The sequence below is a fragment of the Flavobacterium artemisiae genome (assembly GCF_042678225.1).
GTDB classification, from domain to species: Bacteria; Bacteroidota; Bacteroidia; order Flavobacteriales; family Flavobacteriaceae; genus Flavobacterium; species Flavobacterium artemisiae.
Genome location: NZ_JBHUDZ010000018.1, coordinates 876,977 through 934,647 on the forward strand (window position 1 = coordinate 876,977; position 57,671 = coordinate 934,647).

Sequence of the window (57,671 nt, forward strand, 5' to 3'; positions counted from 1 at the left end):
AGCTTTGGAGAAAAATTTTGCAGACTTTGCTGTTAAACTAGCGCAAAAGTTAAGCATAAAAAAAGCCCTGATTTCTCAGAGCTTATATTTTTTTTAGGTGTTTTTTTTATTCAGAAACTTTGCTTTTTACTACTAATCTGAATCCTTCTCCGTGAATATTTAGAATTTCTACGTCTTCATCAGATTTAAGGTATTTTCTAAGTTTAGCGATGTAAACGTCCATACTTCTTGAAGTAAAGTAGTTATCGTCTCTCCAGATTTTTGTTAACGCTAGTTCTCTTGGCATTAAATCATTTTCATGAAGAATAAGCATTTTCAGCAATTCATTCTCTTTTGGAGATAATTTAATTGGCTCTTCATCTTGGAAAGTCAAAAATCTCAATTTTGAATTTAAGTGGAATTTACCAATATTAAATTCAAACTGCACTTGTTCTGCTTTTGTATCAGCAGATTTTCTCTGAATGATAGCTTTGATTTTCATTAACAAAACTTCAGAATCAAAAGGTTTGTTTAAATAATCGTCTGCACCAGCTTTATATCCTTTTAAAACATCTTCTTTCATTGATTTTGCAGTTAGAAAGATAATCGGCACTTCACTGTTTTTCTCTCTAATTTCTTTGGCTAAAGTATAACCATCTTTATAAGGCATCATTACATCAAGAATACATAAATCATACACATCTTTCTTGAATTTCTCGAAACCTTCCATACCGTTTTTAGCTAAAGTAACTTCAAAGTCATTTAACATTAGATAATCTTTAAGAACTGCCCCAAAATTTAGGTCATCTTCTACTAAAAGTATTCTTTTGTTAGTATTTTCCATATTTTAATTTATTAATGGTATTTTTATTATAAAGGTGCTACCCTTTCCTTTTTCGCTTTCTACATATACTTGACCATTATGGTCTTCTACAATTCTCTTTACGTATGCAAGCCCTAAACCATGACCTTTAACATTGTGAAGGTCACCTGTATGTTCTCTGTAAAACTTCTCAAAAACTCGTTTTTGAGCTATCTTACTCATACCCAGTCCGTGATCTCTAACTTTAATTAAAATCATATCTTTTACGTTTTCTGTAAAGATTTCGATTTCAGGAATCTCTGGAGAATATTTTATCGCATTTTCTAAAATATTAACCAAGACGTTAGTAAAATGAACTTCGTTTATTAAACAGGTTGTCCTAGAAGCATTAAAATGTTTTACAACTGTTCCTTGTCTATCTTCTAATATTAAATTAACATGCTCAATTGCATCATCAATAATATCATGAATAACAGCTGGTTCTTTGGTAATATCCAATTCTCTTTTCTCAAGTTTAGATATTCGAAGAACGTTTTCAACCTGCGCATGCATTCTTTTATTCTCATCTCGAATCATTTGAAGATAACGATATACTTTTTCTTTATCTTCTATAATTCTCGGATTTCTAATAGCGTCAAGCGCTAAATTTATGGTTGCAATCGGTGTCTTAAACTCGTGCGTCATATTATTAATAAAATCCGTTTTGATTTCAGAAATATGTTTTTGACGCAATAATTGATTTAAAGCACTTGTGTAAGCAACTATGATAATTAATGTAAAAATAATTGATAAAATTGTAATACTTAATAATTCTGACAATAAGAATTTCTTCTTGTGTGGAAAAGTAACCGATAATTCATACTTACTATTTCCTTCATTGTCTGTATAAATCGGAATATTATAAGTCGCTTCTTTGTCATAATGAAATCCTTCAGATTTTACTTTTGTCGGAGCGTTATCACTGTATATTCCAAATTCAAATTTTGTTTTAACACCGTATTCTTCAAGTTCCTTTTTCAACAACTTATTGAGTTTCTCTTTTGTTACTCTGCTTTCAATCGGCATTAATGAAGCAATATCTTTAAATTGAATCTGCTGCTGAACTTTGTTTAAAACATCTAAGCTGCCAGATTTTTCAATTGTCACGTCTGGAATAATACTTTGTCCTAAGATATTATTATCAATTCCATTATGGTTGTTATAAACTTCTGTTACACGTTTTGTACTAAAATTTTTAAAACGTTCACTGCTGAATTTTTTATTAAATACAGAACCATTAATATCGTAATCTTCTGATGTTAAAGTATTCCTGTATACAATTGTTTTGTTTGTTTTTGTATTACGCTGTACATAAAACACTTGAAGTAAGTCCTCTTTTTGTGGACTTTTTCCCATACTGTCTTTAATGCGATTGTATTTTTCGTAGTAACTGTACTCTTCTTGTTTTTCCAGTTTATCAGCAACATTACCAATTACTTGAGTTACGTGGTATTTAAATTGCTCTTCATTATTCTTGAATGAAGAATTGAACCAAAATACCTGTACCAGAATAATCCCTATTAAGGACAAACTCATCAATAAAACAAGTATTCTAAAAAATAATTTATTCATCGAAACAAAATTAATATTTTAACAATATACTAAATAATACATTAACCAAATATTAACATTTAAGACTGATTTTGTTTTATATTTAAAATTTTAAGAATTTTAACAACTTCTTCTTTAGCAATTTTAAGATTATTGTTATTAATCACGAAATTACTCTTAGAAATTCGTTTTTCATCATTCCACTGCATTTTCATACGATTCAAAACTTGCTTCCTTGTACTATTATCTCGCTGCATTACTCTTTCTATCCTTACTTCTTCTGGTGCCGTCACGGTTATCACCACATCACATTCTTTGTAACGCCCGCTTTCAAACAAAATTGCTGCTTCGTATATTACATATTCAAAATTCTTATACTGTTCCAGCCAATTTTCAAAATCTCTCTTAACAGCCGGATGTACTATTGCATTCAGTTTTGCTAATTCTTCTTTATCCTTAAATACAATTTCTGCTAATTTTCCTCGATTTAAAACTTCATTATCAAAAATACCTTTCCCAAAAGTTGATTTTATCTTATCAATCACTTCTTGAGTCTGCATTACATTTTTTCCGCCATCGTCTGCGATATATACAGGAACGCCTAATTCCTTAAAATAGGATGCAATAGTTGTTTTACCACTTCCTATCCCTCCTGTCAGGCCGATAACTTTTGTCATGTTAGATCTTAAAAAACATTTTTGGAAAAGCTTCTTGCGGTTTTTTCTTCAATAAAATAACTTTTATGTACGAAATTAAAAAACCTCTTCCATACCCATAAAATTGTTTCCAAACTGCTATTACAGATAGATACCCAATCTTGATACTTTTATTCTGAATACTCGCTGTAAGAAAAATTATAACGAAATATACAAAATATAATTGTAATAAAATATCAATATTGAAAATTAACAATAAAAAAGCTAATAATAAACCCAGGATAAAGAAGGTAGGAAAGAAAAAAGTCAGCTTATTATGTTCTGGATACCAACTATTTAAAATTGGTCGAGCGATTCCAAATTTATTGACTTGAATAGAAAATTTTTCCCAGTCAATTCTTCTTTTATGATACACATAAGCCTCAGAAAACAATCGAGTTTCAAAACCAAGGTTCCATAAACGGATCGATAAATCAGGATCTTCTCCCGGATGAATATTCCCAAAGCCTTTTGAAGCTTCAAAAGCCTTTTTAGAAATCCCCATATTGAAGCTTCGAGGCTGAAACTTATTTATCTTCTCAGATCCGCCTCTAATTCCTCCTGTTGTTAAAAAGGAAGTCATTGCAAAATTGATTGCTTTTTGAATATTAGAAAAACTATCCAAAGCTTTGTCTGGACCTCCGAAACAATCTACATATTTTTCATCTAATGCTTTTCTAACTTCAGTTAAATAGTTTGAAGGAATAATGCAATCTGAATCAAAAATAATAAAGTAATCCCCTCTCGCTCTTTGCATTCCGAAATTCCTAGAATCTCCTGGACCCGAATTTTCTTTAAAATAATAGGAAATATTAAGCTTTCCTTGGTATTTCATTACAACATCTCGGCAAGGAATTGAAGAACCATCTTCAACAAGAACAATTTCAAATGCTTCATTATAATCAGACTTCGACAGACTTTCTAAAAGTTCATCTACTTCATCTGGACGATTATACACGGGTATAATTAAAGAGAAAATCATAGCAGAATATGCGTATTAGGGTGTATTTTTTAAATTCCAAAAATTTTAACAAAGATAGCGTATATTCATAAAAAAACCATCAACTTTTGGCTGATGGTTTTTGCTTTCTGCAAGCAGAATATATTATTTATTTAATGCTTTCGATTTCAACAACTTCGTTAGTGTCTGCATTATAATCAACACCTTCAAATTCGAATCCGAAAAGGTTCAAGAAATCACTTCTGTAACCTGCAAGGTCACCAATTTCTGGAAGCGTTTCTGTAGTTGCATCTAACCAAAGTTTGGCAACTTTTGCCTGAACATCTTCGCGCATTTCCCAGTCATCAATTCTGATTCTTCCTTTTTCATCAACAGGAACTTCAGAACCATTGTATAGTCTATCTTGAAATAAACGCTGAATCTGCTCGATACATCCTTCGTGAATTCCTTCTTCTTTCATCGTTTTATATAAAAGAGAAATATATAATGGAATTACAGGAATCGCAGAACTTGCTTGTGTTACCAAAGCTTTGTTTACAGAAACATATGCTTTTCCTCCTAAAGATTCTAAGCTGTCAGAAATTGTAAATGCAGTAGCTTCTAAATGATCTTTTGCACGTCCGATTGTTCCTTTACGATAAACTGCTTCTGTTAACGATGGTCCGATATAAGAATAAGCAACTGTTACAGCTCCTTCTGCTAATAAATTTTCATTTTTCAAAGCATCAATCCACATTGCCCAGTCTTCACCTCCCATTACTGCAACAGTGTTTTCGATATCTTCTTCGTTAGCAGGAGTAATAGAAACTTCAGAAACTTTACCTGTATGAAAATCTACTGTTTTATTCGTAAATGTTTGTCCGATTGGTTTTAAAACCGAACGGTGAGTTACTCCTGTATTTGGATTTGTTCGCACAGGCGAAGCTAAACTATAAATAATAAGATCTACTTGTCCTAAATCAGCTTTAATCAGATCAAGAGTTTCTCTTTTAATTTCGTTAGAAAATGCATCACCATTGATGCTTTTTGCATATAAACCTGCTTTATGAGCTTCTTTTTCGAATGCTGCCGAATTATACCATCCTGGGGAAGCTGTTTTTCCTTCAACTGGCGGTTTTTCAAAAAACACTCCAATTGTCGATGCACCAGAACCAAAAGCACTAGTAATTCTTGATGCTAATCCGAAACCTGTAGAAGCACCAATAACTAAAACTTTTTTAGCACCAGCGATTTCTCCTTTAGATTTCACATATTCGATTTGATTTTTTACATTTTGTTCAGCTCCCTCTGGATGGGCAGTCAAACAAATGAATCCTCTCATTCTTGGTTCTATAATCATATTCTTTGTATTTCTATTTTAATTTGTTTTTTTTCAAAAAAGGCGAATAAAATTATCTTATAATTTTTTGAATATTTTCACGTACTGTCAAAATATCCACATCCTTTTCTTTACATTCTATTTTAGTGCCGTTGTATTTTTCGATTAAAAGATTCAAATCTTCGCAATCTCTTATAAAGTTAAATTCTTTTTTCTCAACATCAAAAACAACGCCTTTTAATCTATTTAAGTTTGCACCTATTGCTCCTCCAACTGCCCCACCAGTACCATACGCAAATGCTTTCGACCACCCATTAGCAAAAGATCCTTCCAAATACAAAAACTTACCATCACTCATTACTCTGTGATAAGAAAGCGCATTGTCACCTTCTTGATTTCTATCTTCTTTTACCGAATATTTACGAACATACTTTTGCTGTATATAAAGAACTCCATTAAAAGAAACAGCAAAAAAATCAAGCTTTACATCATTTCTTGCCCAAGCGAAATATACCTGATCTGCAGCTACAGATTTGTCAATTGCTTTATAACGAGCAACACTTTTTCTAATTATAGCGTCCCCCATGTAAATCCCTTTCTTTTCCAAAAAGTCTTCATAAGTCTTATATACACCTTCTGGAAAATCTTTAATTAAAAAAACACCATTTCCTTCAACAGCTTTAGAAGTGGAGCTGTTATTTTCTGCAACTTCCTGCGCTTGAATGCTGCAAGCGAAAAAACTTAAAAAAAAGAAAATAGTAATTTTTTTGAGCATAGATTAAATGTTTTCTATTCGTGGTTTGAACTCAACAAATATAAATCAAATATTTAATTTAATAATTCTTTTGCATGATTTAATGCCGAATCTGAGATGTTTGCTCCAGACAACATTTGCGCAATTTCTGTAACTCTTTCATCCTGAGTTAATAGCTTTAATTCTGAAACGGTATCATTTCCTACAGTAGATTTTGAAACTCTAAAATGCGAATCTCCTTTTGCAGCAATTTGAGGTAAATGTGTAATAGCAAAAATCTGCATTGTATTGCTCATTTCTTTCATGATTTCGCCCATTCTAATGGCAATTTCTCCAGAAACCCCTGTATCTATTTCATCAAAAATTAAAGTTGGGAGTTTTGAGTATTTAGCCAAAATTGCTTTTACTGCCAGCATAATACGAGACATTTCTCCACCAGAAGCTACTTTTTTCAATAAGCCAAAATCAGTTCCTTTATTAGCAGAAAATAAAAATTGTAATTCTTCTTTCCCGTTTTGAAGGTAATTTTCAGAAGGAATCAATTCCATATTAAATCGAACATTCGGCATTCCTAATGTTTCTAAAATTGAAATCAACTGGCTGGATAAAACCGGAATTGCTTTTATTCTGTTCTCATGAATAATCATTGCAATGCGATCTAGTTCTGCAATTTTCTTTTCAATTTCTAATGCAATGGCCTTAATCTCATCTTCAATATTATCAAGCTCTAATAAAGTATTCCCCAAATCTGCTTGAATTTGCAGTAATCCATCAACATTATCAGCTTGATGTTTTTTAAGCAGATTGTAAATTAATTGCAATTTTTGACTTACCAGCTCTAACTGTGCCGGATCATTTAATAGTTTTTCTGAATTATTCTGAAGTTCTTTAGAAACATCGTCAAATTCAATTGATATACTCGTGATTCTTTCAAAAAGAGCTTGGTATTCTGGCGAAAACGATACAATCTTTTGAAGTGAATTTTTAATTTCATTCAAATTATGAAAAACACCAAATTGTTCTTCATTTGCAATTGCCAAAGATTTATCTAGAGATTCTTTGATAATCTCTACATTATTTAATTTTTCGTAATCTGCTTCTAATTCTTCTTGTTCTCCAGACTTAAGATTTGCAGCAACTAACTCATTCAACAAAAATGTATTATATTCCTGCTCTTTTCCAGCATCACTCTGCTTTTTCAGCAATGCATTGTGTTTTGCTTTATCTGATCTATAGCTTTTTAAAACTTTTTGGTATTCTGAAATTGTTTCAAAATTACCTGCAATGGCATCAATAATTTTAAATTGAACATTTTCATCTGATAATTCTTGAGTTTGCTGTTGTGAGTGAATATCAATCAGATACAAACTTAAATCTTGCAATTCTTGTAAATTTACAGGACTATCATTTATAAAAGCACGTGATTTTCCAGAAGGAAGAATTTCTCTTCTAATGATGGTTTCATCTTCATAATCAAGATCATTTGCCTCAAAAAAGTCTTTTAAATTGTATTTAGAAATATCAAATTGTGCTTCTATCACACATTTTTCTTCTTTATTTTTAAGCGAAGTCAAATCGGCTCTTTTTCCCAAAACAAGACCAATTGCACCCAAAATAATAGATTTACCTGCACCTGTTTCTCCTGTTATTATAGAAAAACCTTTTGAAAAATCTATTGCAAGTTTTTCAATTAAAGCATAATTTTTAATAGAAAGAGACGTAATCATAAAGGTAAAAATGTAAAAAAGTAGTTAACTATAAGAATTGGGAACTTAAATAGATTTAAAATTTAATCTGCGACCATTTGGTTGAATTCAATGGCGAAACTTTATTTAAAACATCTGTTAGATCGGTGACCGGAATACTTGGCCCGCCTGAGAAAATAGAAACAATTTCATCGGATTTTGCATCAAAAAATACTCTTGTAATAAAAGCATTAGGTTTAACTGAAGCTAGTTTTCCGATTAGCATTAATGAACCTTTTATTTTCTCTTTAGATGCTTTCAAATCAAGACTCATTCCGTCTAATCCTGTGTGGTATAAATACATGGTTTGACGAAGATCACTATAAGTCGGCGCAATCATATCATTAATTAAATAATAACGATTCTGAAGTCCGTCTGATTGTGTCCAGCCTTTAAATCCGCCCTGCTGTGCCACATTGGCAATATTTTGAGCAGTTTCAAGATATTGGTTTCCGGCACCCATTTGAAAAGTATCAGCATCCATACCTAAAATCACATAACTGTAAAAAGAAATTACAGAAACTAAATTTGATTCGTAAACGTTTGGATTAAATAATAAGGGTTCGTATTCTGTGTATTTAAAATTGAAATCTTTATCATTAAAATTTAAAACAGGCGAAGAATAAGTTGAATTATAAATTAATCTCGACGACTGAACCTGAATTGTTCCTGTAAATTGATCTGAACTGTTTGACGATAAAGTAATATACATCGAACAGTTAATGCGTTCGTTTTGCTTTAAAGTCGCACCTGTCCAATCTGTCTTATTTACAAACTCTGAAAGAGCAGTCTGCAAGGTTTTAAAAACCTGATTATTGGGATTAGTTAATCGTTCTGTATTAATAGTTACGGTACAATTTAGCTGTTGAGCCTGCAGGAAGCCGACGCTAAAAAAAACTAAAAGTGCAACTATTCTATTCATACTCGTCTAAATGTTTAATTTGCAAACACAAATTGTTTCTAATTTATGCTGGGCTACAGATTTAAAATTAAGATTTTGAAAAATGCAAAATCACTTTGTTTAAAATATCAGCAGCTACAGATTCTTTTGATTTTAATTCCATCGGCTCAATTTCAAAATTCTTATCAATAAACGTTACTTTATTGGTTTCTTTTTTAAAACCGGCTCCTTTATCTTGTAAGGAATTTAAAACAATCAAATCTAAGTTTTTTTTCTGAATTTTCAACTTAGCATTTTCAATTTCGTTCTCTGTCTCTAACGCAAAACCAATTAAAAACTGATTTTTTTTAACAGCTCCTAAAGAAGACAATATATCTTTTGTCTTTTCAAGCGCTATAGAAAACTCTTCTGTTGTCTTTTTAATCTTCTGATCTGCAACAAATTTAGGTCTGTAATCTGCAACAGCTGCCGCTGCAATTGCAGCATCAACTTCATGAAAATAAACATGACAAGCATCATACATTTCTTGCGCCGAAACTACTTCTACAACTTTTATTAAACTATTTTTTACTTTATAATGTGTCGGACCAGCAATCAAAAACACTTCTGCTCCTAAACTTGCAGCTTTATTTGCAATATCAAATCCCATTTTTCCAGAAGAATGATTTCCAATAAAACGTACAGGATCTATAGCTTCGTATGTTGGGCCTGCTGTTACGAGTATTTTTTTTCCTTTTAAAGGTAATTTACTTTCAAGATCGGCTTCTAAAAATGCGATTATATTTTCTGGTTCAGCCATTCGGCCTTCTCCAGACAAACCACTAGCCAATTCACCGCTTTCTGCCGGAATCATAATATTTCCGAATTGTTTCAACGAAGCAAAACTTGATAAAGTAGAAGGATGTTTGTACATATCCAAGTCCATTGCAGGCGCAAAATAAACGGGACATTTTGCCGATAAATAAGTAGCAATTAAAAGATTATCGCAGTTTCCTGTTGCCATTTTAGACAACGTATTTGCAGTAGCAGGCGCAACCAGCATTAAATCGGCCCAAAGACCTAATTCAACGTGATTGTTCCAAACTTCATTTTCATCTTCTTGATTAAAGAAACTTGAATGTACTGGATTTTTTGATAATGTAGATAATGTAAGCGGTGTTACAAAATCCTTAGAAGCAGGTGTCATGATCACTTGGACATGTGCACCTGCTTTTATAAAAAGTCGTACTAATGAGGCTGTTTTATAGGCTGCGATTCCACCGGAGACACCCAGTAAAATCTTTTTCCCGTTTAAAACTGACATTGTGTACTATATTATTTGTTTGAATTTCTGTGGTAAGTTTTACCGTCTAACCATTCTTGAACAGCTAAAGCGTGTGGTTTTGGTAATTTTTCGTAAAATTTAGAAACTTCAATTTGCTCTTTATTTTCAAAAACTTCTTCAAGACTGTCATTGTAAGTAGCAAACTCTTCTAATTTCTCAGTTAATTCTTTTTTAATTTCAGAATTAATTTGATTTGCTCTTTTAGCCATAATGGTAATTGCTTCATACACATTTCCTGTTGGCTCTTCAATAACTGTTTTATTGTAAGTTATTGTGTTTACAGGAGCATTCGTCTTTTTTAAATCCATGACTTGTTTTTATTTAGTATATTTTTGTAAATCTGTTTCAACTCTAGCATTCATTTCGTCTGCTTGTTTTTTGTACTTAGTATCGCTTTTAAATTTTATCAAATTTGAATAAGCTGCTTTTGCTACGTTTAAACGCTCTTCCATTTTTGAAGGAATACTGTTAATAGCTAATTTGTAAGCTGAATCATATTTATAAAATAAAGCGTCTTCTTTAAAAGGTGTCCCTGGAAAATCAGCGATAAAATTATCAAAAGCAATTAATGCTGATTTATAATCAGAGATTGTATTATAGCCTTTTGCATTTTCATAAGCTTTTTTCTCTAATTTACCATTCAGTACTTGAACCGTTGCATTTGCTTGAGGAATGTATTCTGAATTAGGATAATTATCAATAAAAGCTTGTAATTTATCTAATGCTTTAACCGTATCAGTCTGATCTAAACTGTAAACAGGTGCTAATTTTGAATAACTGTAAGCGCCTAAAAATGCTGCTTCCTGCACTTTTTCACTTCTTGGATAACCTGAAACGAAACTTTCGAACTGATAACCAGCTAAATAATATTGTTTAGTCTTATAATAGGACTGAGAAAACATGTAAAAAAGTTTTTCTGCTTGAGGTTTTCCTCTGTAAGAAGCGGATAACTGTTCAAAAAGACGAATCGCTTTATTGTATTTTCCTGCCTCATACATTCTGGTTGCAAGGTCAAACTTAGCCGCAACATCATCATTCTTCAAAACTTTTTGATATTCGCTGCAAGAGCAAACAAGAACCGCAACAATTAAAAGCGCAACTATTTTTTTCATTTTCTTACTTTTATTATGATCTCTCAGACAATTATGCCAAAGCAAAATCACACCGAAGTTTCGGTGGCAAATTTAGTTATTAATTTAGCTACTACAAAATATATTTTTTAGTATATTAAAATACCGTAAATGTTACGTTTATTTTATACTATTTTTTACAAATTCATTTAATCTTTGAGCAAGCGAATCATCTACAGTTACTAACGGAAGACGAACGGTATTGTCAGCAATTCCAAGCGCTTGAAAGATTTGTTTGATTCCTGCAGGATTTCCTTGTTCAAAAATCATATCAATACTATCCGACAGGAAATAATGAGTTTTAAACGCATCTGCTGCTTTTTTATTGAGTCCTAAACGAATCATTTCTGAAAATTCTTTAGGAAATCCTTGTCCGATTACAGAAATAACTCCTGCTCCACCTGCTAAAACGATCGGTAATGCCAGCATATCATCTCCAGAAATCACTAAGAAATCTTTTGGTGCATTTTTTATAATCTGCATTGCCTGCGCCATATCTCCGGCAGCTTCTTTTATTGCTACTACATTTTCAAAATCATTTGCCAAACGCACCACTGTTGACGGAAGCATGTTACTAGAAGTTCTTCCCGGCACATTATACAAAATCACAGGAACTGGTGAAGCTTCTGCAATTGCTTTAAAATGCTGATAAATTCCTTCTTGAGTTGGTTTATTATAATAAGGAGAAACTGAAAGTATGGCCTCGAAAGCAGAAAAGTCTCTGGTTTTTAATTCCTCAACAATCTGCATCGTATTATTTCCTCCTACTCCAAGAACAAGAGGCAGTCTTCCTTTATTTACATCGATTACTGTTTTGATAACCAATTCTTTCTCGTCTGCAGTTAGGGTGGCATTTTCTGCTGTTGTCCCCATTACTACAAGATATTCAACTCCTCCGTCTATAGAAAAGTTTACGATTCTCTGCAAAGCTTCGATATCTACTGAAAAATCTTTTTTAAATGGAGTTACAAGGGCAACACCAGTTCCTATTAATGATTGCATATTCTTAATTAAATTTATTTTATATTTTTTAAATACTTAAACAATTCTGAAACGAATAGTTTATAATTCTCTTTGTCCGTATTAATCATCCAACGGTTTAAACCTGCATCGACAGAAGAAAAACCAATCTTAAATCTCGCTTTTGATTTTTGCGTTACCATCATCAAAATCGCTTTTTCTTGATCGTAATAACTAATCAAAAGATCAAATTCTGTATGGATAAATTCATTTAAAAAATCTTCCGAAATTCCGCCTTTCCAATTGATGTTTTTTTTACCAAAAGTAGGACGTGAATACGTTTTTTTCTTCTTGATTTTATCCCTGTACGCTACAATTTTTATGTTCTCTGGAACAATTCCGTGAAGCGTTAATTCTTCTATAAGCGCCTTTGAATCACGAAAATTACTTTCATCTACCAACAAACCAATTGTTTGTACATTTTTAGAAAAGACTTCATTTTTTTGATTACTCAAGTTATTTTTTAATGATTTTTTTACAAAAAATTCCTTTATATAATTCAAAAACATAGTACTTTTACCAGATTACAAAATTAATTATTTAAGTTGCATTTAAAATGGTAAAACTAAAAAAGTATAACGGATTTTTAAAACTTTTTGTTATATTCTTAACACTTTTTTTTATAGTTTCCTGCAGTCAGAAAAACTATAATTTAACCAAAATCGAAGGAAAACAACTTCCTGTTACTGAGAAGACTGCTGAAACCCCAGCTATTGAAGACTTTATTAAACCTTACCGAGATCATATTAATCAGGATTTGGATAATGTTTTGGCGTATTGCCCTGAAACACTTGACAAAAGTACTGGAAAATGGCAGACTACTATTGGCAGTTTATTAGCAGACGTTTGTGTGGAAAGAGGAAATACCGTTTTTAAAGCACGCGAAAAGAAAGATATCGATTTATGTTTGTTAAATCATGGCGGGATTCGTGCTATTCTTCCTAAAGGAAATGTTACTACAAGAACGGCTTTTGAAATTATGCCTTTTGAAAATAATCTCGTTGTCTTAGCTTTAAAAGGGGAACAAATTCAAGAAATTGCAGCATATATTATTAAGGAGAGAAAACCGCAGCCATTATCTGGAATGACTTTTACTATTACCAAAACAAATACTGCTAAAAATATATTGATTCAAGGAAAACCACTTGATCTTAACAAGACGTATTATGTTGCCACAAATGACTATTTAGCAAATGGAGGCGACAGCATGACTTTCTTCGCAAAAAGCACTCAAAAATTTGATCTCAATTACAAATTGAGAAATGTATTGATTGATTACTTTAAAGAAGTAGACACTATTCCTGTAAAAAAAGATATTAGAATTACGGAAGAATAAAATTTTACAAAAACGAATTACAGCTTTTTCAGCAAAAAAAATATAAAATGAAAAGAAGAGAGTTTATCGAAAAAACAGCTGCAAGTACTGCCCTTTTGAGTTTAGGTTTGTCTTTGAGCAGTTTTGGAACTAACGACGAAGTTAAGCATTTAACTATTCTACATACTAATGATGTGCACAGCCACATTGATCCTTTTCCTGCAGACGATCCGCGTAATCCTAATAAAGGAGGTGTTTCTCGTCGTGCGGCTTTAATAGAAACTATTCGAAGAGAAAATCCGAATGTGCTATTATTAGATGCGGGAGATATTTTTCAGGGAACTCCTTATTTTAATTATTATGGAGGTGAATTGGAATTTAAATTGATGAGTATGATGAAATACGATGCGTCTACTATTGGAAACCATGATTTTGACAATGGTTTGGATGGATTGTATGCACAGCTTCCACACGCGACTTTTGATTTTATCAACTCTAACTATGATTTTAAAAACACCGTGATGGATGGTCACGTAAAACCTTATAAAATCTTCCACAAAAACGGAATTAAAGTGGGTGTTTTTGGCGTAGGAATTGAGTTGAAAGGTTTAGTTGACAAACAATTGTATAAAGAAACGGTTTATAATAATCCTGTTGAAACTGCGCAGGATATGACGCAATTATTGAAAAAGCAGGAAAAATGTGATTTGGTTATTTGTCTTTCGCATCTTGGTTACAAATATAAAGATGATGAAAGCAAGATTTCTGACTTGAAATTTGCTGAACAAACACAAGATATTGACTTGATTATTGGCGGACATACTCATACTTTTCTTGACAAACCTACAATCGTTAAAAATAAGGCCGGTCAAGATGTACTGGTAAATCAAGTGGGATGTTATGGAATAAATTTAGGGCGTATTGATTTTTACTTTGATAAAGACAAAGCGCACACCAATCAAGGAAGAACTATTGTTGTGTAACTTTTTTTTGAATTCTGGCTTTTTCTAAAAAATATTCTACCATAAAGAAATAACCCAGAATTTGAGTTACATCTCGTATCAAAACCAATACTACTGAATACGAAAAATATTCGTTGAAAATATAGAAAATATCTGAAAAGATATAACTAATAGCCATAAGGGACATTAACAGAGCAATGTGTGTCCCTTTTGTTATATAACTAACAAAGGCAAAATAACTTAAAAGACTCAAAACGATTCCGTAAAACGTGTACAAGAAATTGAATTTCTTCATGTTATCTAATTGCAGGCTTAAAACCGAAACCAAAAGGTAAACGATAAAAACGACTACTATAGAAATCGGAAGAATATCTCGCTTAGTAAGCCGTATTCTTTCGTGTTCTCTAATGAAAATTTTTACCAATAACATATAAACGACCAAAAAGCTCAAAACACCAGCTAATTCAGAGGTTTCTATTTCCATTAGATCATAAACTTGTCCAACAAAACAGAACAAAAATATAAAACCTTCTGTTTTCTTAATTTTAAATTCGGAGCTTATTAAATAGTAAATAAATATAGCCGGCAGTACAATGGCTTTTGAATATGTCCCAAGAAATTCCTGCTCTGTCCAGTCAAAAATGATGGTACAGAGCAAGGCCAAAAAAAATAAAATTAAAGACGGTTTATTCGCTTTCATTCAATTTGTTAATAAAATCTTCTTCCGACAATATAGTTATATTTAATTTGGTGGCTTTTTCTAATTTGGCTGGTCCCATATTATCACCAGCTACAACAAAATCTGTTTTTGCGGAAATTGAACTTCCATTTTTTCCTCCGTTATCTTCAATCGCTTTTTTAAGCTCATCTCTCGAAAACTGACTAAAAACTCCAGAAACTACAAATGTTTTTCCTGCAAACTTATTTGTTGCATTTGGATTGATTTTTTCTTCGATTTGAAATTGAACGCCATAACTTTTTAAACGTTCAATAATGATTTTGTTTTCTTCATTTTCAAAGAATTCAATAACACTTTTGGCTATTCTTTCTCCAATTTCATCAACTAAAACCAAATCCATTAAAGAAGCTTGGCTCAAGGCATCAATATTTTTATAATGTTTCGCTAATTTTTTAGCAACGGTTTCTCCAACAAAACGGATTCCGAGTGCAAACAAAACACTCTCAAACGGAATTTCTTTTGATTTCTGAACTCCATTTACCAGATTTTCAGCAGATTTCTTAGCCATTCTTTCTAAATGCAGAATGTCTTCCACTTTTAATTCATATAAATCTGCATAATTGTGCACTAAATTGTTTTTGAAAAGTAAAGCAACTGTTTCGCCTCCAAGACCTTCAATATCCATTGCTTTTCTTGAAATATAATGCTGTACTCTTCCGATAATCTGTGGAGGACATCCATAAAAATTAGGACAATAGTGATTGGCTTCTCCAACATTTCGAACTAATTCGGTATGACATTCTGGACAATAAGCTATATAATGTGTTTTTTCTGAATCTTCTGGTCGTTTCTCTAAATCGACAGCAATGATCTTAGGAATGATCTCTCCTCCTTTTTCAACAAAAACGGTATCATTAATTCGAATATCTAATTTTTCGATTTGATCGGCGTTATGCAGAGAAGCTCTTTTTACAATGGTTCCAGCAAGTTGTACTGGTTCTAGATTTGCAACTGGCGTAATAGCACCTGTACGCCCAACTTGATAAGAAATAGATTTTAATACTGTAGAAACTTGTTCTGATTTGAATTTATAAGCAATTGCCCAACGCGGTGATTTGGCTGTATAACCTAATTCTTCTTGGTGCTGGATACTGTTTACTTTTATTACCACTCCATCTGTTTCGTATGGAAGATTGTGACGATGTACATCCCAATAATCGATGAAATCAAAAACTTCCTGCATGTTGTTTACAAGCTTAGCTTCGGCTGGTACTTTGAAACCCCATTTTCTAGCAGATTCTAAACCTTCAAATTGTGATTTAAAAGGTAAATTGTTTCCTGTTACAAAATACAATAAACATTCCAGCGGACGTTTTGCAACCTCAGCGCTGTCTTGTAATTTTAAACTTCCTGAAGCTGTATTTCTTGGATTTGAATAGGGTGTTTCTCCAATTTCAATTAACTCCTGATTCATTTTTTCGAAACCGGCAAAAGGAAGAATAATTTCTCCTCTGATATCAAATCGATCTGGGTAATTTCCTTTTAAATGTAAAGGAATTGATTTTATGGTTTTAATGTTATTGGTTACCTCATCTCCCTGAAAACCGTCTCCGCGTGTTAATGCCTGAACTAGTTTTCCGTTTTCGTACGTGATACTGATAGAGGCACCGTCGTACTTTAGCTCACATGTATATTGCAGGTCAACGTTTCCTAAAACTTTTTGGATACGATTTTCCCAATCCAAAAGATCTTCTTTAGAATAGGAATTGTCTAAAGAATACATTCTGTATTGGTGTGCAATTGTTTTAAAATTTTTGGTTACAGAACCTCCTACACGTTGTGTCGGTGAATTTTCATCAAAGAATTCTGGGTGTTTATTTTCTAAATCCTGCAGTTCTTTGAGTTTTATATCAAAATCATAATCAGAAATTGTGGCATTATCCAACACATAGTAATTGTAATTGTGCTGATTAAGTTCTTCTCGTAATGTTTGAATGGTCTCTTGAATGCTCATAAAATACTAAAATATTGCAGGTTGTAATTGTGGATAATTGAATATCAAAATTAGGATTTTATTTTTGTTCAAAAGCACTAAAATTTGAAAGTTTTATAAAATCAAAAATCAGACTGCAAATTCATGCAGTCTGATTTTCTCCTTGTCCATTATTCTTAAAAAAGAATTAATAAAAACCAACTTCCAAATGGTTTCGACGTTTTATACTTATTACTGATAATCAACCAATTACAATGCAAATATAAAACTATTTTTGAATAATGATAAAGTCTGAACGTCTATTTAGAAGATGCTCCTCTTCTGTACATTTTACACCATTTTTACATTTATTGATTAAACGGGTTTCTCCGTAACCAATGGCGCTTTCAATTCGAGAAGCATCGATTCCTTGAGAAAGAATATAATCTCTGGTAGATTTTGCTCTGTTATCTGAAAGTTTTAAGTTGTAAGCATCTTTTCCGCGAGAATCGGTATGAGATTCAATTTTGATTCTGATGTTTGGAAACTTCTGCATGATGAAAACTACTTTAGATAATTCTTCGATTGCTTTTGGCGTTATATCGAATTTATCATAGTCAAAATAAATAGGGTTTACATCTACTTTCTCTACACCTTGTTTTTTGACAACTAAATCGTCATAATTGCTAAGCTCAAAATTGACATCTTTGATTTCTCCTGCATTTTCTCCAGTTGTTTCGACAGTTTTATCATCACTGCTATAGTTTATCTTTGCGGCAATCATTTTAACTACTTTATTACAAGGAACTTCAATTGCATATTTTCCTTCATAATTGGTTTTGGTTTCTCCTAAAACTTCACTAAAAGAGTTGTACGCCATGATCGTAACATCTGGCAAAGGTTTTTTGCTTTTATGATCGATTGCCATACCAGAAATACTTTGATTGCAGACTGGTTTTCCTTTTACAAAGGAATAAATATCATCATCCCCTTTTCCTCCTGCTCTATTTGAAGAGAAATAACCGTAAGCATTTGATTTGTCTAGGATGAAAGAAAAGTCATCTTTGTTGCTGTTGATCGGTGCCCCAAGATTTTTTGGAGTCGAAAAACTGCCGTCTGATTGAAATTTACTCTCATAAACATCCAAATCTCCCCAGCCGTAATGTCCGTCAGAAGAAAAATATAATACTCCGTTTTGATAAAATGGAAAGACTTCGTTACCAATTGTATTGATTTTTGGTCCCAAATTCTGCGGTGAACTCATAGTTCCATCGCTTGCAATTCTTACCATGTACAAATCGGTTTCTCCATAACCTCCCGGCATATCTGATGCAAAGAAAAGCCACTGTCCGTCTTCACTTAATGATGGATGACCAACTGAATAATCATCGCTGTCAAAAAATACTTTCTGCGGATTTTCCAACTTGTTATTGACAATTGATCCTTTAATGATCTGGAAATTATTCACTTTTGCTTCGTCAACAACCAATTTATTTTTCTTTACAATGTTTGTTGAATAGTAAATTGTTTTTCCTTCTTTATCAAAACTTGCTGTTGCTTCGTGGTATTTGGTCATTACATTTGGCAGAAAAACGGTTTCGTTAAACAAACTTCCGTCAGCAGGATTTCTCTCTGCGAAATACAGATTTAAAAACGGCTGATTGTTCCAAGTGTACAATTTGTCACTGAATTTTGTTGTATCGCGAGCTGATGTAAATACAATATTATCTTTAAAGAAAGTTGCTCCAAAATCTGATTTACTGGTGTTGATGTCTAAATTTTTAATTGTATAAAGTGGTTTTGCTTTTGCCACACTATCCATATACTTTTTCTGATAGACATATCGATTAATTTCAGTTTTGTCTCCTTTTTTATCCAGATATTCTTTTGTGATTTTATCCGCTTCATCATAATCCATAACGGCTTTCATAGATTGGATATAGCGCAGATAATAAATATCAGTTAAATTGTTTCCTTGAACTTCGTAAAGTTTTCTGTACCATTTTAGTGCATTTCTAGAATCCGAAATAAAATAATAGGAATCTGCAGCGTTCTTCAGGGTCTGAGCCGATGGATCTTTTATGTGCTCTAAAATTTCTTCATAAGCTTTTGAAGCATCCAAGTAGGCGTAGTTTCTAAACAAAGCATCCGCTTTCTTTAGGTTTGTTTTTTGAGCGTAACTAAATGTTACGCTCAAAATTAAACATAGGATATATAGTTTTCTCATGAGTTTTATTTTTAGAAGAATCGAGGGGATTTAATTTTACTTTGATTTTTCACAAATTGATAACGCAAGATGATTTCGTGAGAACCATCATTGTATTTGTTTAATTCGCTTACCGTGTAATCAAATGCATATCCGAGATAAAAACTTGGCGAGATTTGAAAACCTGCCAGTATACTCACAGAATCATCTGTTCGGTATGCTCCCCCAATAACAAACTTTTCCTGAATCATAAAATTTGCCGATACATCTGCAGAAATTGGTGCTCCAGTTACTGCTTTTACTAAAAATGCTGGTTTAAATTTCAAATTTGGATTCAAATCAAAAACATAACCTCCCATTAAAAAGTAGTGCATACGATCATAATCTATAGATTCCTGAACATCGTCATAATAATCATTTTGAATAAAGCTTGGAACAGAAAGTCCTACGTACCATTTGTCTGTGTAGTAGTAAATTCCGGCTCCGACTGCCAATTTCATTTGATTATCAATATTCTGATTTAATAAAACGTCATTATTATCATAGTATCTTCCTTTTGACCAATCTATGTTTAGCATTCTCATACCTGCTTTTAAACCAAAAGCCAAGCGTTTTTCATAACCTAGTGGTATTGAATAAGAGAAATTTCCATCAAGATACAGCTCGTTAGAAGGCCCTATTTTATCATTTACAACGCTCAATCCTAATCCTACTTTTTCATTTCGAAGAGGTGAATGAATAGAGAATGATTGTGTCTGTGGTGCTCCAGAGATTCCAACCCATTGAGAACGATGTAAAAGTGTTGCCTCTATGGTTCCGGTAGACCCAGCATAAGCTGGGTTTATCGCCATAGTATTGTACATATACTGCGTATATTGCGGATCCTGTTGTGCTGTGGCACAAACCGAGATAAAAGAACATATTAAAATGAAATATGTTTCTAATGATTTTATATATAGTTTCATAACGATACTTATTTAGTTTAATTAATTAGATGATTAATAGAGGCTTATCTCATAATAGATAACCAGCCTTTTTTAACCGTTCCATCTCCAATGGTAATCACATAAAAATAAGTACCTGTTGGCAGCATATCTCCTCTATTCACAACTCCAGATACATTTGCAGTTCCGTTCCAATCATTTTCATAATGTATTTTACTGTACACTAATGCTCCGTATCTGTTAAATACTTTTAGCTCATTATTTGGATAAGATTCAATACAATCAATTCTAAACAGATCGTTTGCTCCATCATTATTTGGTGTAAACTCATTGTAAACTGTTAAACAAATTGGCTCTAGAGTAACTGAAGCCGAATTGTTGGTCGTATCAACATCTAAAGGAGTAGAAATCTCAACAGTTGCAACACTTGTATAGTTACCGCTTGGCAATACTTCTGCCACAATAGTCAGGATTACACTTTGACCAGCGTTTAATGTTGGGATTGTCCAAAGTTGTGTAGCTGGATCATAAGTACCTGTAGATGTAGATGAACTTACTAATTGTAAACCGCTAGGAAGTAAATCGCTAACTATTGTATTAATAAAATCACCTTCTCCAACGTTGTTTACTGTGATCGTAAATGTTACTTTATCTCCAAAATTTGGCGTTGGATTGTCAACTGTATGCGTAATTGTTATGTCTGAACAGCTTGACACGCTTACATTAAGAGATTTTACTGTTCTTTCATCACAATTATTCAAATAAACTACCTCAACTTTTCCTGGACCAATATCTGACCAAGAAACTGTTACAGATCCGTCAGCATTTCCACCTCCAGAAATAATCGTTCCTCCAGTGATTGTCCATAGATAATTTGATTTCCCGTTTGCAATTGAATAGGTTACTCCTTTGAAAACGCAAGGCGTATCGTCTGTTGTTGCCAATTGAACTGCAGCATCATTTTCAAATGAAACTGTAATTGCTAACCTTGGTCCGTTGTCACAGCCATTTGTCGTATTATTTAGTGCTCCTGCGTAATAAGTTGTTGCAGTAAGCAGTGTATTCGGAGCCAAAGGCGTTCCTCCAGTTGCTGTTGTATACCAAAGTACATTAGGTTCATTAACTAAAATGTTAAGCAATGTCGGAGAAGCAGACAAACAGAATGACTGTGCTGGTCTTGGCGTTGTTATTACTGCTGGTGTATTTACATTTACCACAACTGCTAAACGAACAGGGTTTTCACATCCAATTCCACTTGAAACTACACCATAATAAGTGCCTGTTGTCAATGCTGTTGTTGGTGCTAATGCAGTGCCGCCTGTTGCTGTAGTATACCAGATTACATTTGCTTCATTTACTTGAATATTAGCCACAGTTGGATTATTCAATGTACAGAAATTCTGAGTTGCATTATTCGTAGTCGGTGTTGCACTAGGATCTCCCACTGTAACTGTCACTTGCAAACGAGTTGTGCTTTCGCATCCTGTTGCTGTATCAATTATATTTCCGAAATAAACCCCAGAAGTTAATGCTGTAGTTGCTGGAATCGCTGTTCCGCCTGTAGCAGCAGTATACCAAGTTACATTTCCTTCATTTACTTGAATATTTGCAAATGTTGGTGCATTTGTTGAACAGAAACTTTGATTTGCATTGTTCGTAGTTGGGTTAATTGTATTTCCTACTGTAACCGCAACTTGCAATCTTACACTGCTTTCACAGCCTGTTGCCGGATCTTTTATTGCTCCATAATAAGTTGCTGTTGTTAATGCTGTCGTAGCAGCCAACGCTGTTCCGCCTGTTGGAGTTGTATACCAAACTACATTACTTTCGTTAACTTGAATATTTGCAACTGTTGGGTTTGTTCCTGAACAGAATGTTTGTGCTGCAGAAGTTGTTGTTGGTGTAGCTGGATCGCTCACAATTACATCAACTGTTAATCTTACTGCACTTTCACAACCCGTTGCTGGATCTAAAACTGCTACGAAATATTGTCCTGTTGTTAATGGTGTAGTTGAAGGAATTGCTGTTCCGCCAGTTAAAGCTGTGTACCAAACAATATTTGCCTGATTAAATTGAATACTTGCAAATGTTGGTGCATTTACTGTACAGAAGTTTTGTGTTCCAGCTGTTACCAATGTTGGTGTTCCTGGATCACTCACAATAACATCAACTGTTAATCTTGTCGCGCTCTCACAACCTGTTCCTGCATCTGTTAATGCCGCATAGTAAGTACCGCTTGTTAAAGCTGTTGTCGACGCTATAACTGTTCCGCCTGTTAAAGCAGTGTACCAAACAATATTAGTTTGATTAAATTGAACACTTGCAAATGTCGGTGTGTTTACCGTACAGAAGTTTTGTGTTCCGGCTGTTACCAATGTTGGTGTACCTGGATCATTTACAATAACATCAACTGTTAATCTTACTGAACTCTCACAACCCGTAGCCGGATCTGAAATTGCTGCAAAATATTGTCCTGTTGTCAAGGCTGTTGTAGATGGAATCAATGTTCCGCCTGTTGCAGCAGTATACCAAACAATATTAGTTTGGGTAGTCTGAATACTCGCGAATGTTGGTGCATCTTCTAAACAGAAGTTTTGTGTTCCTGCCGTTACCAATGTTGGTGTTCCCGGATCGCTCACAATTACATCAACTGTTAATCTTGTCGCACTTTCACAACCTGTAGCAGGATCTGAAATTGCTGCGAAGTATTGTCCTGTTGTTAATGCTGTAGTTGAAGGAATTGCTGTTCCGCCAGTTAAAGCTGTGTACCAAACAATATTTGCCTGATTAAATTGAATACTTGCAAATGTTGGTGCATTTACTGTACAGAAGTTTTGAGTTCCTGCTGTTACCAATGTTGGTGTTCCTGGATCACTCACAATAACATCAACTGTTAATCTTGTCGCGCTCTCACATCCTGTTCCTGCATCTGTCAATGCTGCATAATAGGTACCGCTTGTTAAAGCTGTTGTCGGTGCTATAACTGTTCCGCCTGTTAAAGCAGTGTACCAAACAATATTCGTTTGATTGAATTGAACACTTGCAAATGTCGGTGCATTTACCGTACAGAAGTTTTGTGTTCCTGCCGTTACCAATGTCGGTGTTCCCGGATCGTTTACAATTACATCAACTGTTAATCTTGTCGCACTTTCACAACCCGTCGCTGGATCTGAAATTGCTGCAAAATATTGTCCTGTTGTCAAGGCTGTTGTTGAAGGAATAGCTGTTCCACCTGTTAAAGCAGTATACCAAACAATATTTGCCTGATTAAATTGAATACTCGCAAATGTTGGTGCATCTTCTAAACAGAAGTTTTGTGTTCCTGCCGTTACCAATGTTGGTGTTCCCGGGTCGCTCACAATTACATCAACTGTTAATCTTACTGCACTTTCACAACCCGTTGCCGGATCTAAAATCGCTGCAAAATACTGTCCTGTAGTTAACGCTGTTGTTGAAGGAATTGCTGTTCCGCCAGTCAAAGCTGTGTACCAAACAATATTTGCCTGATTAAATTGAATACTTGCAAATGTTGGTGCGTTTACCGTACAGAAGTTTTGAGTTCCTGCTGTTACCAATGTTGGTGTTCCTGGATCACTCACAATAACATCAACTGTTAATCTTGTCGCGCTTTCACATCCTGTTCCTGCATCTGTCAATGCTGCATAATAGGTACCGCTTGTTAACGCTGTTGTTGGCGCTATAACTGTTCCGCCAGTTAAAGCCGTGTACCAAACAATATTTGTTTGATTAAATTGAATACTTGCAAATGTTGGTGCGTTTACTGTACAGAAGTTTTGTGTTCCGGCTGTTACCAATGTTGGTGTGCCTGGATCATTTACAATAACATCAACTGTTAATCTTACTGCGCTCTCACAACCCGTTGCTGGATCTGAAATTGCTGCAAAATATTGTCCTGTTGTCAAAGCTGTTGTTGAAGGAATTGCTGTTCCGCCAGTTAAAGCTGTGTACCAAACAATATTTGCCTGATTAAATTGAATACTAGCAAATGTTGGTGCATCTTCTAAACAGAAGTTTTGTGTTCCTGCCGTTACCAATGTTGGTGTTCCCGGATCGCTCACAATTACATCTACTGTTAATCTTACTGCACTCTCACAGCCTGTTGCAGGATCTAAAATCGCCGCAAAATATTGTCCTGTAGTTAACGCTGTAGTTGAAGGAATTCCTGTTCCGCCAGTCAAAGCTGTGTACCAAACAATATTTGCCTGATTAAATTGAATAATTGCAAATGTTGGTGCATTTACTGTACAGAAGTTTTGTGTTCCCGCTGTTACCAATGTTGGTGTTCCTGGATCATTTACAATAACTGTGACTTCTAATCTAACTGAGCTTTCACAACCTGTAGCTAAATCACCTGATACGGCATAATAAACACCACTTGTTAATGCTGTTGTTGCTGGAATTACAGTACCGCCAGTTGCAGCAGTGTACCAAACAATATTGGCTCCATTAACTTGAATACTAGCAAATGTTGGCGCATCTTCTAAACAGAAGTTTTGAGTTCCAGGCGTAACTAAAGTTGGTGTATCTGGATCACTAATTATAATTACTGCATCTTGTAATGTTCCTGCAAGATTTTCACAAGTATTTGTACTTGAAACAGCTACATAATACGTAATCGGACTCATCGCTTTGGTTAATCCAACTGCTGTTAAAGCGCCTGCAGCACTAATTGTATAAGTAACACCGCTTATTACAGCGCCGTTTGTAATTGGCTGCGTTTTGTTTGCATCCAAATACCAAGTAAATACTGGCGTGGTCAATGTTGGTGCCGTTGGTGTTAATGTTGCTGGCACACTATGACAGCTAACTAAATCATCAACTAAAATATCATTTCCTGTTGAAGGAGGTAAGATCGTGAACGTAATTTGTTTTCTATCTGCTGCTGCAGTTTCACAAAATTGATCTGAACTAACTCCTACAAAATAAGTATATGTTCCAGGTGCCAATCCGTTTACGATTAATTGTGAAGTATTTTCTCCTGCAATTAATTGGCTTGTACTTCCGTTAAAACTATACCAATAATAAATTGGATTCGTTAAAACTGGAGTTCCACTTAGAGAAGTAGCCAAAGTAACTGTTCCCGAAGCTGAACAAATCGAAGTTGTTGTTCCTCCATTTAAAGTAATATCTGTTAAAGCATTTGTCGGTGCAGAAGCTTTAACCTCAACTGTAACTTCACCTCTTGCAAAAGTTTCACATCCATAACGCACTGGCTGTACATAATATTTATAGATACCTGAGGCTAAATTTGCCGGCACTGTAAAGTCTTTACCTGTTGCTAGAGCAGTTCCTCCAGTTGGTGCATCATACCAAATATAGGTTGAACAGGCCGTTTCGGGTATTTGAAGCGAAATGGTGGTTCCCGGACAAACTACAATTTTGTTGGTAGGATCAGCTCCAATAACGGTTGTATTGGCGCTTCTTTCAACAGTGTGTACTCTTAGGAATTCCAATACACCTGCAACTCCTCCAAAACGAATTCTTACTCTATCGTAAACTTCTGTTGGAGAAGAAACTAATGCTACTGCCATAGTATTTCCAGGCAATAATCTTAAACTTAATAATGTACTTGTATTTTGAATAGGTGCACCAACCGGTACATTTCCTAAATAACGCTGAATTGAAAATCCTGTAAGCAGATTGACATCTAAAAGAGTTGCTGGTTTTGAAATCACAATTCTTAAAGTATCACTTACCACAGAAACAGTTTTAAATTGAACCGTTAAATCTGCTTCGGCTAAAACTCCTGCACCGCTGTACATTGTAGCAAAAGTTGTAATATCATTGTCTGCAACGTTGAATGCGTCACTTACTCCAACTAGAGCAGTCGCAGCTCCAATACCGATATCTGTAGCTCCATAAAATACATCTTCTATATCACTTCCATTACAAGTAATAGTCGTAACAGGCTTTTTATAATAAGCATCAAATACTTTTACATTTTGCCCTACACTTACAAGAGAAGCAGACTGAACTCTAATTCCGTCATAATCTTGTGGCCCTGCAGCATTCGAAGGCACAAAAGTAAATTCATAAGTATTATCTCCTGAAATTAAATTTAATAACGAACCAGATACAGACTGCATCGTTCCGATATCAACTCCTGCTTTAGTTCCAATTACTGATAAATTTTGTCCAACAGCCAATAAGCTGTATTCTGAACCTAATTTTACAGTTACTGGAGTTCCTTTTACAATATTAGCCGACCAAGTTAAATTCTGCCATGTAGTGCCAATTCCTAAAAGTCCCACTCCTGTATTTATAGTAGAATAGGTTTGTGGATTTCCATCAACTGCATTTGCAGGATCAGAAACACCTCCAGTAATAATTGATCCTGTAGTTTGTGCTGTCGCATATGCTCTTTCTGTCAAAGATTGACAGTTAGTCAAATCAATAACATTGATAACTTTTGTTGCTGTAGCAGTACAAGTACCAAGAGTAGCAACTGCAGTATAAGTATAAACTCCAGGAGTATTTAATATACCCGTTGTAAAAGTTGGTCCAGCCAAAGCATTACCTTGAGGATCAAACCAAGTAATTGTTCCATTAGAAGTAGCTGTTAATGTAACATTTGTACCTATATTAACAGATTCTTGCGGATTAGTTACAGTCAAAGTTGGTAAAGGATTAATTGTAACAGTGACTGATTGTCTAACAGAAGGACATGTAACTCCATTTCCTTGTGCTTCAATAGAATAAACACCTCCAACTGTTATATTAGCTGCTTCAGCTGCTGTAATTTCAGTATTTGATGAATTAAAAAATCTATAAGTTGTGTTTCCTGTATTATCAAAATTCGTAATTGCATTAGTTAAATTCGCACTTCCGCAGCCTGCTAATGTTGAATTAACTGTTAAAACTGTAGTCGTTGGGAAAGTAACAGTAACTTCTTTTAATGTACCATTTGCATTTTCACATGTTGCTGTTCCTGAAACAGATATATAATAGGTAAATGGTGTGTTTGTCGCACTTAAACCTGATATTGATAGGGCTCCAGTTGTTGGATTTTTAGAAAAAACTGCATTAGGCTGACCCGCAACTGAACTTCCTGTAATCTCTACCGCTTTATTTGCATCTATATAATATCTATATTGCGCTCCAACTATAGTTGAAGTTGGCGCTAAAATCGTTGTGCCATCACAAGCCGATTCTATTGGACTAGCAATTACTATATCAGCACTTGTAGCCAACGGATTTACTGTAACAGTAACTGGTTGGCGTGCACTATTTTCACAGGTACCTCTAGAAGCATCTAAATAGTAAATTGTAGTAGCAATTAAAGCTGGCGTCGTATAATTTGCTGTAGCAGAAAGTTGTGTACCTCCACTAGGTGAGTCGTACCATGCAAATGTTTCACCCACCGCTGTAGAACTAGCCGTTAAAGCAGTAGACTGTCCAGCACAAAGTGCAGTACCATTTCCAGTAATAGTGGCATCTTTAAATCTAAATGATGCACCATAAATATTTAACTGTCTCAAAGCTGTTACAATACCACCTAATCTTACTTGAACTCCTGTAAAATTAGCTCCTGCTGCAAAACTAGCTCTGAAACGATTTCCTCCTAAAAGCTGCACATTAGCAAGCGAGTTAATCGAAACACCATCAGTATTGTCAGTGGCTCCATTATAACTTTGCAAAGTAATATAAGAAAGCGCACTAATATCTAATAAACCTGTAGGAAGTCCCAATTCAACCTCGATAATATCTCCCGCCAAACCTGCAGTCGCAAAATCAAGTTTTTGCTGTACATAACCTCCTAGACCAACTGGTACTGCAAGAGTTGTGGCTGTGTTATTATCTCCGTCTACAGAGAATGTTTCTGTTCCTGTCACGGCTCCACACAAGACACACAATAATCCATCATTTGATATGGTTTGATTATTGGCCTGTAAGCAAGTCGTAATAGGTTTATTTACAATTACTGTAATAGATGTTCTTGCAGCACTTACACAGCCTGAAGCATTTCTAGCTTCAATATAATAAGTTGTATTAGCTGTTAAAGCTGGTGTGGTATAATTTGTACTTGACGTAAGCAAAGTACCACCTGTTGCTGCAGTATACCAATCATAAGTAATACCTACGACAGGATTAGAAACCTGTAAAACAACCGTTTGACCAGATTGAATTGTAACAGTTGGTGAAGTAACGGTCGGAGCAGCTGGTAACGGACTCACATTTAAATTGACTTGAGTACGTGCACTAATACAGCTTCCAATAACAGCTTCTACATAATAACTTGTATTAGCTGAAAGGACTGGAGTTGTAAATGATGTTCCTGTAAATACTAGATTTCCGCCAGTAGCAGCATCATACCAATTGTAATCTGTTCCTGCAACTGGTGTCTGTACTGTAATTGTCGAAGTTTGTCCGCTGCACAAATTTGATGGAACTGCTGTTAAAACTGGTGCAACTGGTGTAACAACCGGAACTAAAACTGGCTGTCTTTCACTGTTTACACAACCATTTCTTGTTACTTGAAGATAATATGTAGTATCAGCAGTCAATAACGGAGTTGCGTAAGTTGCTGTACTCGCCAAAAGAGTTCCTCCTGTTGGTGCATCATACCATGCTGCAGTTTCTCCTACCGCAAGTCCTGCTGTCAAAGTAGCAGATGTACCAGTACAAATAGGATCATTGCCAGTAATTGCTGCTGCTTTATATCTATAAGAAGCTTGATAAATATCTAAACTTGTTAGTAATGTTGCAAGACCTCCTAATCGTACTTCAACGCGATCAAAGTTTGCACCGGCTGTAACACTAGCTCTAAAACGGTTACCTCCTAATAATTGAACATTCAATAAATTATTAATAGAAGTTCTATCATTATTAAAAGTTGCACCATTATAGGTAGCAAGACTGATATAACTTAAAGCTGAAATATTTAAAACACCCGCTGGCAATTCTAACTCAACATCTACAATATCTCCTGCTTTTCCGGGATTATTAAACTGTAAAGTCTGCTGTACCCAGCCGTTAATTAAACCAACCGGAACAGTCAATCTGGCAGCTGTAGCAATATTTCCATCAACAGATAAGTCTGGATTGGTAGAACTACACAAAAGACAAAGTCCGTTAAGCAATGTCTGTTGACTATTAGCCTGCAAACATCCGCCTAAAGGAGTCGTAATAACATTTACTAAAACAGGAACTCTAGACGTGCTCACACAAGCACCCGTAGCACTTTGAGTTTCTACGTAATATGTTTTTGATGCTGTTAATATAGGTGTCGTAAAAGTTGGTGTATTTGTTGCAATGGCTGTACCACCCGTAGCGACTTCATACCAATTTATAGTTGCTCCCGCTTCAGAAGTCGAGGCACTTAAAGTAGCATTTTGACCTGATTGAATAGTAACACTCTGTGTTAAAACCGTCGGTGCCGCCGGAACTGGGTTTGAAATAACATTAACCTGTGTTCGCGTCGGACTTATACAGCCCCCAATCACAGCTTCTACATAAAAAGTAGTTGTTCCCAACGGAACAGTTGGAGAGTAAGATGTTCCTGTTGCTAAGGAAGTTCCTCCGCTAGCAACGGAATACCAATTATATGTTGTACCTGGTATCGGATTAATCAAAGATAAAGTTGTGGACTGCGTTGGCGTAGCCGAACACAAAGCGGTGCCGGTATTACTTACAGCCGGAGCTACAGGATTAGATACATTTAATACTACTGGAACTCTTTCGTTACTTTCACATCCTACAGCACGCGTAACACCAATATAATAAGTAGTATTAGCAGTTAAAGCAGGAGTCGTATAAGTATTTCCATTTGCTAAAGGTGTAGTTGAAGTTGCAGAACTATACCAAGCTAATGTTGTACCTATTGAAGGTACTGCAGTTAAAGTCGCTGTACTTCCAGAACAAACCGTTTGATTTAAACCGCCTGTTACTGTAGGTCTTGCAAACTCAAGTCTCACATCATAAATTCTAAACTCAGTTAGTGCCGTAACAGCGCCACCGAGATTAAACTGAATTTCATTTGCCGCTGCGGGCAATGTCAATCTCAAAACCCCTACAGCGTTGCCAGGAAGTAATGCTAAATTTAATAATGGACTATTGACAGCCAAACTCGACCCTACATTAGTTCCGTTAAGTTTTGCTTGCAGACTTGCTGTCGAAAGCAAAGACAAATTAAGCAATCCCGGTCCACTGCCGATGTACAAAACCACTTGATCACCCGCCTGAGCTGTCTGACTAAATCTCATCGTTTCTTCTACCGTACACAATACACCTACAAGCGTATTTAAAGAAGCATAGGTAGTTAAACTAGGATCATTGTCATAAGCTGCCGCTGGGCCGGTTAAGGTAGCGCCAATACATGCCAAACCAGTAATACTGTTAGTATTAGATACTGGTCGACAAAAAGTCTGAGCAAAATTTTTATTACAAATAAGCAATAAAAATAATAGTCCTAATAATCTCTTGTGAATCGTGAGATCATAAAAAGTAAAATTTTTTTTCATAATTTGGAAGATTAGAAAATGGACAATAAAACACCTCTTGCAATAGGCGAAATGCCTACGCAATTAAACAATCAATTAAAAATCAAACAGTTAATTTTTAGATTAAAAAACTCAAGATGATTAAGTTTTTAATCTACACATCAATAAAAATTATGTTGTATTGGGCATATCGAAATATACCAAAGAACAAAAACGATCTCGAAGAGAAAGAAACTGTTCTATCTTTTGTGAGGAAAAAAGAGTATTAACTATTTTTCCTGAGGAGTGATTTGCTGCAGGTATAATTTTCATAATGAAAATTTTTAGTTAAAGTAGAATCGGGGGATTAATTCTATCTTAATATATAGAAATTCAAAATTTTACAGAAGGTTGATTATTCCTTTTATAAAAACTACTTAAATCAGATAATGTATTTAAGATAAATTGAATTTGATTATTTTATTAAAAAATAAAAGTATACTGTCTTTAACAATCACCTCGTGGTGGTGATGAAAAAGACAGTATACCATTATATAGATATTTATCAATAAAATTTAATACGGAGAAAAGCTTAAACTTATTCTTTGGATGAAGTAAGCTTAAAAGAATAAAATATAAAGCTAAAATAAAATGAACAACTAAAGTAAACTTGATGAAGAAAGTAATTGTCAATTCCATACGCAGACTTATTAAGTTATTATATAATTTTCAATATTAAAATTTCAAAAACATAATAACACAAAATCTGATTTAGAATAAAATGTGTAATTGTAAATATGTTTTTGGATCTAACAAAAGAAAACTTTGTTTAACTTTTGTATTCTAAAATTAGAAAAAACAAAAACACAAAACAACTATAAAATTCTTATATTTTTCATTTTAACACTTTCGCCAGCCCAGCAATATTCCGAAAACACCAGAAAAACCTGCAAGTTTTAACACAATTCACAATCGAATTTAACGTTAAACAAAAATTGCAGAAACTATGTTAAATATCAAAAAATACAGAATAAACTTACTTTTTATCAAAAAACAGAAAAAAAATTGTCCGCAATTCGTACCAAATGAAAAATAAAACTTACAAAAATTTAATTTTGGAAAATTTTTAGAGCATTCTAAAAAAATGCGTAGAAATACGGGGTGCCAAATTTTGAAAAAATTAGACAAATGTTAAAAAAATAAAAAAAAGACAAACAATTAGAAACCAATCGTTTGTCTTTAAAAAATCTTATCTTAACAACTTATGACTCAATAATGGTGTTAATTTGAGTAAAAAGCTGACCATCGCTTAAAAAAGCACCTTGTTTGATCAATTCGAAGATGGAAATATTTCGTTCTTCAGTAAAAACTTTCTTTCCAACTTTCATTTCAATATTTTCAGTAAACATATTATCGCTCAACCACTGTAATCCTTCTTTTGTCAAGAAATCAACCTCAGGCGAAAATGATTTCAATACTATAGATTGTACATAAGTATCAAAACAATGAAATAGAAAAATATGGTTTTTAGAAAAATGTTCCAGAAATTCAGCTCTAGACAAAACACCTTCCCAAATTAAATCCGAAAAAACATCCAATTCCTGTTCAGCAACTTCAGGTTTATTTACCTTTAGTTCGTCCCATTCTTTCTTATCAATTGTTTGTGTTGCCAAAAAGCTTGCAAATTCAGCATGCAGTTCATCAAACTGCTCTTTAGTTAATCTTGCGTATTTCATTTTAGTTCTTGCTTTATATATTTCGCATAAGCATTAAAAAAATACTCAAGCGAATGACTTACTATATTTAGTAAACAAAAAAATCCCGATTTTCATCGGGATTTTAGTTAGATTCGATAATTATTACTTTTCAGCAACAATTTCGTATGGTAATTCAACGATAACATCTCTGTGTAAACGGATGCTTGCATTGTATTTTCCTGTACGTTTAACGATACCGCTTGTGATGAATTTTCTATCGATAGCGTTACCAGATTTCTCTAATGCCTCAGCAATATCGATATTAGTAACAGAACCAAATAATTTTTCTCCACCAGCTTTAGCAGTAATTTTAATTTCAAGAGCTTTAAGCGCTTCTGCAGTTGCTTTTGCATCAGCAACAACTTTAGCTTCTTTGTGAGCTCTTTGTTTTAAATTTTCAGCTAAAACTTTTTTAGCAGAAGGAGTTGCTAATACTGCAAATCCTTGAGGAATTAAAAAGTTACGTCCGTAACCTGGTTTTACAGATACTACATCATCTTTAAATCCTAAGTTTTGTACGTCTTGTTTTAAAATAAGTTCCATGTTGTTGTCCTTATATTTTAGAAGTTAGGTTCTGCTTTAACAGAAACCAGCGACTAGAGTTTTTAATTATTTTAATAAATCGGCCACGTATGGCATTAAAGCTAAGTGACGAGCTCTTTTTACAGCTACAGAAACTTTTCTTTGGTATTTTAATGAAGTTCCTGTTAAACGACGTGGAAGAATTTTTCCTTGTTCGTTAACGAATTTCAATAAGAAATCAGCATCTTTATAATCGATATATTTGATTCCAGATTTTTTGAAACGGCAATACTTTTTAGTTTTGTTAGTTTCAATGTTTAAAGGCGTTAAATATCTGATATCTCCGTCTTTTTTTCCTTTTGCAGATTGCTCAATTGTAGACATAATAATTACGCTTTAGTAGATTTTAATTTAGCTCTTCTTCTCTCCGCCCATGAAATAGCATGTTTGTCTAAACTTACAGTTAAGAAACGCATAACTCTTTCATCACGTCTGAATTCAGTTTCAAAAGCTAAAAGAACTTCTCCAGCTACTTTGAATTCGAATAAATGGTAAAAACCACTTTTTTTGTTTTGGATTTCGTAAGCCATTTTTTTAAGACCCCAATCCTCTTTCGATACCATTTCAGCTCCTCTACTAGTAAGAAATTCTTCAAATTTCGTTACTGTTTCCTTCACCTGAACTTCAGATAAAACGGGATTTAAAATGAAAACAGTTTCATAATGATTCATAAATAAAAAATTTATTTGTTAAAATTGGGTGCAAAAGTAATCATTAAATTTAAATATCCAACAGTTTTCTGGTTTTATTCGTCGTAAAGCAAAAAATATTCGCTGATTTTAGTTTTTTTTCCAAAAAAACAATACATTTACTACTGCTATCCTGAATTTATTCTAAATGTAAATGTTATGAAACTAAACTGTGTTGTTGTAGATGATAGTTCTATACAAAGGACAATTATTGCCAAATTGGTAAATAATCACCCAGGCTTGCATTTAATCGGAGACTTTTCTAATGCAATTGAAGCAAAAAGCTGTATCTCTTTAAATAATATTGACTTAATATTTCTTGATATCGAAATGCCGGTTATCAATGGTTTTGATTTTCTTGACGGTTTAAAATCTAAACCGCAAATTATATTTATTACCTCTAAAGCAGAATATGCTTTAAAGGCTTTTGATTATGACGCTACCGACTATCTGCAAAAACCCATTGCTGTAGATCGTTTTAACGCTTCTGTCAAAAGGGCAATCGATATGCATCTCTTAAAAAAAGAAGTCAAAGAAGAAGAAGGCGAACATATTTTCATCAAAAGTAACTTAAAAAAACTCAAAATTTTTACCGCAAAAATCAAATGGATCGAAGCTTTTGGTGATTATGTCAGAGTAGTTACAGAAGACGACAGTAATCTGGTTCTTTCTACAATGAAATCTTTTGAAAATGATTTATCAAAAGACAAATTTATTCGCGTTCACAAATCGTATATTATTAATATTGATAAAGTTGAACGTTTTAACAGCAAATTTGCTGAAATCGGAATTACAAAAATACCTTTGAGCCGAAATAAAAAAGAAGATTTAGTAAAAGCACTTTCTACTTCATCTTAAATATTTTTAATAAAAATCTACATTAGTTATAACTTTTATAGCTCTGTATTGCGCAACAGCTTCAAAACTATTCAGCATTTTCTGAATAGTTTTTTTTGTGTTTCCTAAATGCTTATCATGCGGAATTTTGATCAAAATCGATCTGATATATTCGTTTCTAATTCTGCTTATTGCCGGTTCTTCTGGCCCCAAAACAGGCATACCAAGATTCTGATTCAAAACCTGATACAGCCACATCGAGCCTTCTTTCAATTTCTCATAATCCCGATGTTTAAGCGTGAGCTTAATAATCCTAAAATAGGGTGGATATTTATAAATCTGTCGGTCATACAATTGCTCTTTGTACATACCTGTATAATTATGATTGGTAACCTGCTGAATTGTATTATGATTTGGGTTATAAGTCTGAATAACAACTTTTCCTTGTTTCTCTGACCTTCCTGCCCTACCTGCTACCTGAGTCATCATTTGGTAACTTCTTTCAAAAGCTCTAAAATCAGGATGATGCAGCATATTATCGGCATTCATGATTCCTACCAGACTTACATTATCAAAATCCAAACCTTTGGCCAGCATTTGTGTACCCACCAAAATATCTACTTCCCTATTTTTAAAGGTGTCGATAATTTTTTCAAAACCAAATTTTCCGCGCGTAGTATCTTGATCCATCCTTGCTGTTTTAGCATTCGGAAAAATAGATCCTAATTCTTGCTCAATTTGTTCGGTTCCAAAGCCTTTTGTTGTCAAATCAATACTTGAACAACTATGACAGTTTGTTGGTTTTGCAATTGAATAACCACAGTAATGGCAGCGCAGTTGATTTTTATTTTTATGAAAAGTAAGACTCACATCGCACTGTTGGCAATGCGGTACATGACCACAAGTCAAACATTCTATAATTGGCGAATATCCTCTTCTGTTTTGAAACAAAATAACCTGTTCTCCCAATGACAATGCTTCGGCGATTTCTTCAATTAAAAGATCACTAAAATGCCCTGTCATACGTTTTCTAAAATGCTTGTCTTTTAAATCAACTAAAACAACTTCAGGCATTCGAACATTATTATAACGCTCCGAAAGTTCAACCAAACCGTATTTTCCGGCTTGTGCATTATAATAGGTTTCTAAGCTAGGTGTTGCTGATCCTAATAATACTTGCGCTTTATGAAAATTTGCCAAAACAATTGCAGCATCACGCGCATGGTATCTAGGCGCAGGATCGGTCTGCTTAAAAGTTTGCTCGTGCTCTTCATCAACAATCAACAATCCTAAATCGGAGAAAGGGAGAAACAATGCCGACCTTGCTCCTATTATAATCTGTGCTTTTGGAGAATTCTCCAAGGTTTGTTTCCACGCTTCCACCCTTTCATTATTACTGTATTTCGAATGAAAAACAGCAACTTTATCTCCAAAATGAAGACGAAGACGAGAAACCAACTGTGTTGTAAGCGCGATCTCAGGAAGCAAATACAAAACCTGCCTTCCTGTAACCAAATATTCTTCAATTAATTTGATATAAATCTCTGTTTTTCCACTCGAAGTTACACCATGAAGTAAGCAGACTTCTTTTGTAGAAAAACAATCTTTTATTTCTAAAAAAGCTTTTTCTTGTGCTGAACTTAATTGTAGTTCTTTTTCCGTTTTTTCTCCGGAAAAAGAAACACGATCATGCTGCAGAAAATATTCTTCAAAAATTTCTTTTTCGACTAATGCTTTTACAATGGCTGGAGAAACATTAGAAAATTCAGTTAACTTCTTAACCGTAATAGGCTTTTTCTCAGAAGCTTTTAATTGAAAAAAAGCTAAAACAATTTCTTTTTGCTTATTAGCACTTTTTAATTCTTCTAAAAGCGCTGCTAAACCGTTATCCGACTCATATTTCGAATGCAGTTTTACATATCGAATTAATTTCGGCTTATATGTTTCCTTGATTTCTTCTTCTAAAACAATGATGTCTTTTGCAATCATTTTTTGAAGAACAGGGAAAATATTTTTTTTGTTCAAAATCGAAATAATGTCCTGAACCTTCAAAGAACTCTGATGATGCAATGCTTCGTAAACCAAAAATTCATCATCCGAAAGTTCCGAATCATTAACTATTGTTTCTGGTTTATTTGAGATTACGGTTTCACTTTCTAACAACAAACCACTCGGAAATGCTCCTCTGTAAACATCACCAATACTACACATGTAATAGTTTGCAATCCAAAGCCAGTGTTTAATCTGAATTTCTGTTGCAATCGGCCTTTCATCCAAAATCTGATCAATCTCTTTTGCTTCGTACAAATTAGGTTCATTTTGGTGTATGTCTAAAACCAAAGCTGTGTACATTTTACTTTTCCCAAAAGGAACTACAACTCGCATTCCTTTTTTGATGAAATGAAATTCAGCTTCAGAAACACGATAGGTAAATGTTTTAGCTAATGAAAGTGGTAAAATGACCTCGATGAAATACATAAATTAGAACAGCCTGCAGTAATTAATTTTGACTTATTTTTTTGAAGAATTATATTCCTGAACCAATTTTAAAGTATGGTTCAGAGAGTTTATACTGGTCCAGCATTCATGTCCTGGAATAATAAATTTTGGATTTTTACACTTTGTCTGTACTTTTTTAATGGATCCCTCCCATTCTTTTGTATCAGCATCGCCTAAATAACCTAAATCTTCCGCTTCGGCACTTTTTACAAAACAGCCTCCGTAGAGTATTTTTTCTTTTTCAAACCAAGCTACAATATTGTCTGGCGCGTGTCCTTTTCCTGGATAAAAAACTTCAAATTTATATTGTCCTACTTTAAAGACAGTATCATTTGGAAGTATAAATTGCGCTCTTGGTTCTTTCTTTTCTTTTAAGATATTGTCAGTGAGTTTTATTGTGTAAGTTTTAATTCCCTTTTTTCTATAAAAATCAAAACCTCCAGAGCGATCATCATGCGAATGTGTTCCAAAAAGCATTACAACCTCTTTATTATGCCTTGCTTTTATACTGTCTAACAAAGGCTGAAACTGCGTTTTATCCCAAGGCGCGTCAAATAAAACAACACCTTTGTTGGTTACAAGATACATCGCATTTGCAGAAATAAGATTTCCTTTATAATCACTAAAAGTCTTATAAACATAAAAGTCACCCGTAAGATGACTTATTTGTAATGGCGAGTTCTTAGATTGTCCGAAACTATTTGATAGTATCGCAAAGAATAAAATTATCGATGCTAATTTTCGCATTAGTATTTAAAGTTAATTTTTTACTCTTGTCCAATATTGCGTTCTTCCCATAATTGAAACGCCAACATAACCGCGTAATTTCAATTTATCTCCAGACTCTAAAGTAATATAACATTTGTATTTTTTACCGCTCGTTGGATCCAGAATTGTTCCTCCGTTATATTCAGAACCGTCTTTTTTAAGACCATTCATAATTACCATTCCTAAAATTGGTTTATTTTTTTCTGCACCATCACATTTTGCACAAACATCTTTTTTATGACTATCGCGGAGTATATCTACAACTTTACCGTAAATTTTTCCAGATTTCTCGTAAATCTCTACCACAGATTTTGCTTCACCAGTTTCATCATCAATAGTTTTCCATTTTCCAATTACACTTTGGCTTTGCATGGTCAGTGCAAATAAAAACATTCCGATAGTCAGCGTCAAATTTTTCATACTTCTTTATTTTTTTTTTGTTTTAATTTTCTGATAGATGCGTTCAGTTCGAACCCCAAAAGCAAAATCATACAGTTTATCCAAATATAAAACATTAGGATCAATAATGTCCCAATAGAACCATAAAGTTCGTTATATTTTGAGAATTTTATAACCCAAATCCCAAAAAAGAACGAAGATATAACAAATAAAACAGTTGTAAATACAGAACCTATGCTTATAAAAGATACTTTATTATATTGTTTTGTACCATAACGCAATAATATTGAAGATGTTATCAAAATCATTAAAACAACAAATAAATATCTTCCTAAGATGATCAGCGGAATTCGATCACTTAGTACATCTTGGATAATTGTTTTTTGAATAAAGACCTCAAAAACGACAATTGTTGCCACAGTTACAAACAATATTATGGTCATTACTAACGAAATTGCCAATGCAACCAAATATTGTCTAAAAAAACCTCGTTTATCAAAAACGTGTTTGGACGATTCAAAACCACTCAAAATTCCGTTAATACCATTTGCCATCAAAAAAATAGAAAGCAAAAAACCCGAAGATAACAACCCAGAATGACTATTATTTAAAATATCGCTGATGATTTTACTAATCGCATCAAAGGTATTTGGCGGTACACTCTGCTGCACAAATTGTAAAAAATCATCTTGAAAATTGTCTATCGGAATAAACGGAATTAAGTTTAATATGAATAAAGCAAAAGGAAACAACGCCATAAAAAAGCTGAACGAAACAGCGCTGGCATGATACGAAAATGCACCTTCAAGAATTCCTAAAGTATACATTTCCAACAAATCATACAGCGAAAAGCCTTCCAGCCAAGGCAATTTTATTCTTTTAAAGACTCGGGCAAGAGAACGCACCACAGGGAGTTTCTCAATCCGTTCTTCTATCTCTTTAGACATATATTTTTGATTTTAGATTGTTGAGTTTAGTCCCGAAGCTATCGGGATGATTTAATACAAACTCATAACTTATACCTCAAAACTCTTAACTTCCTAAAATGCTTTCAAACTCAAATCCATATTATAAACTGAATGCGTTAAAGCTCCAGATGAAATATAATTTACGCCGCACAAAGCATATTCGCGAATCGTTTTTTCATTGATATTTCCTGAAGATTCTGTCTGACATTTTGTTCCAATTAATTGAACAGCAGTTTTGGTATCTTCGTAATTAAAATTATCGATCAAAATTCTGTGAACACCATCGCTTAAAAGAATTTCACGAATTTCATCTAAGTTTCGGGCTTCAACAATAATCTTCAAATCGAGATTATTTTCTTTTAAAAACTCTTTTGTTTTTTTAATCGCCAATGTAATGCCACCTGCAAAATCGATATGATTATCTTTTAACATTACCATATCATAAAGCGCAAAACGATGGTTCTCACCTCCTCCAATTTTTACCGCCCATTTTTCTGCTGCTCTAAAATTTGGCGTTGTTTTACGAGTGTCTAATATTTTCGCCCCAGTTCCTTCCAATAATTGTGTATACTGATTCGTTTTTGTGGCAATTGCAGACATACGCTGCATAGTATTCAAAACCACTCTTTCTGCCTTTAAAATAGACTGTGAACTTCCAGAAACCTCAAAAACAACTTCGCCGTATTCTACGTGAGTTCCATCTTCAATATATGTTTTCACTTTAAGTTTCGGATCAACATATTCAAAAATCATGCGAGCCAAAGCCACACCGGCAATAATTCCCTGATCTTTAACCAATAATTTTGCTTGTCCGTGAGCTGTATCTGGAATACAAGCCAATGAACTGTAATCGCCTGTGCCCACATCTTCGCGTATTGCATTGGTAATCAACAATTGTAATTCGGCTTGAAATTGTGCTTCGCTTATCATCTTTTTTAATTTTATGAATTGCTAAATTAGGATATATTTTATGGATTTGAAAGTTTCATTTATGCGAAAAGTTTCTTATTAACTTAAATTTATATTTTGAAATCTAGAAAAACATATATTTTTTAAAACACATTGAAACATAGCTTTTAAAAATTAAAAAAAGGCGCTTCACTTGCATCAATGCACATAGTTGAACGTCAAAACTATGTGCTAAAATCTAGATTTTTTCTCAATTCTTCACTGTAACAAATAAAAATTCTATGTTTCTATGTGTTTAAAATTTTCATCCAAAATCTACTTCAACAATTAAAAAACATTAAATATCTTTGAGGTTCATTCAAACAAAATTATGGGATTAATTAAAGATATATACTCGGTTTCTTTTTACGAAAAATTTGGTCAAGCTGTCGCCGAAGTGTATCCTTCATTCGATAAACAAAAATTCATAGAAACCATTTACGAAGGCGATTTTGCTCAAAAAGAATGGAAAGAACGCATGAAACATACAACCGTTGTTTTTCATCAGTTTATGCCTCAAAACTTTCCTGAAGCTGTTGTTTTAATAGACAAAATCATTGAAAATCTTAGAAAAAACAATTTTGCAGACAGCAATCTGGCTTTCATATTTTTTGCCGATTATATCGAAATGTACGGTTTAGACGATTTTGAAACTTCGGCGAAAGCCTTTGTTTCTATAACACAGTTTATAAGCTGTGAATTTGCTGTTCGTCCGTTTATTTTAAAATATAAAGAAAAAATGATCGACGAAATGATTAAATGGTCTTTGCACAAAAATCATCACGTTCGAAGATTAGCGAGCGAAGGTTCACGTCCGAGATTACCGTGGGCAATGGCGATTCCGTTTCTTAAAAAAGATCCAAGTTCCATTCTTCCAATTTTAGAAAACCTAAAAAATGATCCTTCTGAATATGTGCGAAGAAGTGTTGCCAATAATCTAAATGATATTGTGAAAGATAATCCAGAAATTGTTTTAGAAATCGCAAAAAGATGGAAAGGCCACACTAAAGAAACTGACGGAATCATCAAACATGGCTGCAGAACTTTATTGAAACAAGGGCATCCTGAAATTTTAAGTCATTATGGTTTAGAAAGCACCAATATTGAACTTTCTTCTTTTGAAATCAAAACGCCGACGGTTAAAATTGGAGATTATCTGCAGTTTCATTTTCATTTAAATAATAAAAATAAAGAACCGAAAACAATTCGCTTAGAATATGCTGTTCATTACAAAAAAGCAAAAGGACATTTAGCTAAAAAAGTCTTCAAAATCAGTGAGAAAATTTATCATCCAAATCAATTAACGAAAATTGAAAGAAATCAGTCTTTTAAATTAATTACGACGCGTGTTTTTCATACTGGAATTCATCAATTATCGATTATCATTAATGGAACGGAAAGTGAAGTTTTGGAATTTGAATTGATTGATTAATTCCAATATCAAATTTTTCAATGCTCCAGCGGAGCATAATATTTATAGAAAGAACAATTCGCCTCATTAAGAAAAGCTCCGGAGGAGCGATATATTTATAGAAAATTACCAAATCATTACCAAAAGCTCCAGCGAAGCGACATATATTTCGCTCCGCTTGAGCTTTAGATTGCGTATAATTATTGTTTCTATAAATATTTCGTCCCGCTGGGACTTCTAAACTTAAATTTAATCTTGGCTATAAAATAACCTCAACGATTTTTCTTATTTTTATAAATCAAAAAACACCTTTTCTTAATCTAAATTAAGTTACAGACAAGCATCACAACTGTAATTTTGTTTCAACTAAAAAATACCACATGTCAAATATCAGTTTAATTATCGAAGAACGCGCCGCCAATATTGGCAACTTTATGGTAGGTCGTTTATTGCCTTTCCGTGAAAAAAGAGCCGTTGGGCCATTTGTTTTTATTGATCATATGGGGCCAGCACATTTAAGTGACCATGAAAATATGGACGTTCCTCCGCATCCGCATATCGGACTTTCTACGCTTACCTTTTTGTTTGAAGGAAGCATTATGCACCGCGATAGTTTGGGAACTGAATTGGAAATAAAACCAGGCGCAGTTAACTGGATGACAGCCGGAAAAGGAATCGTACACTCTGAAAGAACACCAGAATATTTAAGACATTCTGACAAAATGCTTCACGGATTACAGATTTGGGTCGCACTTCCTAAAGAATTGGAACAAATGGAACCTAATTTTACCCATGTTGAAGCAGATGATATTCCGGCTTGGGAAGAAGACGGCGTTTCTTATAAATTGATTGCCGGCGAAGCTTTTGGCAAGAAATCGCCAGTTCCTGTTTATAGTCCGCTTTATTTTATCGAAATCAAAAGCAAAGAAGCTAAAAAAATCAATATTGGAAAACATTTATTTGGCGAAAGCGGTTGGTATATTTTAGAAGGAAGTATCAAAAACGGTGAACATCTTTATGATCCGAGACAAATTTTAATTACAACTGAAGCTTCTCTTTGTGAGTTTGAAATTTCTGAAAATTCGACCGTTTATATTTTTGGAGGACAGCCGTTTCCTGAAGAACATTTTATCTTTTGGAACTTCGTTTCTTCTGATAAAGAGCTAATCGAAAAAGCAAAAAGAGACTGGACAGCGCAGACTTTCCCAAAAGTTCCAGGCGAAACAGAATTTGTTCCATTACCAGAACCAAGAATTAAATAATTATGGATACTGTTTCAGCAAAAATAGATACGCGTTTGTATCGTACCGAAATAAAATCAGCAAGTGATAATATTTTAATTTCTGATGAACCACAGGAATTGGGCGGTAAAAATTTAGGTTTAAATCCGACTGAACTTTTAGCTGCATCATTGGCTTCCTGCACCGTAATTACTTTGCGAATGTACATTAACCGAAAACAATGGAATGTTGAAGAGATCAATGTAAAAATAGATTTTGAAAGAGATTCTGAACGAAGTGTATCCGTTTTTACAAGGAAAATAGAAGTAATCGGTGATGTTGATGAAACGCAGAGACAACGTTTAGAAACGATCGCAAACAGCTGTCCTATTCATAAAACATTGACGCACACAATCGAAATAAAAACGACTTTAATCTAAAAAATATAATGGAAATTCAACAAATAAACGATACTAAAAAAGGCTATTTTGAAGCTGTAGAAGACGGAAAAGAAGCCGGGAAAATGACTTACACTTGGGCGGGAGATTCACAATTCATCATTGACCACACAGAAGTAAGTCCAGATTTCAACGGAAAAGGTGTCGGTAAAAAAATGCTTATGGCAGCGGTAGATTTTGCTAGAAAAAATAATGTAAAGATTATTCCTCTTTGTCCTTTCGCGAAAAGCGTTTTTGATAAGGTAGAGGAAATACGTGATGTACTTTCTTAAAGGTGCTAAGATTCTGAGATACTAAGTTTCAAAGTTTTTTTAAACCGCAATGCACGCAAATGATTACGCAATGTTCGCAAGTTTTTTTGACAAAGCTTTGCGAACTTTGCGTTTATACTAAGCCCGGCATGTCATAAAACCTTGCGTTCTTTGCGGTAAAAAAAATACGTTTTCAAATTTTCGCAGAAAGTCGTATATTTGCGCGTAATTTAAACTTAATGTATGACAAGGATAATTACGCTTTTCTGTATTTTTATAGCACAAATCGGCTTTTCTCAATCGGCTGAAAGTTATTTAGAAAAAATCAGAAATAATGAAGCGCTCTTAACAGCTTTTTTTCAACAAATGCCAAAAGGAGGCGATTTACACCACCATTTTTCAGGATCCGTTTATGCAGAACCGCTTTTAGAAAGAGCGATTGCAGAAGACTTTTATGTAAATATTGAAACTTTAGGAGTTTCTAAAACAAAACCTTCAAACGGTAATTGGCAGACTTTTTCTTCTCTAAAAAACCAAGGTAAATTAGACTTTTACCAACAACAAATAATGCAGACTTGGTCGGTTAAAGATTATAATGGTTCTGTACCTTCTGATGATCAATTCTTTGATTCTTTTATGAAATTTGAACCTACAATTGCTGGTCACTTTGCTGAGGGAATGTTGGAATTAAAAAAACGCGCTATTGCAGAAAACGTAAGTTATATTGAAACACAATTATCAACGATTCCATGTGATATGAATGTTTCTGATTTAGCCGATTTCAATACAAAATTGCGTCAGGCTTCGGCTCAAAAAGACGAAAAAGCGGTTTTCAAACTTTTAGATGAATTGTATAAAGCACTTCAGAAGAAAGATGCTAAAAAATATGCCGAAGATTTCAATACTAATTTCTTAGCAAAACTTCATAAAGATTTAAAAATTGATGACGAGCGTTTTACAATGCGTTATCAAAACTTTGTGCTTCGTTTTATGGAACCAGTAGATTTGTTTAAAAACCTGACGATTGCTTTTATTTCGTCAAGCGAAAGCAAATTAACTGCAGGTGTAAATATCGTTTCTCCAGAACATGGCGAAAATTCGATGAAAGATTACTGGCTTCATATGGTGATGTTTAAATACTGTCATTCTAAGTTTCCAGACGTAAAATATACCCTTCACGCTGGCGAATTAACTTTAGGTTTGGTACAGCCAGAAGAACTGACTTGGCACATTAACGATGCGATTTATATTGCCGGAGCTAATAGAATTGGTCACGGAGTTGACATGGCATACGAGGCAAACTCTTATGATTTATTGCGTTATATGTCTAAAAATAATATTCCGATTGAGATTAATTTAGTGAGTAACGAATTCATTTTGAAAGTAAAAGAAAACAGGCATCCGTTTACACTTTATAAAGAATTTAATGTTCCAATTGTAATCAGCACCGATGATGCGGGAATTTTAAGAACCAATATGACAGAACAATATGTTTTATTAGCAAAAAGATATCCTGATGTGAATTACGAAACGATTAAAAAATACGTTTATAACAGCATCAATTACAGTTTTATTCAAGATGCATCAGTTAAAAAACAATTACTGAAAGATTTAGACAATCGTTTTAAAACGTTTGAAGCTAATTTTTCTAAAAATTAATTCTGCTAATCTGTGCGAAGATTGCACGCTCCCGATAGCTATCGGGATCACAGATTTAAGCTGATGAACGCAGATTTTTTCATCAAAACTAAAAATAAAATCTGCGAGAGAATCAATCTCATAGATTTTAATAGTAAATCAAAAATAAATCTGCTAAATCTGCGTGAAAATAATCTCTCGCAGATTTAGCAGATCTGGCAGATAAAAATATATAATTATGATTCTAGAAGCAGTATTTCTATATGTAAAACCTGAATTGGCACATGAATTTGAAACTGATTTTGCGAAAGCAAGCCAATACATCTCATCAATTGATGGTTATTTAAGGCACCGGTTAGAAAAATGTCTTGAAATCGAAAACAAATATCTTTTATTGGTTGAATGGAATACTTTAGAAGATCATACAATTGGGTTTAGAACTTCTGAAGCCTATTTGGAATGGAAAAAGATTTTACATCATTATTACGAACCGTTTCCAATTGTAGAACATTTTGAAACGGTTTTTGAAAATCAAAAAAATAATTAAACTTTACTTTGACTAAAAAAATTAAACACATAGAAACATAGATTTTTTTTGCTTGTGTTTAAGATTAAAGAAAAAGCTAGCTTTCACACATAGCTATGTGCATTTCTGTAAGTGAAACGCCTTTTTATAGCCAAAGAAGAACTATGTCTCTATGTGTTAAAAATATTTTTAAAATTTAATTCGTGCTAATTCGTGCAATTAGTGGCATAAGAATATGAATATCAAACTCATCGCCATTGGCAAAACAGACAATAAATCGCTTCAAACTTTGATTGACGATTATACAAAACGTTTGTCATTTTACATCAAATTTGATCTGGAAATTATTCCCGATATCAAAAATGTGAAAAATTTATCCGAAAGTCAGCAAAAAGAAAAAGAAGGCGAATTAATTTTGGCTAAACTTTCTGCTACAGATCAATTAATTTTATTAGATGAAAACGGAAAAAACTTCTCCAGCGTTGGTTTTTCTGAGGAATTGCAGAAGAAAATGAATTCTGGCGTAAAGACACTAGTTTTCGTTATTGGCGGACCTTACGGATTTTCTGAAACAGTTTATAAAAAAGCGCAGGGAAAAGTTTCGCTTTCGCTAATGACGTTTTCACATCAAATGGTGCGTTTGTTTTTTATAGAACAACTCTACCGCGGATTTACGATTTTGAGAAACGAACCTTATCATCATCAATAAATTTTTGTTTCAGGTTTCAAGTTTAAGCCGCAAAGACACGAAGACTCAAAGTTTATATATGAGTTTAGAGGATAAATTCTACTGGAAGCCTATCTAGATTATAAGTTACGTCTTTTTGCAATAAAATTTTATACTGAATATACTCTTCGTAACTCATATTTTTATCAAATACAAATACTAAATCAGGTACTTTTTGAAATTTTATACTATAAAACTGCTTTAGTATTTCTGATATTTTTATTTCCTGATTTCCCATAAAAACCTGTTTTTTTCCTTTCGCAAAGTAAACCACGAAATTCCCTTTCTCAGGTCTGTCCATTTTATAAAACACTTTCGTAAAAGGTACAAAAGCTAAATTCTTTCCGACAGAATCGGCATAAGAATAATAATTTTCGGCATTTTCGTTTTTATGAGCGCTGTCTCCGCGTTTCTTTTCCTGTAATTTTATTACTTCGGGAATTAACACTCTTAACGGCAAGCGTTTATCGATATTAAAAATCCAGTTTGTGGAAATAATACTGTTTTTTCTATTCACGTCTGCGATTGTATCTTTTCCGACTTTAAAGAAAATGTAAATTGACGAATGATCCTTAACATCTTTTACGATTGTTACGTTTGATTTTGGTAATAAAACGTCTTGTTTCTTTTCACAGGAGAAAAGTAATAGAGCGATAATTATAGTAAAGTATTTCATTATATTTATTTTTAAACAGAGAATTAGCACACAGTTTGTCATTCCGAGGAACGAGGAATCTCCACAAGAAACTCCGTCTAGAAATTCATCAATCTTTGTCGAGCTACTCGTGAAGATTCCTCGTTCCTCGGAATGACAAAACTGGCGACTATAAATTTATTTTATTAAACAAAGTAACACATTCCACAGCTTCTTTTACATCATGAACACGAAGAATTTTGGCTCCTTTTGTTAACGCAATTGTATTTAAAAATGTTGTTCCATTTAAAGCTTCTTGCGGTATTGTATTTAATGTTTTATAAATCATAGATTTTCTAGAAATTCCTGCTAAAACAGGTAATTCTAAAACATTAAAAAGTTCCATTTTCTGCATGACTTCAAAATTCTGATCGGTTGTTTTGGCAAAACCGAAACCTGGATCTAGAATTAAATCGTTGATTCCTAAACTTCTTGCTTTTTTTACTTTCTCTGAGAAATAAAAAAGCATTTCTTTTATAATATCATCATATTGCGTTAAACTCTGCATTGTCTGCGGATTCCCACGCATGTGCATCATAATATATGGGACGTTATATTTCGCGATAACTTCAAACATTTTATTATCCAATTCGCCTGCAGCAATATCATTAATAATCCCTGCGCCGTTTTCTATACTTGCTTTTGCAACCTCAGCTCTAAAAGTATCAATTGACAATAATGTTTCAGGAAAATGCTTTAAAATCAATTCAATTGCAGGAACAATTCTCTCAATTTCTTCTTGTTCCGAAACAAATTCGGCGCTTGGCTTGCTCGAGTACGCGCCTATATCAATAAAATCAGCACCTTCGGCAAGCATTTTTTCTACTTGCGAAAGGATCTCAGACTCGTTTTTATATTTTCCGCCGTCGAAAAAAGAATTTGGAGTTACATTTAAAATCCCCATTACTTTCGGAATTTCCAAATCGATCAAACGGCCTTTGCAATTAATAAACATTTTTGTTTTACGTTTTATTTGTTTCAAGTTTCAGGTTCAGCATTAACAATTTGTTTGAAAAAAACTTGAAACAAAGAAAACCTGAAACTTGAAACTATTTAATATAATCCCTATTTTTGAAGAAATTTTAGCAAATATACAGCATATAAATGAAGAATACTTCTCAAGAATTTGATAATGTAATTGAGGTTTGCAGAACCTTGTTTATTAACAAAATGACCGATTACGGCAGTGCATGGCGTATTTTAAGACTGCCTTCGCTTACCGATCAGATTTTCATAAAAGCGCAAAGAATCAGAAGTTTACAGGAAAACGAAGTTCGAAAAGTTGATGAAGACGAAAAAGGCGAATTTATCGGAATCATCAATTATTCGATTATGGCTTTGATTCAGTTAGAATTAGGTGTTGTTGAACAACCCGATCTGGATGTGGAAAAAGCGACTGAATTATATGATGCTAAAGTAAAACAGACTAAAGAACTAATGGAAGCCAAAAACCACGACTACGGAGAAGCGTGGCGTGATATGCGTGTAAGTTCTTTAACCGATTTGATCTTGCAGAAAATCCTTCGCGTTAAGCAGATTGAAGATAATAAAGGAAAAACAATCGTTTCTGAAGGTATTGACGCAAATTATCAGGATATGATTAATTATTCTGTTTTTGCCCTAATTCTAAATCCAATTACTAAATAAAATTTCAAATTTTAAATTCCAAATTCCAATTCAAAACTTGGAATTTGGAATTTGATTTTTGGGATTTAACCCAATTCTATACAACATGAAAAACTTCATTACCCAATTCTCCCGATTATTTGTCGGCGTACTTTTTATCATTTCTGGATTAATAAAACTGAATGATCCTGTTGGTTTCTCTTATAAACTAGCAGAATATTTTAGCGAACCAGTTTTTAACATGCCATTTTTAGAGCCTTTGGCTTTGGGATTAGCAATTTTTCTAGTGATTTTAGAAGTTGTTTTGGGTGTAATGCTTTTGGTTGGCTATAAATCTAAACTTACGATTTGGGCCTTATTATTATTGATTGTTTTCTTTACGTTCCTTACCTTCTACTCTGCTTATTTTGATGTAGTAAAAGATTGTGGCTGTTTCGGAGACGCTTTACACTTAACACCTTGGCAGTCATTCACAAAAGACGTTGTTCTGCTTTTCTTTATTTTGATTTTATTCATTAATAAAAAATTAGTTAAACCTTTATTTTCAAAAGCTGTAACCAATATTCTTACTTTAATCAGTATCGTTTTATGTGTCTTTATGGCGGTTTGGGTTTTAAATCATAATCCAATTAAAGACTTCCGTCCGTTTAAAGTTGGAAATAACATTGAGAAAGGAATGGAAATTCCAGAAGGAGCTCCAAAATCAGTTGTTGAAATGATTTTTATTTACAAAGTAAACGGAGTTGATAAAGAATTCACTGAAAAAGATTTGATGAATATTCCCGAAGGCGCTGTTTTTGTTGACAGAAAAGACAAGGTAATTACAGAAGGTTATGTTCCGCCAATTCACGACTTTACAATGACAAAAGACGATTCTGATTATAAAGAAGAATTACTAAAAGAACCAAAATTACTTGTTTTTGTTACTTACGATTTAACAAAATCAAATCCAGAAGGAATGCAGAAACTAGCAAAAGTAAGTCAGGATGCTAAAGCAAAAGGCTATAAAGTAATTGCTATGACCGCTTCTGGAGCTGATGAAATTGCAAAAGCTAAAAAACAATACAATTTAGACACCGATTTTTATTTCTGCGATGCAACAACTTTAAAAACTATCGAAAGAGCAAATCCTAGTATTGTAGTACTGCACAAAGGAACAGTTGTTCAAAAAGTACACTATAATGACGTTGATGATTTGAAATTATCTGATGTTGCGTATGGAATCTAGTATTAAAAGCAAAAAAACTGTTTTAAAATCAAAAATTAAGACTAATAAAAAATTAGATAATTTACAAATTATAGAATCAGACAAACAAGAAGAAGTCAATAAACTCATCTTTAAATTGAGCATATAATTTTACCTTACTATAAATAGACAAAGTCCACATAAGTTGGACTTTTTTTGTGGCAAAAAAACAGTAATAAACAATCACATGAGATCGTATATTTCACAAAATGAACAATTGAAAATTATGATTTAAATATCTTTTATCAGACGATTTTTTTCGATAAAAAAATATTACAGACAAAAATTGAACCTTTTTTTTCCACCTTCAAAAATGGTCTTTTCAAAAATTAACCAATTTTCAATCTACTATTACGATTTCATACGTCTTTTTTTAACCCAAAATCTTCGTTTTGTTACAAAACACAAGACTCTTCAAATTTTGTTAATCCGCATTTAGCATTCAATTTGTTTGTTTAACTTTGTGAATTCGGTATCTAACAAAAAATTATTATAATTTACCATATGAAACAAATTGCTTTAATTGTAATTGCATTTATTACATTTTCATGTTCTCAGGCTCAAAAAACTGCTTTTTCTAAAGAAGCGTTGTCTGAAAAACTTTTAGGAACTGATGATAGTCAGACTACTTTCAAAAACATTTTAAAAAAATATAAAGGAAAAACTTTGGTAATCGAAGTTTGGGCTTCTTGGTGTGGTGACTGTGTAAAAGCAATGCCAAAATTAAAAGAACTTCAGGCTAACAACCCAACCGTTTCTTACTTATTCCTTTCTGCAGATAAAACAGCTGAAAAATGGAAAGCAGGAATTGAGAAACACGAATTAAAAGGTGATCATTTTATGATGAACGACGGTATGAAAGGTGTTTTTGGAAAAGCAATCGACTTAGATTGGATTCCGAGATACATTATCATTGATAAAACAGGAAAAATTGTTTTATACCGTGCTATCGAAACTGATTTTGATAAAATCAATGAAACTTTACAAGGTTTAAAATAATTTTCAATATCACTGAAAATAAAACTTCAAAAACAAAAAATTAAAAGAATAATAAAAACTACCAAAATGAGAAAAAAGATTGTTGCAGGAAACTGGAAAATGCATAAAAATGCTGCACAGACTGAGGAATTATTAAACGAGTTAATTGCTAAAATACCAGCACAGACAAATGCACAAGTTATTGTGGCTCCAACATTTGTAAATTTACAAGCTGCTGTTGCTAAAGTAAAAAACACAACTATCGGTGTTGCTGCTCAAAATGTTCACCAAGCTGAAGGCGGTGCTTTTACAGGAGAAATTTCTGCAGATATGTTAACAAGCATTGGTGTTAACACTGTAATTTTAGGTCACTCTGAGCGTAGAGCTATTTTTCAAGAAACTGACGCTTTAATCGCAAATAAAGTTGACACTGCTTTAAAACATGACATGACTGTTATTTTCTGTTTTGGAGAAGAATTAAAAGACCGTCAATCTGATAATCATTTCAATATTGTTGAAAACCAATTGCGCGATGGTGTTTTCCATATTGCAAAAGAATCTTGGTCTAAAATCGTATTAGCTTATGAGCCAGTTTGGGCTATCGGAACTGGAGAAACTGCTTCGCCAGAGCAAGCTCAAGAAATGCACGAATTTATTAGAGAAACTATCCGTAAAGCTTTTGGAGCTGAAATCGCTGATGAAGTTTCAATTTTATACGGTGGTTCTGTAAAACCAGAAAATGCTAAAGAAATCTTCTCTAAACCAGACGTAGACGGTGGTTTAATTGGAGGTGCGGCTTTAAAAGCTGATGATTTCTTAGCTATTGTTACAGCTATCTAATTTTTAGATCCTTATAAAAACAAAAAGCGACACATTAAAGTGTCGCTTTTTTTATGTTTAAAATTATTCTTAAATTAACAATATTGGCCTAATCAACTTCTATTTTCAATTCTTACCTTTGCAAAAATTTTTTTTATGTCAAACATCTATTTAGGATATCATTTTACGATTGAGCCGAAAGAATTAGGTTCTGAAATTTTAGTTGCGGAACTAGGCGAAAAAGCGTTTGAAAGTTTTACAGAAACAGAAAACGGGATTTCGGCTTTTGTGAAGAAAGATTTATGGGACGAAAATATTCTGGATGATATCTATATTGTACAATCTGAAGAGTTTAAAATTACATATACAATTGAAGAAATTGATCAGGTAAACTGGAACGAAGAATGGGAAAAGAATTTTGAACCAATTGATGTTGACGGAAAATGCCATGTGCGCGCTCCATTTCACCCAAAAACGGATGCTGAGTTTGATATTTTGATCGAACCAAAAATGAGTTTCGGAACAGGACATCATGAAACTACACACATGATGATTCAGCATTTGCTTGAAATGGATGTTAAAGGTTTAAAAACTCTTGATATGGGCTGCGGAACTGCTATTTTAGCAATTTTAGCTGAAATGAAAGGTGCAGAACCTATTGATGCTATTGATATTGACAACTGGTGTTACCTTAACTCTATCGAAAATGCAGAACGCAATAATTGCAAACATATCAGCGTTTATGAAGGCGATGCAGCTTTACTGGCTGGTAAAAAATACGATTTGATCATTGCAAATATCAACAGAAATATTTTGTTGAATGACATGCAGGCTTATGTTGATGCTTTAAATCCAAAAGGAATTATTCTTTTTAGCGGTTTCTACGAAGAAGACATTCCTTTTATCGACGCTTCTTGCGTTGACAAAGGATTAACGTATGTTAAAAAGCTGCAAAGAAATAACTGGGTATCACTAAAATACGTAAATTAGATACTGATAATCAATTCAGTACAAAAACTTATAAGATATGAGTACTAAAGAAAAAGTAAGAGAAAGAGTTCGCGAAAAAGAAGCTGTCGCTTTTAATAACGAGATTATTGTCTACAACGATGATGTAAATACTTTTGATCACGTAATTGATACTCTTATGCGCGTTTGCGATCACACAGCAGAACAAGCAGAACAATGTTCTTTGATTGTACATTACAACGGAAAATGCACCGTAAAAACAGGGCCGATTGACAAATTAAAACCTCAATGTACACAACTTTTGGAAGCTGGACTAAGCGCAGAAATAGTTTAATTGAAAATAAATAAAAACGCATCCTATTTTATTCTATACTAGAATTGAATAGGATGCGTTTTTATTTGTATTAATTTGAATTACGAGAAATATCACACTTTTAATGCTCTTATTTTTCTCTTTTACTGTAAAAGGACAATCAAAATTTGAAGCTTAACAAAGACAATTAATCGAAAACAAAAAATACGAATATGTCTTTGGAACCAAAATAAATCTTTCTTCACGTAAATTATACAAAACGGCTTAGTTACAAATAATTCAAAACGCATTCTATTTTATTTTATATTTGAAATAAAATAGAATGTTTTTTTATGGAGGAGTATGGAAAAATATTAATTATTGCAATGCCTGTGTTTCTGGTTTTAATAGTAATCGAGAAACTTTATGGCATCTATAAAAAGAATGATACTGCGCCATTGATAGACAGCGTTTCCAGTATTAGTTCTGGGATTACTAATTCTGTAAAAGATGTTCTGGGTTTAAGCATTACTTTTATTTCCTATGAATGGCTGGTTTCTAAAATCGCTTTACAGCATTTAGAACCAAGCGTACTCTCCTATTTTATCGCTTTTTTTGTTATTGATTTCTACGGATATTGGAGCCATAGATTAGCACATCAGATTAATTTTTTATGGAATAAACATGCTATTCATCACAGCAGCGAAGAGTTTAATCTTGCCTGTGCACTGCGTCAGCCTATTGCTAGTTTGGTTAATTTATTTACTTTTTTATTAATTCCTGCAGCATTGCTGGGCGTTCCTGCTACTGTAATTGCTATAACGCTTCCGCTTCATTTGTTTTTACAATTTTGGTATCATACCAAACATATTAAAAAAATGGGCTTTGTAGAGCATATTTTGGTTACTCCGTCACATCATCGTGTACATCACGCCATTAATCCTGAATATTTAGACAAAAACCATTCGCAGATTTTTATTTTTTGGGATAAACTGTTTGGCACTTTTCAGGAAGAATTAGACGACGTTCCGCCAGTTTTTGGAATTACCAGACCTGCTCAAACTTGGAATCCGATTAAAATCAATTTTCAGCATCTTACTTTATTGATCAAAGATGCGTGGCGAGCTCCAAAATGGAAAGACAAACTAACCATTTGGTTTAAACCAACAGGCTGGCGTCCGGAAAATTTTGAAGAAAAATATCCTGTAAATAAAATTGAAAATGTCTACAATTTTGAAAAATACGGAATTCAGAATTCTCAAAAACTTATTTACTGGTCTGTGATACAGGTTTTAATTACGCTTCTTTTTGTGAGTTACCTGTTTGATAATATTGCTAAAATCGGTCTTCCTGTCATTTTTATTTATGGTTTTTATATTTTTGTAACGATATATAGCTGCGCAGAGTTAATGGATAAAAGCAAATACGCTGTTCTTTGGGAAGGAATTCGTTTTGCGTCTATCATTTCAATTATCATTTTCTACGGAGATTGGTTCGGGTTGAATGGGGTATTTTATCTAAGCAATTACATTATTTTGGCTTATGCCGCCATATCATTTTTAGCTGCAATTTATTTTGTAACAATCGATTTTAGATCCAACCAAACCCAATTATAAATTTCATAACCCCTATTATGAGAAATTCTTCTTTTTTTAAAATTTATGCAGTTTTCTGCATCATATATCTCATTGTCCTGCTTACAGGCCACGAAAATTTAGATTTGTTTTTAAAACCAATTCTAATTCCTATTCTCGGATTTGGAGCTTATTTTTATAGAAAGTTTTCAACGCAGAATACTTTACTTACTGCACTTTTATTTTCTTGGATAGGAGATGTTATTTTATTATTTACCGATTTAGGCGAAATTTATTTTATTTTAGGTTTGATTTCTTTTCTAACGGCACATATTATCTACTGTGTTCTTTTTAATAAGCAAAGTCGTCATAGCAAAAAAAGAAACAGAACTTTCTTTACGATAGGAAGCATCATAATCGCAGTTTATTTGATCGGAATGGTTTCTTTTTTAATGCCTAATTTAGGAAATCTTGAAATTCCAGTTGCTCTCTACGCTACCGTAATTTCGATAATGCTTTTATTTGCTTTTAATGGATTTTTACTTTGGAATAAACCAGGAAATAAATGGGTATTTTTGGGTGCCTTATTCTTTGTCATTTCAGACAGTATTCTGGCAGTCAATAAATTTCATACGCCGATACCAAAAAGTTCATTTTTTATTATGGCAACCTATCTTCTGGCACAATATCTGATTGTAGTTGGTATTTTAAAATTGAATCCAAAAAAAATACAAGAAGTAGTCGAATACCAATAACCAAAAATTATGAAAAAAATAATCCTTGTTCTTTTTTTAGCTGTAACGGCAGTCTCTTGCGTGAGCACCAAATCTACTTTGAAAAATGTTGATGATAATGCTCCCGATTTGGTTTTAAAGAAGAATAACACTTTTGCTATCACTCTTTTTAGCAGTGATAAAAAATACGGTTACGATCCAGATTATCCGATTAATATTTTCTTTCAAAATACAAACAATGAAGCCTTAAACGAAACCCGTTTCTTAAACGCACTTGCTGGTCCAAATGGTGAAAAAATTACCTATACAAGATTAGAAACCTGCTGTCCTTTTCCAACTAAAAGAAGTTCTATGGGCGCTGGTTTTTTGAATGTTTATGATCTAAAATGGGAAGGTCAAAAAAAACCTGTAAAGCTTTATTTAAACATTTATGAAAAAGGAATTTTAATGGTTCCGATAGGATTGACTTTAAAGAATGATTAGTATTTTAGCAATGTACGGAATAACGCCTTTTATATTACTTGTAATTCCATTTTTAGTTCAGATTATTTGGGGAACTAAATCAATTTTGAAAACTACCGATCTGAAATTTTCTCATATTTCAATCTGTACCATAATTTTACAAATTCCTTTATCCTATCTTTCTGTTTATATTGCTTCCGAAAATATAAATGCAAACTCCGAATATCAAAACAGATGCGGATTGGTTATGTTAGGAATTGTAGCTTTTAATTTCTTATTTGTAATTTTACTTTTGACAGCTATTCTAGTGCAGTTTTTAATTAAAAGATACAGACAGAAGAAATTGCAAGAATAATTAAAGCTGGTTTATAAAACAATTCAAATTACTTTTTGGAATTTTATTTGAAATAAATTCATGAAAAGAATTTATCCGCACTTTCATTAACTTAAATTATCGTAATTCCACTAATTCCTAGCCCTGATAGTAGTGGAAATCATTTTGCGCTTAAACTTATTTTTTCCTGGCTGGGCAGAGCGACCGGAGGAAGCTCCTGAACAGACTTTGGAAAAAAAAGTTTAAGTGCAAAATATTGAAACGAATAGCAGGATTAGCTTCATAAAAAATTCTTAAATCTTAATCCGAAACTCATAAATCATAACTACCTTTGCACTACCAAAAATTCATATAATGAACATACAAAATATTCCACAAATTAAGCATACTGACAGCGGAAATTTCTTTTTATTGGCGGGGCCTTGTGCGATCGAAGGAGAAGAAATGGCGTTGCGTATTGCTGAAAAATTAGTTGGTATTACCGACAATCTTCAGATTCCTTATGTATTTAAAGGATCTTTTAAAAAAGCGAACCGTTCTAGAATTGATAGCTTTTCTGGAATTGGTGACGAAAAAGCATTAAAAATCTTAAGAAAAGTTTCTGAAACTTTTCATGTTCCGACTGTTACGGATATTCATACTAACGAAGATGCCGACATGGCGGCGCAATATGTTGATGTTTTACAGATTCCTGCGTTTTTAGTACGTCAAACGGATTTAGTTGTCGCGGCAGCTAACACTGGAAAAGTAGTAAACTTGAAAAAAGGACAATTTATGAGTCCGGAGAGTATGAAACATGCTGTACAAAAGGTTTTAGATTGTCATAACGAAAATGTTATGGTGACTGATCGCGGTAGTATGTTTGGCTACCAAGACATGATTGTTGATTTTAGAGGAATTCCGACGATGCAGCAATATGCTTCTACGGTTCTAGACGTTACACACTCTTTACAACAGCCAAATCAGACTGCTGGAGTTACAGGCGGAAGACCTGATATGATTGAAACCGTTGCCAAGGCTGGAATTGCAGTTGGTGTTGACGGAATTTTTATAGAAACGCACTTTGACCCTGCAAACGCAAAAAGTGATGGCGCTAATATGCTTCATTTAGATTATTTCGAAGGCTTAATGAATAAATTAGTTGCTATTAGAAAAACAGTTAACTCATTCTAATAATTATAATACTAAGTTCTTTGAAAACAAAAATTTTATTTTTCTTACTGGCTTGTGTTTCTTTAAACACATTTGCTCAGGAAGAAATTCCAGTACAAAAATATACTGCTCATAATAAAGGAAAATTCTTTGTGATGTGGGGTGGAAACAGAGAAAGTTACTCAAAATCTGATGTAAACTTTAGAGGTAAAGATTACAACTTTACAGTTGAGAATATGGCAGCTCATGACAAACCAAAAGGATGGCATGTTGATTATATTAATCCTGTAAATATGACAATTCCGCAGACGAATTTGAGATTTGGTTACTTTTTTAGTGATCATTACAGTGTTGCA

At 33.4% G+C, this 57,671-nt stretch carries 51 protein-coding genes (1 of these 51 cut by a window edge); 22 read left to right on the forward strand and 29 right to left on the reverse strand.

All coding sequences use genetic code 11. The features are described from left to right. Nucleotides 1-106: 106 nt before the first annotated feature. From ACFSC2_RS23650 to ACFSC2_RS23710, 13 genes are all read right to left on the reverse strand, one after another. A complete protein-coding gene (locus ACFSC2_RS23650) occupies nucleotides 107-823 on the reverse strand; it encodes a response regulator transcription factor (protein WP_012025443.1) in 717 nt (238 codons plus the stop codon). A gap of 3 nt (nucleotides 824-826) precedes the next feature. Then, on the reverse strand, nucleotides 827-2,413 hold the full coding sequence (locus tag ACFSC2_RS23655; RefSeq protein ID WP_379813568.1) for a sensor histidine kinase: 1,587 nt from the start codon (nucleotides 2,411-2,413) through the stop codon (nucleotides 827-829). A 59-nt stretch (nucleotides 2,414-2,472) separates the two neighbouring features. Then, entirely contained in the window at nucleotides 2,473-3,069 is a 597-nt protein-coding gene (coaE, locus tag ACFSC2_RS23660) for a dephospho-CoA kinase (RefSeq protein WP_379813569.1), read from the reverse strand. Nucleotide 3,070: 1 nt separating this feature from the next. Continuing rightward, on the reverse strand, nucleotides 3,071-4,069 hold the full coding sequence (locus tag ACFSC2_RS23665; protein ID WP_379813570.1) for a glycosyltransferase family 2 protein: 999 nt from the start codon (nucleotides 4,067-4,069) through the stop codon (nucleotides 3,071-3,073). 127 nt (nucleotides 4,070-4,196) lie between these two features. Next, nucleotides 4,197-5,387 (reverse strand): enoyl-ACP reductase FabV, encoded by a 1,191-nt coding sequence (gene fabV, locus ACFSC2_RS23670; RefSeq protein ID WP_379813571.1) that lies wholly within the window; start codon nucleotides 5,385-5,387, stop codon nucleotides 4,197-4,199. A 52-nt stretch (nucleotides 5,388-5,439) separates the two neighbouring features. Next, nucleotides 5,440-6,141 carry a hypothetical protein gene (locus ACFSC2_RS23675; RefSeq protein ID WP_379813572.1) on the reverse strand — a complete coding sequence of 234 codons (702 nt, stop codon included), beginning with the start codon at nucleotides 6,139-6,141 and terminating at the stop codon, nucleotides 5,440-5,442. Nucleotides 6,142-6,194: 53 nt separating this feature from the next. Next, nucleotides 6,195-7,847, reverse strand: coding sequence for a DNA repair protein RecN (gene recN, locus ACFSC2_RS23680; protein WP_379813573.1), 1,653 nt, complete (start codon nucleotides 7,845-7,847; stop codon nucleotides 6,195-6,197). Between the two features lie 55 nt (nucleotides 7,848-7,902). Next, on the reverse strand, nucleotides 7,903-8,787 hold the full coding sequence (gene porD, locus ACFSC2_RS23685; RefSeq protein WP_379813574.1) for a type IX secretion system protein PorD: 885 nt from the start codon (nucleotides 8,785-8,787) through the stop codon (nucleotides 7,903-7,905). Nucleotides 8,788-8,854: 67 nt separating this feature from the next. Then, nucleotides 8,855-10,069, reverse strand: a complete 1,215-nt coding sequence (coaBC, locus tag ACFSC2_RS23690; RefSeq protein WP_379813575.1) for a bifunctional phosphopantothenoylcysteine decarboxylase/phosphopantothenate--cysteine ligase CoaBC — start codon at nucleotides 10,067-10,069, stop codon at nucleotides 8,855-8,857. A gap of 11 nt (nucleotides 10,070-10,080) precedes the next feature. After that, nucleotides 10,081-10,398 (reverse strand): DNA-directed RNA polymerase subunit omega, encoded by a 318-nt coding sequence (locus ACFSC2_RS23695; protein WP_012025451.1) that lies wholly within the window; start codon nucleotides 10,396-10,398, stop codon nucleotides 10,081-10,083. A gap of 9 nt (nucleotides 10,399-10,407) precedes the next feature. Beyond that, nucleotides 10,408-11,202, reverse strand: coding sequence for an outer membrane protein assembly factor BamD (locus ACFSC2_RS23700; protein WP_379813576.1), 795 nt, complete (start codon nucleotides 11,200-11,202; stop codon nucleotides 10,408-10,410). A gap of 138 nt (nucleotides 11,203-11,340) precedes the next feature. Beyond that, nucleotides 11,341-12,222 carry a 4-hydroxy-tetrahydrodipicolinate synthase gene (gene dapA, locus ACFSC2_RS23705; RefSeq protein ID WP_379813577.1) on the reverse strand — a complete coding sequence of 294 codons (882 nt, stop codon included), beginning with the start codon at nucleotides 12,220-12,222 and terminating at the stop codon, nucleotides 11,341-11,343. Nucleotides 12,223-12,236: 14 nt separating this feature from the next. After that, nucleotides 12,237-12,749 carry a DUF6913 domain-containing protein gene (locus ACFSC2_RS23710; RefSeq protein WP_379813578.1) on the reverse strand — a complete coding sequence of 171 codons (513 nt, stop codon included), beginning with the start codon at nucleotides 12,747-12,749 and terminating at the stop codon, nucleotides 12,237-12,239. 47 nt (nucleotides 12,750-12,796) lie between these two features. Between ACFSC2_RS23710 and ACFSC2_RS23715 the strand changes: the two genes are divergently transcribed. Both ACFSC2_RS23715 and ACFSC2_RS23720 read left to right on the forward strand, forming a co-directional pair. Continuing rightward, nucleotides 12,797-13,576 (forward strand): 5'-nucleotidase C-terminal domain-containing protein, encoded by a 780-nt coding sequence (locus tag ACFSC2_RS23715; RefSeq protein ID WP_379813580.1) that lies wholly within the window; start codon nucleotides 12,797-12,799, stop codon nucleotides 13,574-13,576. A gap of 47 nt (nucleotides 13,577-13,623) precedes the next feature. Then, on the forward strand, nucleotides 13,624-14,538 hold the full coding sequence (locus ACFSC2_RS23720) for a bifunctional metallophosphatase/5'-nucleotidase (RefSeq protein ID WP_379813581.1): 915 nt from the start codon (nucleotides 13,624-13,626) through the stop codon (nucleotides 14,536-14,538). On the opposite strand, the gene ACFSC2_RS23725 is transcribed toward ACFSC2_RS23720, so the two are convergent. The 9 genes from ACFSC2_RS23725 to rpsF all read right to left on the reverse strand — a co-directional run bounded on the left by ACFSC2_RS23725 (nucleotide 14,525) and on the right by rpsF (nucleotide 33,767). Further along, nucleotides 14,525-15,217 (reverse strand): hypothetical protein, encoded by a 693-nt coding sequence (locus ACFSC2_RS23725; protein WP_379813582.1) that lies wholly within the window; start codon nucleotides 15,215-15,217, stop codon nucleotides 14,525-14,527. The genes ACFSC2_RS23720 and ACFSC2_RS23725 overlap by 14 nt on opposite strands. After that, nucleotides 15,204-17,210, reverse strand: coding sequence for an NAD-dependent DNA ligase LigA (ligA, locus tag ACFSC2_RS23730; RefSeq protein ID WP_379813583.1), 2,007 nt, complete (start codon nucleotides 17,208-17,210; stop codon nucleotides 15,204-15,206). Before ligA ends, ACFSC2_RS23725 begins: the two co-directional genes overlap by 14 nt. A 247-nt stretch (nucleotides 17,211-17,457) precedes the next feature. Further along, nucleotides 17,458-19,395: an OmpA family protein gene (locus ACFSC2_RS23735; protein ID WP_379813584.1), complete on the reverse strand. Its 1,938-nt coding sequence runs from the start codon at nucleotides 19,393-19,395 to the stop codon at nucleotides 17,458-17,460. 11 nt (nucleotides 19,396-19,406) lie between these two features. Further along, on the reverse strand, nucleotides 19,407-20,339 hold the full coding sequence (locus tag ACFSC2_RS23740) for a PorP/SprF family type IX secretion system membrane protein (protein WP_379813585.1): 933 nt from the start codon (nucleotides 20,337-20,339) through the stop codon (nucleotides 19,407-19,409). A 44-nt stretch (nucleotides 20,340-20,383) separates the two neighbouring features. Next, the gene (locus tag ACFSC2_RS23745; RefSeq protein ID WP_379813586.1) at nucleotides 20,384-30,799 is read right to left on the reverse strand and encodes an Ig-like domain-containing protein; all 10,416 of its coding nucleotides are present in this window, start codon (nucleotides 30,797-30,799) and stop codon (nucleotides 20,384-20,386) included. A gap of 1,220 nt (nucleotides 30,800-32,019) precedes the next feature. After that, nucleotides 32,020-32,493 (reverse strand): DUF6495 family protein, encoded by a 474-nt coding sequence (locus ACFSC2_RS23750; protein ID WP_379813587.1) that lies wholly within the window; start codon nucleotides 32,491-32,493, stop codon nucleotides 32,020-32,022. Nucleotides 32,494-32,616: 123 nt separating this feature from the next. After that, nucleotides 32,617-33,057 carry a 50S ribosomal protein L9 gene (gene rplI / locus ACFSC2_RS23755; protein ID WP_379813588.1) on the reverse strand — a complete coding sequence of 147 codons (441 nt, stop codon included), beginning with the start codon at nucleotides 33,055-33,057 and terminating at the stop codon, nucleotides 32,617-32,619. A gap of 66 nt (nucleotides 33,058-33,123) precedes the next feature. After that, nucleotides 33,124-33,420, reverse strand: coding sequence for a 30S ribosomal protein S18 (rpsR, locus tag ACFSC2_RS23760; RefSeq protein ID WP_002987043.1), 297 nt, complete (start codon nucleotides 33,418-33,420; stop codon nucleotides 33,124-33,126). A gap of 5 nt (nucleotides 33,421-33,425) precedes the next feature. Next, nucleotides 33,426-33,767 carry a 30S ribosomal protein S6 gene (gene rpsF / locus ACFSC2_RS23765; RefSeq protein ID WP_068842999.1) on the reverse strand — a complete coding sequence of 114 codons (342 nt, stop codon included), beginning with the start codon at nucleotides 33,765-33,767 and terminating at the stop codon, nucleotides 33,426-33,428. A gap of 177 nt (nucleotides 33,768-33,944) precedes the next feature. Between rpsF and ACFSC2_RS23770 the strand changes: the two genes are divergently transcribed. After that, nucleotides 33,945-34,643, forward strand: coding sequence for a LytR/AlgR family response regulator transcription factor (locus ACFSC2_RS23770; RefSeq protein ID WP_026729423.1), 699 nt, complete (start codon nucleotides 33,945-33,947; stop codon nucleotides 34,641-34,643). Between the two features lie 6 nt (nucleotides 34,644-34,649). Here the strand turns inward: ACFSC2_RS23770 and priA are convergent, their stop codons facing one another. The 5 genes from priA to nadC all read right to left on the reverse strand — a co-directional run bounded on the left by priA (nucleotide 34,650) and on the right by nadC (nucleotide 40,186). Continuing rightward, nucleotides 34,650-37,100, reverse strand: a complete 2,451-nt coding sequence (gene priA / locus ACFSC2_RS23775) for a replication restart helicase PriA (RefSeq protein ID WP_379813589.1) — start codon at nucleotides 37,098-37,100, stop codon at nucleotides 34,650-34,652. A gap of 33 nt (nucleotides 37,101-37,133) precedes the next feature. Next, entirely contained in the window at nucleotides 37,134-37,868 is a 735-nt protein-coding gene (gene bla-B1-FLAV / locus ACFSC2_RS23780; protein ID WP_379813590.1) for a subclass B1 metallo-beta-lactamase, read from the reverse strand. A 12-nt stretch (nucleotides 37,869-37,880) separates the two neighbouring features. Continuing rightward, complete coding sequence (locus tag ACFSC2_RS23785) at nucleotides 37,881-38,309, reverse strand: DUF2147 domain-containing protein (protein WP_379813591.1); 429 nt, start codon at nucleotides 38,307-38,309, stop codon at nucleotides 37,881-37,883. Beyond that, entirely contained in the window at nucleotides 38,306-39,235 is a 930-nt protein-coding gene (locus ACFSC2_RS23790) for a YihY/virulence factor BrkB family protein (RefSeq protein ID WP_379813592.1), read from the reverse strand. The genes ACFSC2_RS23785 and ACFSC2_RS23790 overlap by 4 nt, the downstream gene beginning before the upstream one ends. Before the next feature lie 93 nt (nucleotides 39,236-39,328). Continuing rightward, a complete protein-coding gene (gene nadC, locus ACFSC2_RS23795; RefSeq protein WP_379813593.1) occupies nucleotides 39,329-40,186 on the reverse strand; it encodes a carboxylating nicotinate-nucleotide diphosphorylase in 858 nt (285 codons plus the stop codon). Nucleotides 40,187-40,535: 349 nt separating this feature from the next. On the opposite strand from nadC, the gene ACFSC2_RS23800 reads away from it, so the two are divergent. The 7 genes from ACFSC2_RS23800 (at nucleotide 40,536) to rlmH (ending at nucleotide 46,417) form a co-directional block, all read left to right on the forward strand. Beyond that, a complete protein-coding gene (locus ACFSC2_RS23800) occupies nucleotides 40,536-41,636 on the forward strand; it encodes a DNA alkylation repair protein (protein WP_379813594.1) in 1,101 nt (366 codons plus the stop codon). Nucleotides 41,637-41,995: 359 nt separating this feature from the next. Continuing rightward, nucleotides 41,996-42,877 carry a pirin family protein gene (locus ACFSC2_RS23805; protein ID WP_379813595.1) on the forward strand — a complete coding sequence of 294 codons (882 nt, stop codon included), beginning with the start codon at nucleotides 41,996-41,998 and terminating at the stop codon, nucleotides 42,875-42,877. A 2-nt stretch (nucleotides 42,878-42,879) separates the two neighbouring features. Continuing rightward, nucleotides 42,880-43,275: an OsmC family protein gene (locus ACFSC2_RS23810; protein ID WP_379813596.1), complete on the forward strand. Its 396-nt coding sequence runs from the start codon at nucleotides 42,880-42,882 to the stop codon at nucleotides 43,273-43,275. 8 nt (nucleotides 43,276-43,283) lie between these two features. Beyond that, nucleotides 43,284-43,565 (forward strand): GNAT family N-acetyltransferase, encoded by a 282-nt coding sequence (locus ACFSC2_RS23815; protein WP_379813598.1) that lies wholly within the window; start codon nucleotides 43,284-43,286, stop codon nucleotides 43,563-43,565. 222 nt (nucleotides 43,566-43,787) lie between these two features. After that, on the forward strand, nucleotides 43,788-45,203 hold the full coding sequence (locus tag ACFSC2_RS23820; protein WP_379813599.1) for an adenosine deaminase: 1,416 nt from the start codon (nucleotides 43,788-43,790) through the stop codon (nucleotides 45,201-45,203). Nucleotides 45,204-45,420: 217 nt separating this feature from the next. Continuing rightward, a complete protein-coding gene (locus ACFSC2_RS23825; protein ID WP_379813601.1) occupies nucleotides 45,421-45,729 on the forward strand; it encodes an antibiotic biosynthesis monooxygenase family protein in 309 nt (102 codons plus the stop codon). A gap of 214 nt (nucleotides 45,730-45,943) precedes the next feature. Further along, nucleotides 45,944-46,417: a 23S rRNA (pseudouridine(1915)-N(3))-methyltransferase RlmH gene (gene rlmH / locus ACFSC2_RS23830; protein WP_115886756.1), complete on the forward strand. Its 474-nt coding sequence runs from the start codon at nucleotides 45,944-45,946 to the stop codon at nucleotides 46,415-46,417. 64 nt (nucleotides 46,418-46,481) lie between these two features. Here the strand turns inward: rlmH and ACFSC2_RS23835 are convergent, their stop codons facing one another. Then, a complete protein-coding gene (locus ACFSC2_RS23835) occupies nucleotides 46,482-47,111 on the reverse strand; it encodes a hypothetical protein (RefSeq protein WP_379813602.1) in 630 nt (209 codons plus the stop codon). Between the two features lie 148 nt (nucleotides 47,112-47,259). Beyond that, on the reverse strand, nucleotides 47,260-48,084 hold the full coding sequence (gene folP / locus ACFSC2_RS23840) for a dihydropteroate synthase (protein WP_379813603.1): 825 nt from the start codon (nucleotides 48,082-48,084) through the stop codon (nucleotides 47,260-47,262). A gap of 149 nt (nucleotides 48,085-48,233) precedes the next feature. Between folP and ACFSC2_RS23845 the strand changes: the two genes are divergently transcribed. The 12 genes from ACFSC2_RS23845 to ACFSC2_RS23900 all read left to right on the forward strand — a co-directional run. Next, nucleotides 48,234-48,776, forward strand: coding sequence for a DUF1599 domain-containing protein (locus ACFSC2_RS23845; protein WP_379813604.1), 543 nt, complete (start codon nucleotides 48,234-48,236; stop codon nucleotides 48,774-48,776). Between the two features lie 85 nt (nucleotides 48,777-48,861). After that, nucleotides 48,862-49,983, forward strand: a complete 1,122-nt coding sequence (locus ACFSC2_RS23850) for a BT_3928 family protein (RefSeq protein ID WP_379813606.1) — start codon at nucleotides 48,862-48,864, stop codon at nucleotides 49,981-49,983. Nucleotides 49,984-50,505: 522 nt separating this feature from the next. Continuing rightward, nucleotides 50,506-51,000 (forward strand): TlpA family protein disulfide reductase, encoded by a 495-nt coding sequence (locus tag ACFSC2_RS23855; RefSeq protein ID WP_379813607.1) that lies wholly within the window; start codon nucleotides 50,506-50,508, stop codon nucleotides 50,998-51,000. A gap of 66 nt (nucleotides 51,001-51,066) precedes the next feature. Continuing rightward, nucleotides 51,067-51,819: a triose-phosphate isomerase gene (tpiA, locus tag ACFSC2_RS23860; protein WP_379813608.1), complete on the forward strand. Its 753-nt coding sequence runs from the start codon at nucleotides 51,067-51,069 to the stop codon at nucleotides 51,817-51,819. A 135-nt stretch (nucleotides 51,820-51,954) separates the two neighbouring features. Beyond that, entirely contained in the window at nucleotides 51,955-52,788 is an 834-nt protein-coding gene (gene prmA / locus ACFSC2_RS23865) for a 50S ribosomal protein L11 methyltransferase (RefSeq protein WP_379813609.1), read from the forward strand. A 37-nt stretch (nucleotides 52,789-52,825) separates the two neighbouring features. Beyond that, nucleotides 52,826-53,101, forward strand: a complete 276-nt coding sequence (locus tag ACFSC2_RS23870; protein ID WP_379813610.1) for an ATP-dependent Clp protease adaptor ClpS — start codon at nucleotides 52,826-52,828, stop codon at nucleotides 53,099-53,101. A gap of 311 nt (nucleotides 53,102-53,412) precedes the next feature. After that, nucleotides 53,413-54,675, forward strand: a complete 1,263-nt coding sequence (locus ACFSC2_RS23875) for a sterol desaturase family protein (protein WP_379813611.1) — start codon at nucleotides 53,413-53,415, stop codon at nucleotides 54,673-54,675. A gap of 17 nt (nucleotides 54,676-54,692) precedes the next feature. Next, complete coding sequence (locus ACFSC2_RS23880) at nucleotides 54,693-55,388, forward strand: lysoplasmalogenase (RefSeq protein ID WP_379813612.1); 696 nt, start codon at nucleotides 54,693-54,695, stop codon at nucleotides 55,386-55,388. A 9-nt stretch (nucleotides 55,389-55,397) separates the two neighbouring features. After that, nucleotides 55,398-55,850 (forward strand): 2-dehydro-3-deoxyphosphooctonate aldolase, encoded by a 453-nt coding sequence (locus tag ACFSC2_RS23885; RefSeq protein WP_379813613.1) that lies wholly within the window; start codon nucleotides 55,398-55,400, stop codon nucleotides 55,848-55,850. Further along, nucleotides 55,843-56,184: a hypothetical protein gene (locus tag ACFSC2_RS23890; RefSeq protein ID WP_379813614.1), complete on the forward strand. Its 342-nt coding sequence runs from the start codon at nucleotides 55,843-55,845 to the stop codon at nucleotides 56,182-56,184. The genes ACFSC2_RS23885 and ACFSC2_RS23890 overlap by 8 nt, the downstream gene beginning before the upstream one ends. Before the next feature lie 333 nt (nucleotides 56,185-56,517). Further along, nucleotides 56,518-57,336: a 3-deoxy-8-phosphooctulonate synthase gene (gene kdsA / locus ACFSC2_RS23895; RefSeq protein WP_379813615.1), complete on the forward strand. Its 819-nt coding sequence runs from the start codon at nucleotides 56,518-56,520 to the stop codon at nucleotides 57,334-57,336. Nucleotides 57,337-57,356: 20 nt separating this feature from the next. Continuing rightward, nucleotides 57,357-57,671 carry the 5' portion of a hypothetical protein gene (locus tag ACFSC2_RS23900; RefSeq protein ID WP_379813616.1) on the forward strand. 591 nt of this gene lie beyond the right edge of the window, so only the first 315 of its 906 coding nucleotides appear in the window; it begins with the start codon at nucleotides 57,357-57,359; its stop codon lies off the right edge, out of view.

What these genes read in the sequence shown, in the direction of transcription:
- ACFSC2_RS23650 (WP_012025443.1), bottom strand. Translation starts at nt 823, where the DNA reads ATGGAAAATACTAACAAAAGAATACTTTTAGTAGAAGATGACCTAAAT.
- ACFSC2_RS23655 (WP_379813568.1), bottom strand. Translation starts at nt 2,413, where the DNA reads ATGAATAAATTATTTTTTAGAATACTTGTTTTATTGATGAGTTTGTCC.
- coaE (WP_379813569.1), bottom strand. Translation starts at nt 3,069, where the DNA reads ATGACAAAAGTTATCGGCCTGACAGGAGGGATAGGAAGTGGTAAAACA.
- ACFSC2_RS23665 (WP_379813570.1), bottom strand. Translation starts at nt 4,069, where the DNA reads ATGATTTTCTCTTTAATTATACCCGTGTATAATCGTCCAGATGAAGTA.
- fabV (WP_379813571.1), bottom strand. Translation starts at nt 5,387, where the DNA reads ATGATTATAGAACCAAGAATGAGAGGATTCATTTGTTTGACTGCCCAT.
- ACFSC2_RS23675 (WP_379813572.1), bottom strand. Translation starts at nt 6,141, where the DNA reads ATGCTCAAAAAAATTACTATTTTCTTTTTTTTAAGTTTTTTCGCTTGC.
- recN (WP_379813573.1), bottom strand. Translation starts at nt 7,847, where the DNA reads ATGATTACGTCTCTTTCTATTAAAAATTATGCTTTAATTGAAAAACTT.
- porD (WP_379813574.1), bottom strand. Translation starts at nt 8,787, where the DNA reads ATGAATAGAATAGTTGCACTTTTAGTTTTTTTTAGCGTCGGCTTCCTG.
- coaBC (WP_379813575.1), bottom strand. Translation starts at nt 10,069, where the DNA reads ATGTCAGTTTTAAACGGGAAAAAGATTTTACTGGGTGTCTCCGGTGGA.
- ACFSC2_RS23695 (WP_012025451.1), bottom strand. Translation starts at nt 10,398, where the DNA reads ATGGATTTAAAAAAGACGAATGCTCCTGTAAACACAATAACTTACAAT.
- ACFSC2_RS23700 (WP_379813576.1), bottom strand. Translation starts at nt 11,202, where the DNA reads ATGAAAAAAATAGTTGCGCTTTTAATTGTTGCGGTTCTTGTTTGCTCT.
- dapA (WP_379813577.1), bottom strand. Translation starts at nt 12,222, where the DNA reads ATGCAATCATTAATAGGAACTGGTGTTGCCCTTGTAACTCCATTTAAA.
- ACFSC2_RS23710 (WP_379813578.1), bottom strand. Translation starts at nt 12,749, where the DNA reads ATGTTTTTGAATTATATAAAGGAATTTTTTGTAAAAAAATCATTAAAA.
- ACFSC2_RS23715 (WP_379813580.1), top strand. Translation starts at nt 12,797, where the DNA reads ATGGTAAAACTAAAAAAGTATAACGGATTTTTAAAACTTTTTGTTATA.
- ACFSC2_RS23720 (WP_379813581.1), top strand. Translation starts at nt 13,624, where the DNA reads ATGAAAAGAAGAGAGTTTATCGAAAAAACAGCTGCAAGTACTGCCCTT.
- ACFSC2_RS23725 (WP_379813582.1), bottom strand. Translation starts at nt 15,217, where the DNA reads ATGAAAGCGAATAAACCGTCTTTAATTTTATTTTTTTTGGCCTTGCTC.
- ligA (WP_379813583.1), bottom strand. Translation starts at nt 17,210, where the DNA reads ATGAGCATTCAAGAGACCATTCAAACATTACGAGAAGAACTTAATCAG.
- ACFSC2_RS23735 (WP_379813584.1), bottom strand. Translation starts at nt 19,395, where the DNA reads ATGAGAAAACTATATATCCTATGTTTAATTTTGAGCGTAACATTTAGT.
- ACFSC2_RS23740 (WP_379813585.1), bottom strand. Translation starts at nt 20,339, where the DNA reads ATGAAACTATATATAAAATCATTAGAAACATATTTCATTTTAATATGT.
- ACFSC2_RS23745 (WP_379813586.1), bottom strand. Translation starts at nt 30,799, where the DNA reads ATGAAAAAAAATTTTACTTTTTATGATCTCACGATTCACAAGAGATTA.
- ACFSC2_RS23750 (WP_379813587.1), bottom strand. Translation starts at nt 32,493, where the DNA reads ATGAAATACGCAAGATTAACTAAAGAGCAGTTTGATGAACTGCATGCT.
- rplI (WP_379813588.1), bottom strand. Translation starts at nt 33,057, where the DNA reads ATGGAACTTATTTTAAAACAAGACGTACAAAACTTAGGATTTAAAGAT.
- rpsR (WP_002987043.1), bottom strand. Translation starts at nt 33,420, where the DNA reads ATGTCTACAATTGAGCAATCTGCAAAAGGAAAAAAAGACGGAGATATC.
- rpsF (WP_068842999.1), bottom strand. Translation starts at nt 33,767, where the DNA reads ATGAATCATTATGAAACTGTTTTCATTTTAAATCCCGTTTTATCTGAA.
- ACFSC2_RS23770 (WP_026729423.1), top strand. Translation starts at nt 33,945, where the DNA reads ATGAAACTAAACTGTGTTGTTGTAGATGATAGTTCTATACAAAGGACA.
- priA (WP_379813589.1), bottom strand. Translation starts at nt 37,100, where the DNA reads ATGTATTTCATCGAGGTCATTTTACCACTTTCATTAGCTAAAACATTT.
- bla-B1-FLAV (WP_379813590.1), bottom strand. Translation starts at nt 37,868, where the DNA reads ATGCGAAAATTAGCATCGATAATTTTATTCTTTGCGATACTATCAAAT.
- ACFSC2_RS23785 (WP_379813591.1), bottom strand. Translation starts at nt 38,309, where the DNA reads ATGAAAAATTTGACGCTGACTATCGGAATGTTTTTATTTGCACTGACC.
- ACFSC2_RS23790 (WP_379813592.1), bottom strand. Translation starts at nt 39,235, where the DNA reads ATGTCTAAAGAGATAGAAGAACGGATTGAGAAACTCCCTGTGGTGCGT.
- nadC (WP_379813593.1), bottom strand. Translation starts at nt 40,186, where the DNA reads ATGATAAGCGAAGCACAATTTCAAGCCGAATTACAATTGTTGATTACC.
- ACFSC2_RS23800 (WP_379813594.1), top strand. Translation starts at nt 40,536, where the DNA reads ATGGGATTAATTAAAGATATATACTCGGTTTCTTTTTACGAAAAATTT.
- ACFSC2_RS23805 (WP_379813595.1), top strand. Translation starts at nt 41,996, where the DNA reads ATGTCAAATATCAGTTTAATTATCGAAGAACGCGCCGCCAATATTGGC.
- ACFSC2_RS23810 (WP_379813596.1), top strand. Translation starts at nt 42,880, where the DNA reads ATGGATACTGTTTCAGCAAAAATAGATACGCGTTTGTATCGTACCGAA.
- ACFSC2_RS23815 (WP_379813598.1), top strand. Translation starts at nt 43,284, where the DNA reads ATGGAAATTCAACAAATAAACGATACTAAAAAAGGCTATTTTGAAGCT.
- ACFSC2_RS23820 (WP_379813599.1), top strand. Translation starts at nt 43,788, where the DNA reads ATGACAAGGATAATTACGCTTTTCTGTATTTTTATAGCACAAATCGGC.
- ACFSC2_RS23825 (WP_379813601.1), top strand. Translation starts at nt 45,421, where the DNA reads ATGATTCTAGAAGCAGTATTTCTATATGTAAAACCTGAATTGGCACAT.
- rlmH (WP_115886756.1), top strand. Translation starts at nt 45,944, where the DNA reads ATGAATATCAAACTCATCGCCATTGGCAAAACAGACAATAAATCGCTT.
- ACFSC2_RS23835 (WP_379813602.1), bottom strand. Translation starts at nt 47,111, where the DNA reads ATGAAATACTTTACTATAATTATCGCTCTATTACTTTTCTCCTGTGAA.
- folP (WP_379813603.1), bottom strand. Translation starts at nt 48,084, where the DNA reads ATGTTTATTAATTGCAAAGGCCGTTTGATCGATTTGGAAATTCCGAAA.
- ACFSC2_RS23845 (WP_379813604.1), top strand. Translation starts at nt 48,234, where the DNA reads ATGAAGAATACTTCTCAAGAATTTGATAATGTAATTGAGGTTTGCAGA.
- ACFSC2_RS23850 (WP_379813606.1), top strand. Translation starts at nt 48,862, where the DNA reads ATGAAAAACTTCATTACCCAATTCTCCCGATTATTTGTCGGCGTACTT.
- ACFSC2_RS23855 (WP_379813607.1), top strand. Translation starts at nt 50,506, where the DNA reads ATGAAACAAATTGCTTTAATTGTAATTGCATTTATTACATTTTCATGT.
- tpiA (WP_379813608.1), top strand. Translation starts at nt 51,067, where the DNA reads ATGAGAAAAAAGATTGTTGCAGGAAACTGGAAAATGCATAAAAATGCT.
- prmA (WP_379813609.1), top strand. Translation starts at nt 51,955, where the DNA reads ATGTCAAACATCTATTTAGGATATCATTTTACGATTGAGCCGAAAGAA.
- ACFSC2_RS23870 (WP_379813610.1), top strand. Translation starts at nt 52,826, where the DNA reads ATGAGTACTAAAGAAAAAGTAAGAGAAAGAGTTCGCGAAAAAGAAGCT.
- ACFSC2_RS23875 (WP_379813611.1), top strand. Translation starts at nt 53,413, where the DNA reads ATGGAGGAGTATGGAAAAATATTAATTATTGCAATGCCTGTGTTTCTG.
- ACFSC2_RS23880 (WP_379813612.1), top strand. Translation starts at nt 54,693, where the DNA reads ATGAGAAATTCTTCTTTTTTTAAAATTTATGCAGTTTTCTGCATCATA.
- ACFSC2_RS23885 (WP_379813613.1), top strand. Translation starts at nt 55,398, where the DNA reads ATGAAAAAAATAATCCTTGTTCTTTTTTTAGCTGTAACGGCAGTCTCT.
- ACFSC2_RS23890 (WP_379813614.1), top strand. Translation starts at nt 55,843, where the DNA reads ATGATTAGTATTTTAGCAATGTACGGAATAACGCCTTTTATATTACTT.
- kdsA (WP_379813615.1), top strand. Translation starts at nt 56,518, where the DNA reads ATGAACATACAAAATATTCCACAAATTAAGCATACTGACAGCGGAAAT.